Source organism: Amycolatopsis umgeniensis (assembly GCF_014205155.1).
Classification (GTDB): domain Bacteria; phylum Actinomycetota; class Actinomycetes; order Mycobacteriales; family Pseudonocardiaceae; genus Amycolatopsis; species Amycolatopsis umgeniensis.
This window is the reverse complement of record NZ_JACHMX010000001.1, coordinates 3,145,514-3,202,127: the sequence shown is the minus strand read 5'-3', so window position 1 is coordinate 3,202,127 and position 56,614 is coordinate 3,145,514. Positions and strand designations below refer to the sequence as shown.

53 protein-coding genes (2 of these 53 cut by a window edge) are annotated in these 56,614 nt (G+C 68.5%); 24 read left to right on the top strand and 29 right to left on the bottom strand.

All coding sequences use genetic code 11. The features are described from left to right. A protein-coding gene (locus tag HDA45_RS14605) for a MerR family DNA-binding protein (protein WP_184895579.1) crosses the window boundary here: on the bottom strand, positions 1-92 show its 5' portion. The gene continues 355 nt to the left of window position 1, outside the view; the window shows 92 of its 447 coding nt (coding positions 1-92); the start codon lies at positions 90-92; its stop codon lies off the left edge, out of view. Between the two features lie 129 nt (positions 93-221). Between HDA45_RS14605 and HDA45_RS14600 the strand changes: the two genes are divergently transcribed. Together HDA45_RS14600 and HDA45_RS14595 are read left to right on the top strand one after the other, a co-directional pair. Beyond that, complete coding sequence (locus HDA45_RS14600) at positions 222-1,019, top strand: TIGR03084 family metal-binding protein (RefSeq protein ID WP_184895577.1); 798 nt, start codon at positions 222-224, stop codon at positions 1,017-1,019. A gap of 82 nt (positions 1,020-1,101) precedes the next feature. Beyond that, positions 1,102-1,743 (top strand): histidine phosphatase family protein, encoded by a 642-nt coding sequence (locus tag HDA45_RS14595; protein WP_184895575.1) that lies wholly within the window; start codon positions 1,102-1,104, stop codon positions 1,741-1,743. On the opposite strand, the gene HDA45_RS14590 is transcribed toward HDA45_RS14595, so the two are convergent. From HDA45_RS14590 to HDA45_RS14575, 4 genes are all read right to left on the bottom strand, one after another. Next, entirely contained in the window at positions 1,740-2,945 is a 1,206-nt protein-coding gene (locus HDA45_RS14590; protein WP_184895572.1) for a cytochrome P450, read from the bottom strand. The two genes, HDA45_RS14595 and HDA45_RS14590, sit on opposite strands and share 4 nt — an antisense overlap. A gap of 36 nt (positions 2,946-2,981) precedes the next feature. After that, a complete protein-coding gene (locus HDA45_RS14585; RefSeq protein WP_184895570.1) occupies positions 2,982-3,686 on the bottom strand; it encodes a TetR family transcriptional regulator in 705 nt (234 codons plus the stop codon). Positions 3,687-3,793: 107 nt separating this feature from the next. After that, the gene (locus HDA45_RS14580) at positions 3,794-4,732 is read right to left on the bottom strand and encodes an alpha/beta hydrolase family protein (protein ID WP_184905649.1); all 939 of its coding nucleotides are present in this window, start codon (positions 4,730-4,732) and stop codon (positions 3,794-3,796) included. A gap of 138 nt (positions 4,733-4,870) precedes the next feature. Then, a complete protein-coding gene (locus HDA45_RS14575; RefSeq protein WP_184895568.1) occupies positions 4,871-6,106 on the bottom strand; it encodes a glycoside hydrolase family 3 N-terminal domain-containing protein in 1,236 nt (411 codons plus the stop codon). A 266-nt stretch (positions 6,107-6,372) separates the two neighbouring features. On the opposite strand from HDA45_RS14575, the gene HDA45_RS14570 reads away from it, so the two are divergent. Together HDA45_RS14570 and HDA45_RS43045 are read left to right on the top strand one after the other, a co-directional pair. Then, on the top strand, positions 6,373-6,735 hold the full coding sequence (locus tag HDA45_RS14570; RefSeq protein WP_184895566.1) for a metalloregulator ArsR/SmtB family transcription factor: 363 nt from the start codon (positions 6,373-6,375) through the stop codon (positions 6,733-6,735). A gap of 17 nt (positions 6,736-6,752) precedes the next feature. Then, positions 6,753-7,820, top strand: a complete 1,068-nt coding sequence (locus HDA45_RS43045) for a TIGR03086 family metal-binding protein (RefSeq protein ID WP_343072068.1) — start codon at positions 6,753-6,755, stop codon at positions 7,818-7,820. 14 nt (positions 7,821-7,834) lie between these two features. On the opposite strand, the gene HDA45_RS14555 is transcribed toward HDA45_RS43045, so the two are convergent. Next, positions 7,835-8,248, bottom strand: a complete 414-nt coding sequence (locus tag HDA45_RS14555; RefSeq protein WP_184895564.1) for a MerR family transcriptional regulator — start codon at positions 8,246-8,248, stop codon at positions 7,835-7,837. A 66-nt stretch (positions 8,249-8,314) separates the two neighbouring features. On the opposite strand from HDA45_RS14555, the gene HDA45_RS14550 reads away from it, so the two are divergent. Next, a complete protein-coding gene (locus HDA45_RS14550) occupies positions 8,315-9,409 on the top strand; it encodes an alkene reductase (RefSeq protein WP_184895562.1) in 1,095 nt (364 codons plus the stop codon). Between the two features lie 28 nt (positions 9,410-9,437). Continuing rightward, positions 9,438-10,763 (top strand): amidase, encoded by a 1,326-nt coding sequence (locus HDA45_RS14545; protein WP_184895560.1) that lies wholly within the window; start codon positions 9,438-9,440, stop codon positions 10,761-10,763. An 85-nt stretch (positions 10,764-10,848) separates the two neighbouring features. Here HDA45_RS14545 and HDA45_RS14540 read toward each other — a convergent pair whose 3' ends face one another. The 4 genes from HDA45_RS14540 to HDA45_RS14525 form a co-directional block, all read right to left on the bottom strand. Then, positions 10,849-11,991, bottom strand: a complete 1,143-nt coding sequence (locus tag HDA45_RS14540; protein ID WP_184895558.1) for a coiled-coil domain-containing protein — start codon at positions 11,989-11,991, stop codon at positions 10,849-10,851. Positions 11,992-12,109: 118 nt separating this feature from the next. After that, complete coding sequence (locus HDA45_RS14535) at positions 12,110-14,101, bottom strand: SDR family oxidoreductase (protein ID WP_184895557.1); 1,992 nt, start codon at positions 14,099-14,101, stop codon at positions 12,110-12,112. A 99-nt stretch (positions 14,102-14,200) separates the two neighbouring features. Next, positions 14,201-14,884 (bottom strand): class F sortase, encoded by a 684-nt coding sequence (locus tag HDA45_RS14530; protein WP_184895555.1) that lies wholly within the window; start codon positions 14,882-14,884, stop codon positions 14,201-14,203. Positions 14,885-14,896: 12 nt separating this feature from the next. Then, entirely contained in the window at positions 14,897-16,366 is a 1,470-nt protein-coding gene (locus HDA45_RS14525) for a SpaA isopeptide-forming pilin-related protein (RefSeq protein ID WP_184895553.1), read from the bottom strand. 314 nt (positions 16,367-16,680) lie between these two features. Here HDA45_RS14525 and HDA45_RS14520 point away from each other — a divergent pair, with 314 nt between their 5' ends. The 4 genes from HDA45_RS14520 to HDA45_RS14505 all read left to right on the top strand — a co-directional run bounded on the left by HDA45_RS14520 (position 16,681) and on the right by HDA45_RS14505 (position 21,292). After that, positions 16,681-17,520, top strand: coding sequence for a Bax inhibitor-1/YccA family membrane protein (locus tag HDA45_RS14520; RefSeq protein WP_184895551.1), 840 nt, complete (start codon positions 16,681-16,683; stop codon positions 17,518-17,520). Between the two features lie 72 nt (positions 17,521-17,592). Further along, positions 17,593-18,105 (top strand): LppU/SCO3897 family protein, encoded by a 513-nt coding sequence (locus HDA45_RS14515; protein ID WP_184895549.1) that lies wholly within the window; start codon positions 17,593-17,595, stop codon positions 18,103-18,105. Between the two features lie 150 nt (positions 18,106-18,255). Beyond that, the gene (locus HDA45_RS14510; RefSeq protein WP_184895547.1) at positions 18,256-19,524 is read left to right on the top strand and encodes a YeeE/YedE thiosulfate transporter family protein; all 1,269 of its coding nucleotides are present in this window, start codon (positions 18,256-18,258) and stop codon (positions 19,522-19,524) included. A 235-nt stretch (positions 19,525-19,759) separates the two neighbouring features. After that, the gene (locus HDA45_RS14505; RefSeq protein ID WP_184895545.1) at positions 19,760-21,292 is read left to right on the top strand and encodes a DHA2 family efflux MFS transporter permease subunit; all 1,533 of its coding nucleotides are present in this window, start codon (positions 19,760-19,762) and stop codon (positions 21,290-21,292) included. A 347-nt stretch (positions 21,293-21,639) separates the two neighbouring features. Here HDA45_RS14505 and HDA45_RS14500 read toward each other — a convergent pair whose 3' ends face one another. Continuing rightward, complete coding sequence (locus tag HDA45_RS14500; protein ID WP_184895543.1) at positions 21,640-22,860, bottom strand: acetyl-CoA C-acetyltransferase; 1,221 nt, start codon at positions 22,858-22,860, stop codon at positions 21,640-21,642. 181 nt (positions 22,861-23,041) lie between these two features. Between HDA45_RS14500 and HDA45_RS14495 the strand changes: the two genes are divergently transcribed. The 6 genes from HDA45_RS14495 to HDA45_RS14470 all read left to right on the top strand — a co-directional run bounded on the left by HDA45_RS14495 (position 23,042) and on the right by HDA45_RS14470 (position 29,110). Continuing rightward, entirely contained in the window at positions 23,042-24,412 is a 1,371-nt protein-coding gene (locus HDA45_RS14495) for a cystathionine beta-synthase (RefSeq protein ID WP_184895541.1), read from the top strand. A 233-nt stretch (positions 24,413-24,645) separates the two neighbouring features. Further along, entirely contained in the window at positions 24,646-26,031 is a 1,386-nt protein-coding gene (locus tag HDA45_RS14490) for a hypothetical protein (protein WP_184895539.1), read from the top strand. A gap of 152 nt (positions 26,032-26,183) precedes the next feature. Continuing rightward, positions 26,184-26,741, top strand: a complete 558-nt coding sequence (locus HDA45_RS14485; protein ID WP_184895537.1) for a hypothetical protein — start codon at positions 26,184-26,186, stop codon at positions 26,739-26,741. 38 nt (positions 26,742-26,779) lie between these two features. After that, positions 26,780-27,250 (top strand): hypothetical protein, encoded by a 471-nt coding sequence (locus HDA45_RS14480; RefSeq protein WP_184895535.1) that lies wholly within the window; start codon positions 26,780-26,782, stop codon positions 27,248-27,250. A 42-nt stretch (positions 27,251-27,292) separates the two neighbouring features. Next, positions 27,293-27,901, top strand: a complete 609-nt coding sequence (locus HDA45_RS14475) for a hypothetical protein (protein ID WP_184895533.1) — start codon at positions 27,293-27,295, stop codon at positions 27,899-27,901. Positions 27,902-27,952: 51 nt separating this feature from the next. After that, positions 27,953-29,110: a cystathionine gamma-synthase gene (locus tag HDA45_RS14470; protein ID WP_101610532.1), complete on the top strand. Its 1,158-nt coding sequence runs from the start codon at positions 27,953-27,955 to the stop codon at positions 29,108-29,110. 130 nt (positions 29,111-29,240) lie between these two features. Here the strand turns inward: HDA45_RS14470 and HDA45_RS14465 are convergent, their stop codons facing one another. The 8 genes from HDA45_RS14465 to hppD all read right to left on the bottom strand — a co-directional run bounded on the left by HDA45_RS14465 (position 29,241) and on the right by hppD (position 37,787). Beyond that, the gene (locus tag HDA45_RS14465; RefSeq protein ID WP_184895531.1) at positions 29,241-29,519 is read right to left on the bottom strand and encodes a hypothetical protein; all 279 of its coding nucleotides are present in this window, start codon (positions 29,517-29,519) and stop codon (positions 29,241-29,243) included. A gap of 119 nt (positions 29,520-29,638) precedes the next feature. Beyond that, positions 29,639-30,505 carry a ferredoxin gene (locus tag HDA45_RS14460; protein WP_184895529.1) on the bottom strand — a complete coding sequence of 289 codons (867 nt, stop codon included), beginning with the start codon at positions 30,503-30,505 and terminating at the stop codon, positions 29,639-29,641. 8 nt (positions 30,506-30,513) lie between these two features. Next, positions 30,514-30,966, bottom strand: coding sequence for a hypothetical protein (locus HDA45_RS14455; protein ID WP_184895527.1), 453 nt, complete (start codon positions 30,964-30,966; stop codon positions 30,514-30,516). Positions 30,967-31,030: 64 nt separating this feature from the next. Beyond that, positions 31,031-31,471, bottom strand: coding sequence for a hypothetical protein (locus tag HDA45_RS14450; RefSeq protein ID WP_184895525.1), 441 nt, complete (start codon positions 31,469-31,471; stop codon positions 31,031-31,033). Next, positions 31,468-35,460 carry a hypothetical protein gene (locus HDA45_RS14445; protein WP_184895523.1) on the bottom strand — a complete coding sequence of 1,331 codons (3,993 nt, stop codon included), beginning with the start codon at positions 35,458-35,460 and terminating at the stop codon, positions 31,468-31,470. The genes HDA45_RS14450 and HDA45_RS14445 overlap by 4 nt, the downstream gene beginning before the upstream one ends. After that, a complete protein-coding gene (locus HDA45_RS14440; RefSeq protein WP_101610527.1) occupies positions 35,460-35,774 on the bottom strand; it encodes a type VII secretion target in 315 nt (104 codons plus the stop codon). Before HDA45_RS14440 ends, HDA45_RS14445 begins: the two co-directional genes overlap by 1 nt. Positions 35,775-35,805: 31 nt before the next feature. After that, entirely contained in the window at positions 35,806-36,348 is a 543-nt protein-coding gene (locus HDA45_RS14435; protein ID WP_184895521.1) for a YbaB/EbfC family nucleoid-associated protein, read from the bottom strand. 239 nt (positions 36,349-36,587) lie between these two features. Next, on the bottom strand, positions 36,588-37,787 hold the full coding sequence (hppD, locus tag HDA45_RS14430; RefSeq protein ID WP_184895519.1) for a 4-hydroxyphenylpyruvate dioxygenase: 1,200 nt from the start codon (positions 37,785-37,787) through the stop codon (positions 36,588-36,590). Positions 37,788-37,909: 122 nt separating this feature from the next. Here hppD and HDA45_RS14425 point away from each other — a divergent pair, with 122 nt between their 5' ends. Continuing rightward, a complete protein-coding gene (locus HDA45_RS14425) occupies positions 37,910-38,383 on the top strand; it encodes an Lrp/AsnC family transcriptional regulator (RefSeq protein WP_184895517.1) in 474 nt (157 codons plus the stop codon). Here HDA45_RS14425 and HDA45_RS14420 read toward each other — a convergent pair. The 3 genes from HDA45_RS14420 to HDA45_RS14410 all read right to left on the bottom strand — a co-directional run bounded on the left by HDA45_RS14420 (position 38,380) and on the right by HDA45_RS14410 (position 40,458). Beyond that, the gene (locus HDA45_RS14420) at positions 38,380-39,183 is read right to left on the bottom strand and encodes an MBL fold metallo-hydrolase (RefSeq protein ID WP_184895515.1); all 804 of its coding nucleotides are present in this window, start codon (positions 39,181-39,183) and stop codon (positions 38,380-38,382) included. The two genes, HDA45_RS14425 and HDA45_RS14420, sit on opposite strands and share 4 nt — an antisense overlap. 117 nt (positions 39,184-39,300) lie before the next feature. Beyond that, positions 39,301-39,801, bottom strand: coding sequence for a transcription elongation factor GreA (gene greA / locus HDA45_RS14415; protein WP_101610522.1), 501 nt, complete (start codon positions 39,799-39,801; stop codon positions 39,301-39,303). 201 nt (positions 39,802-40,002) lie between these two features. Beyond that, positions 40,003-40,458 carry a DUF4307 domain-containing protein gene (locus HDA45_RS14410; protein WP_184895513.1) on the bottom strand — a complete coding sequence of 152 codons (456 nt, stop codon included), beginning with the start codon at positions 40,456-40,458 and terminating at the stop codon, positions 40,003-40,005. A gap of 146 nt (positions 40,459-40,604) precedes the next feature. On the opposite strand from HDA45_RS14410, the gene mca reads away from it, so the two are divergent. Together mca and HDA45_RS14400 are read left to right on the top strand one after the other, a co-directional pair. Further along, entirely contained in the window at positions 40,605-41,504 is a 900-nt protein-coding gene (gene mca, locus HDA45_RS14405; protein ID WP_184895511.1) for a mycothiol conjugate amidase Mca, read from the top strand. After that, positions 41,505-41,831, top strand: coding sequence for a hypothetical protein (locus tag HDA45_RS14400; protein ID WP_184895509.1), 327 nt, complete (start codon positions 41,505-41,507; stop codon positions 41,829-41,831). It begins immediately after the preceding gene. Between the two features lie 97 nt (positions 41,832-41,928). Here HDA45_RS14400 and HDA45_RS14395 read toward each other — a convergent pair whose 3' ends face one another. Then, positions 41,929-44,421, bottom strand: a complete 2,493-nt coding sequence (locus tag HDA45_RS14395) for a polynucleotide kinase-phosphatase (protein WP_184895507.1) — start codon at positions 44,419-44,421, stop codon at positions 41,929-41,931. Then, the gene (locus tag HDA45_RS14390; RefSeq protein ID WP_184895505.1) at positions 44,418-45,785 is read right to left on the bottom strand and encodes a 3' terminal RNA ribose 2'-O-methyltransferase Hen1; all 1,368 of its coding nucleotides are present in this window, start codon (positions 45,783-45,785) and stop codon (positions 44,418-44,420) included. Before HDA45_RS14390 ends, HDA45_RS14395 begins: the two co-directional genes overlap by 4 nt. A 63-nt stretch (positions 45,786-45,848) precedes the next feature. On the opposite strand from HDA45_RS14390, the gene HDA45_RS14385 reads away from it, so the two are divergent. Then, positions 45,849-47,867, top strand: coding sequence for a thioredoxin domain-containing protein (locus HDA45_RS14385; protein ID WP_184895502.1), 2,019 nt, complete (start codon positions 45,849-45,851; stop codon positions 47,865-47,867). On the opposite strand, the gene HDA45_RS14380 is transcribed toward HDA45_RS14385, so the two are convergent. Further along, entirely contained in the window at positions 47,848-48,339 is a 492-nt protein-coding gene (locus HDA45_RS14380) for a hypothetical protein (RefSeq protein ID WP_184895500.1), read from the bottom strand. The genes HDA45_RS14385 and HDA45_RS14380 overlap by 20 nt on opposite strands. 404 nt (positions 48,340-48,743) lie before the next feature. Between HDA45_RS14380 and HDA45_RS14375 the strand changes: the two genes are divergently transcribed. Further along, entirely contained in the window at positions 48,744-49,304 is a 561-nt protein-coding gene (locus tag HDA45_RS14375; protein WP_184905645.1) for a hypothetical protein, read from the top strand. A 249-nt stretch (positions 49,305-49,553) separates the two neighbouring features. Continuing rightward, positions 49,554-51,440, top strand: a complete 1,887-nt coding sequence (locus HDA45_RS14365; RefSeq protein WP_184895497.1) for an acyl-CoA dehydrogenase family protein — start codon at positions 49,554-49,556, stop codon at positions 51,438-51,440. On the opposite strand, the gene HDA45_RS14360 is transcribed toward HDA45_RS14365, so the two are convergent. Then, a complete protein-coding gene (locus tag HDA45_RS14360) occupies positions 51,397-52,143 on the bottom strand; it encodes an ion channel (RefSeq protein WP_184895495.1) in 747 nt (248 codons plus the stop codon). The two genes, HDA45_RS14365 and HDA45_RS14360, sit on opposite strands and share 44 nt — an antisense overlap. 38 nt (positions 52,144-52,181) lie before the next feature. Beyond that, complete coding sequence (locus tag HDA45_RS14355; RefSeq protein WP_246480708.1) at positions 52,182-52,553, bottom strand: pyridoxamine 5'-phosphate oxidase family protein; 372 nt, start codon at positions 52,551-52,553, stop codon at positions 52,182-52,184. Between the two features lie 620 nt (positions 52,554-53,173). On the opposite strand from HDA45_RS14355, the gene HDA45_RS14350 reads away from it, so the two are divergent. Further along, positions 53,174-54,703, top strand: coding sequence for an FAD-binding oxidoreductase (locus HDA45_RS14350; protein ID WP_184895491.1), 1,530 nt, complete (start codon positions 53,174-53,176; stop codon positions 54,701-54,703). Positions 54,704-54,709: 6 nt separating this feature from the next. On the opposite strand, the gene HDA45_RS14345 is transcribed toward HDA45_RS14350, so the two are convergent. Together HDA45_RS14345 and trhA are read right to left on the bottom strand one after the other, a co-directional pair. Beyond that, positions 54,710-55,144, bottom strand: a complete 435-nt coding sequence (locus tag HDA45_RS14345) for a VOC family protein (RefSeq protein ID WP_184895489.1) — start codon at positions 55,142-55,144, stop codon at positions 54,710-54,712. Between the two features lie 23 nt (positions 55,145-55,167). Beyond that, positions 55,168-55,809 (bottom strand): PAQR family membrane homeostasis protein TrhA, encoded by a 642-nt coding sequence (gene trhA / locus HDA45_RS14340; protein WP_184905642.1) that lies wholly within the window; start codon positions 55,807-55,809, stop codon positions 55,168-55,170. A gap of 131 nt (positions 55,810-55,940) precedes the next feature. Between trhA and HDA45_RS14335 the strand changes: the two genes are divergently transcribed. Beyond that, positions 55,941-56,614 carry the 5' portion of an isoprenyl transferase gene (locus tag HDA45_RS14335; RefSeq protein ID WP_184895487.1) on the top strand. It continues 103 nt past the right edge of the window, so the window shows 674 of its 777 coding nt (coding positions 1-674); it begins with the start codon at positions 55,941-55,943; its stop codon lies beyond the right edge, outside the window.

Here is a 56,614-nt window from a genome sequence, read left to right as displayed (position 1 = left end):
TAGTAGCGCACGGTGTCCGGCCGCACCCCGACGCGGGACGTCACCTGGGACATGGTCAACGCCGCCAGCGCCTTCGTCGCATCGGTTCGCATGAACCGAGGGTAGAACTTGGACCCGGCTCCAGAATCAAGCCCGAAATTCGACGGGGCTCACGAGGAGAAGACGACGGCGCGGCGCTTCAGCATCATTCGAGAGGGTGGAAACGGCGAGAGGACGGCACGGTGACTGACTTCCGGTACGTGATCAGGGATCTCACCACGGAGGGTGAACAGGTCGACGCCCTGGTGGCCGATCTGGACGAGGCGGGATGGGAACTGCCCACGCCCGCGGCCGGGTGGTCGATCAAGCACCAGATCGCTCACCTTTCCTTCATTTTCAGAATCGCCGGACTGGCCGCGGCCGAGCCGCAGAAGTTCGTCGAACTCGCGACGACGTCGATGGCGCGAGGTTTCGACGCCGCCGTCAACGCGGCTCTCGACGACTACCTCGGCGGTCCGAACGAGGTCCTGCTGAGCCGGTGGCGTGCCGAACGCGACGCCGGCATCAAGGCGCTCGCCGCCGTCCCGGCCGACCAGGTCGTGCCGTGGCTGGTCAACCCGCTGCCGCCGGCCATCCTCGCCTGCGCCGGGATGATGGAGCTGTTCGCCCACGGCCAGGACGTCGCGGACGCGCTAGGGGTGCGTCCCGAGCGGACCGACAGGCTCGCGTACCTCGTCGGATTCGCCGTCCGGGTGCGGGACTTCGGCTACGAGGCGCGGGGCCTGACCCCGCCGGAGCAGGAATTCCGCTTCGAGATCACCTCGCCGTCCGGACAACTGTGGACGTTCGGTCCCGAGGACTCGACGCAGCGGATCACCGGCAGCGCGGAGGACTTCTGTCTCCTGGTCACGCGGCGCCGTCACCGCGACGACCTCGACGTCCGTGCCGAAGGCGCGTTGGCGGATCACTGGCTGGACATCGCGCAGGCGTACCGCGGTCCCGCGGGCCAGGGGCGCGAACCGGGACAGTTCGGCCGCTGAAACCGCGACACGGCATCCTGGAAGTCGCGATCAACTCCGCTCGGTGCGATCGTCGATGGCACACGGGGTCTAGGAGGCGATCGTGGCACGGGTGTGGTTGATCAGGCATGGGGAAAGCGAGACCAACGCGGGGCTTCCCGGCGGCGAGCCGGGGGCCTCGGCGTTGACCGAACTCGGCAGACGGCAGGCCCTCGAAATCGCGAAATCGCTGGCCGAGCCGCCTCGGTTGATCGTGACGTCGCCGTTCGTGCGGGCGCGTCAGACCGCTGAGCCGACGATCGAACGGTTCCCCGGCGCGGAGCGCGAGGAGTGGCCTGTCCAGGAGTTCACCTTTCTCGGCGAACTCCATGGACAGGTCACCACCACCGCCACCCGGAAGCCGCATACGGAGGCGTACTGGGATCGGGCCGATCCGCACCACGCGGTGAACGGCGCGGAATCGTTCGCCGCCCTCTTCACCCGGACCCAGGAGTTCCTGGCGCGACTGGGCGAACGGGAACCCGGGCCGATCGCCGTCTTCACGCACGGGCTCTTCATCCGCGCGGTCATGTGGTCGCTGCTGACCGGGATCACCACCCCGGACAGTGAGGCCATGCGCGGATTCCGCACGTTCGCCGACACCTACCTCGTGCCGAACGGCAACATCACCGAACTGCGGTACACACCCGGGAAGCGGGCTCCGCGAGTGGTGGTCCCGCTCGCTTCCCGGTTCGCCGACCGCTAAGGCTTCAGCAGCAGCTGGAGCTCGTTCACCCCGGTCATGTTCGGGCTGGGGATGAACGACGGCGGAACGGCCGGATCGGTGCGCAGATCCGGGAACCGGTCCAGGAGGATGTTGAGCGCCGTCTTGCCTTCGAGCCTGGCGAGCGGAGCGCCGATGCAGAAATGGATTCCGCGGCCGAACGCCAGATGCGGGTTATGCGCCCTCGCCGGGTCGAAGGTGCCCGGATCGGTGAACGCGCGCGGATCCCGGTTGGCCGCCGCGACCCAGATGGCGAGCATGCTGTCCGCCGGGATCGTCCGGCCGCCCAGTTCGACGTCGGTCGTCGTGGCGCGTGCGACGAGCGCGAACGGGCTGAGGAACCGCAACGATTCCTCGATGGTGGCGGGCAGCAGTGAACGGTCCTCTCGGACACGCCGGTACTCGTCCGGATGGGAGTCCAGGCACAGCACCGTGTTCCCGAGCAGCATCGTGGTGGTGATGTGCCCGGCGAGCAGCAGCACGTTCGCGAAGTTGACGACTTCGTTCTGGGTGAGCTTTTCGCCGTCGACCTCCGCTTCGACGAGTTTGGTCAGCAGATCCTCGCGCGGGTTCCGCCGTCGGTCGTCGACGTGCTCCCCGAGGTAGTTCACCAGGTTCTTCAGCTGTTCCATCGTTTCGTCGGAGGCTTTCTTGTCCTCCTCGGTCTGTTTGATCAGCGACCGCTGCTGGCTGTTCCGCAGCATCGTGTCGACCCATTCCTTGAACAGGTCGCGATCGCTCGCCGGGATACCGAGCAATTCGGCGATGACGATCACCGGCAGCGGATAGGCCAGATGAGTCACCAGTTCCATCGAATCCGCGCCATCGACGACGTCGAGGAGTTCGTTCGTCAACGCGGCGATCCGCGGTTCCAGGTCCGCGACGACCTTCGGTGTGAAGGCGTGGCTCACCAGCGTGCGCAGCTTCTTGTGGTCCGGCGGATCCATCTGGAGCAGGTTGCCGTCGACGAACAAGTCCTTGTCCGGTGCCAGCTCCTGGGGGATCAGCCGGGTGGTGTCGGAGGAGAACACCTTGGGATCACTCAGGGTCTTCAGCGCCTCGGCGTGGCCGTAGACGTTCCACATGCCGGTTTCGGCGTCGAAACCGACCGGATCGGCCGGGAAATCACCCCGAAGCCAGAACTGACCTTCGTGGATTCCCCAGGTTTCGGCGATCGTGGTCATGCTTACCCCCTTCTTCTCGTGGTGGAGGAGTTCGGATCAGGCGGGCTCCTCGGTGCCGTCCTGCCGGTAGATCCAGGCGCGATAGGACGAGATCAGATCCCGGAACGCCTGGATCACCTCGGCCGCGGTGGCGGCCAAGTCCGCGGGGGACGGTGGTTCCGGCGGCTCGAACGCCGTCCGGATGATGTGCGCGAGGGCATCGGCCTTCTCCTCGGAAGTGAGACCGGCGCCGTCGGTGGTGAAGCTGTCCATCAGGTAGAACCCCAGCGCCGAGGACCGCAGGGAAAAGAGCAGGTTCGGGAGGTCGTCGCGCAGCAGCCCCCGGTCGGTCATCGTCTTCAGATACCGGTCGGTGACGACGGCGTCCTGATTCTGCAAGGGATGTTTCTTCAACCGGCCCAGCAGTTCGGTGTTACCGGTGATGAGCGCGCCGAGCAAGGGGCTTCGCTGGGTGTACAGGAAGACCGCCCGCTGGAACCGGTGTGGGATGACTTCCGCCGGGTCTTCGTCCAGCCGAACGAGAAGATTCTCGGCGGCACGAAGGGACTCACGCAGGAGCAACGCGTGGAAGAGGTTTTCCTTGGTGCGCCAGTGCAGGTAGATGGTGCCCTTCCCGATACCCGCCTGGTTCGCGATGTCTTCGATGGTCACCTTGCGATAGCCCAGCCGCGACAGCAGGACGCCGGCCGCGTCGAGGATGCGATCGGCGCGGCCGGCGGTGCGGTCCGGACGTTCTGCCACGTGCGCTCCCAGTGTCTGACTTCGTGACCAGATTTGCTTATCTGGTCATCGGGTCAAGTTCGACGGTAGCGCCGGTGGACGGGTCCGGCAAGGAAAACGACGAGTTCTTAACGCAGCCTGTGGGCGAGCAGGAAGTTCCAGATGACCGGCGTCGCGTTGATGACTGTCGGGGTGGCGGAGTCGTTGTTCGGTGCCGTGCTCGGCCAGACGTGCCCGGCGCCTTCGACCCGGTAGTGCTGGAGCGAGCAGCCGAGCCAGCGCTGGACGGTGACGTCGGTCTTCGGCGAGTACTGGATCGGGCGCGGGAAGCAACCGTTCCGATCCGCCCATCCGGCGAGCCAGTCCGGCAGTGTCGGGAGGCCCTTGGCGGGATTCCCGGTGTAGGGGATCGTCGCGTCGGCCGTGCCGTGGAAGTCGAGGATCGGCGCCGGACGCGACGGGTGGCACTCGCCGCCTTGCGGGTAGAAGGCGCCGGCGACCGGTGCGAACGCCGCGATCCGCCCCGGCATCCGGCAGGCGAGGACGCCGACGAACCCGCCGCCGTTCGATTTGCCCGTCGCGTAGATCCGGCGGGAGTCGACGCACAGTTCCCGCTGGAGCGTGTTCAGCAGATCACTGGTGAAGAGCACGTCGTCGGCTGCCGCCGAATACGGCGCGCCTGTCCACGCCGACTCGCCGTCGGTGCCCGGGAGTCCTTGCGGGTAGACGGAAATCGCGTCATACGCGGAGAACCCGGACAGCTCCTCCTGATACTTCGACGTCCGCTTGTGACCGTGGAACGACAGCACCAGCGGGTACGACCGCGACGACCGGTACCGCTCGGGGACGTGCACCGTGTACTCGCGGACCAGTCCGCCGGACGTCAAAGTCCGCAGCGTCGTCGTCCCCGCGGGCACCGGGGACGGCCGATGGCAGCCGGTGGTCGGTACCGGGCGATCGACCGGTGACGGCGCGGCCGACGCCACCGGTGCGGCGAGCAGGCTCAGTCCGGCGGCGGCTGCTGCCGTCAGCGCGAGACGGCGTAGGTACTTCGTGGGACCAGGCACGCGATCCTCCTTGATCGGGCGGCGGGCGGTGATCAGGGTCACTCCCGGCGCGGGCCTGGTCAGCATTGTGTTCATTGAGTTTTCGGACTGCTTTTCACGGCGTCTCGCCGAGGCGGCCTCGCCGGGGCCTCCCGCAGGTCAGCCGCAGGCCTGTTTCGCCGCGAGCACCCGGTTCAGTGCCTCGTCGACCCGGGCGGCCGGGAGGGCGCCGGACGCAAGCGCTTGCTCCAGCGCGGTCAGCACCGTGTCGATATTGCCGCCGGACGACCACAACGCCTGATCAGCCCCCGCCTGCAACGCCTTGAGGACCGCCGTCGGCAGTGGGTACTGCGCCGTGATCGCCTTCATCGCCCCGAGATCGTCCGTGATCACCGGGCCGTCGAACGCGTAGTCCTTCCGCAGCAGCCGGTACGCCGGCGCCGACAGGGTCGACGGCGTACCGCCGGTCAGATCGGGCACGTCCAGATGCCCGACCATGACGCTGACCTCGCCGTACTCGCCGATGTCGCGGTACGGCACCAGGTCGACCTTCCGTAGCGAGGCCAGCGGCGGCGTCCGCACCAGCCCCTTATGGGAATCCCCGGTGGCGTGCCCGTGCCCGGGGAAGTGCTTCAGTACCGGCTGCACCCCGGCGTCGCGCAGGCCCTGCGCGAAGGCCAGGACGTACTTGCGCGCGACTTCGGGATCCGCGCCGAACGACCGGTCACCGACGATGTCGCGGTCCGGCTGGTCCGTGATGTCGGCGTCGGGCGCGTAGTCGACGGTGACGCCTCGAGCCCGCATTTGACGGCCTCGTTCGGCGGCCTTCGCCCGTACCTGCGCCGGTGTCATGGTCGAGGCCATCTTCCGGGCGCTCGGCATGCTGCCGTCGAGGGCGTCGATCCGCTGGACACGACCGCCCTCCTCGTCGATCGCCACCGACACCGGCACCTTCGCGGCTCGCTGCACCTCGTCCAGCGCGCGGTTCTGCAGCAGGGCCGTCTCGTTGCCGCCGAGGAAGATCCCGCCGACCTGCTGGTCGCGCACCAGCTTCACCGCTGCCTGCGGATTGCCCGCGTTCACACCGACCACCATCAGCTGGGCCAGCCGCTGCCGGGGGCTCATCCCGGCGATGACGGTCTCGCAGCCCTGAACAGGCGCCTGTTCCGCCCTCGGTGACGGCGAGGGAGTGGGCCCGGTGGTGCTGGACGGACCGGAAGCGGTGCTGGTGCTCGGCGGCGTCCCCGCCGGCTGTGCCGACCCGGCCTGTTCGTTCGCCGTACCGCACTGCACGCTGGTGAGCAGAACGGCGGCCGCTCCCAGGATGACGGCCGCCCATCGCTTCGTCGTCTTCGGTCGCCCGGAGTTCATCGGCTCGTTTCGTTCGTCGTCCATGCCGGTACCGACGGTAACCCCAGTTGCCCTTTCGTACGCGATCGCGTGCCCTTTGGTGCGTGCCGGCGTCGGCCGAACCCTTGGCCCCACCCCCTTCCCGTTTCGCGTTTTTCCTCGTCAACCCGTGTTCGGACTTGACATCTCGATCTGCTCCGCCGTAGATTACCACATGGTTATGGAACCGCAAGGTTATCCACCGTCGCGACAGGCGCCGACGGAGCCGATCGTGAGAACTCGAACTCGTGAGAACAGAAAGGCGGGAGACCGTGGCACAGGATCTGCTCGATGTCACCTTCGCGGCACTCGCCGACCCCACCCGCCGCGCGATCCTCGCGCGGCTCGCGCACGGTGAAGCCACGGTGACGGAGTTGGCCGAGCCGTTCGCGATGAGTCAGCCCGCCATCTCCAAGCATCTGAAAGTGCTGGAGCGTGCGGGACTGGTGGCACGGGGGCGTGACGCCCAGCGCCGACCCTGCCGCCTGGTGGCCGAGCCGCTGAAGAACGCGAACGAATGGCTCGGTGGCTATCGCCGCTACTGGGACGAGGCCTTCTCGCAACTGGACCTCGTCCTCGAAGACGAGTTGCGGCACCCGGAGCACCGGGACGAGACCGACAGACCACCGCACTAGCGGAAAGGAACAGCACGATGGGACGCCTTCTCAGCGTGGCGAAATCCGGCGATCTCGAGATCGTCATGACGAGGTCCTTCGACGCGCCGAGGGCGCTGGTGTTCGACGCGTGGACCAAACCGGAACTGGTACGCCGCTGGTTCGGCCCGCGCGGTTGCGAGGTCGTCGAATGCGAGATCGACCTGCGGGTCGGCGGCAGATGGCGCTACCGGCTACGCCACGACGGCGGGATGGAGATGCTGTTGCAGGGCGTCTACCAGGAGATCGACCGTCCGGAGAGACTCGTCTCCCTCGAGACGAACGAGGACTGCGACGCCTCGGAAGGTCAGGCCTTGGCGACTCTGACGTTGGTCGAACAAGGTGGCGTCACCACGTTGACCCAGGTGCTGAGGTACGGCTCGAAGCGGATCCGGGACGCCGTGCTCGAATCCGGGATGGAGCGGGGCGTCGGTGAAGGGTTCGACAAGCTGGCCGAGGCCGTGGCCGTCACCGCGAAAGGCGTGAACACGATGAATGCCGTCATGGACCGTTATCGCGGCCGGGCCGAAGCTTTCGAGAGCAAGGTCGCCGCCGTGGAAACCGGGCAGTGGGAGAACCGATCCCCGTGCGCGGAGTGGAACGCCAGGGATGTCGTCGGGCACATCGTCGACATGCACGGCGCGATGCTGCGCCCTCTCGGACGTGAGCTCGGGCAGGCGCCGGCCCTCCTCGAGGACCCGCTCGGCGCTTTCCGGGCGGCCCGCGCCGATGTCGAAGCCGTCCTCGCCGATCCCGTGCTCGCGGCCACCGAGCACGAGACACCGTCGGGGAAGATGACCGCCGAACAGCACATCGACCAGGTCGTCAGCGCCGACATGGTGGTCCACGGCTGGGACCTGGCCCGTGCCACCGGTCAGGACGACACGATCGACCCGGAGGAGGTCGCCCGGATGTGGCCCGGAGCGCAGGCGATTCCCGATCAGATGAGAATCCCCGGCGCCTTCGGTCCGGGAATCGTCGTCTTCGGCCCTGAAGTGAAGGTGCCCGAAGACGCGCCCTTGCAGGACAGGCTGCTCGGGCTGCTGGGCCGAGACTCGAACGCTTAGGGCGGACAGACAGGTCAGACGTGGATGCCCCGGTGTCGCCGGACGGGCCGGGAAGGAACCGGTACCTCGGCGGTGTCGGTCCCCTTGGCCGCGGCCAAGACACGCTCCAGAACCGACAGAGAGGAGGTGAGCAAAGAGATCTGGTTCTGGATCCGAGTCTTGGCGATCTCCAGTTCGCCGGTCATCTCCGGTGAAGGCACCAAGTGCGTGTCGTCGCCGGAAACACAGGGAAGGAGTTCCGCGATCTTGCCGCTGCACAACCCGGCCGAATAGAAGAGCTGGATCTGCAGAACCCGGGCGATGTCGTCTTCAATGAAGGTCCGGTAGCCGTTGCCACGGCGATCGGGACGCAGCAGGCCTTCCGTCTCGTAGTACCGCAACGAACGGACGCTCACCCCGGTCCGCTCCGCCAGTTCGCCGATCCGCATGAGTCCACAGTAGCCGGGAAATCGAGGTTGACCGTGACGCCGGTGTCAGGGTTTAGCTTCGCGTTCATGAGGTTGCTCGAAGCATTCCGCGGTACCGCGATGCGGTTGCCGAACCGCATCGCGATGGCCCCGATGACCCGGGGGCGTGCCGACGACCTGACCGGCGTGCCACATCCGCTGACGGCCGAGTACTACGCGCAACGTGCGAGCGCCGGCTTGATCGTGAGCGAAGGTGTTTGGGTCTCTCATGCCGGCAAGAGTGGTCCCGGTATCCCGGGGCTGGCGACTGAGCGGCAGGCCGAGGCGTGGAGTGCGGTGACGGACGCCGTGCACGCCGAAGGCGGTCGCATCTACGCGCAGCTCTGGCACGCGGGCCGCGTCAGTCACCCCGGCGTGATCGGCCGGACGCCGGTGGCGCCCTCGGCGGTCCGGCAGGCCGGGCGGATCTTCTCGGCCGATGGCTGGACGGACACGGTCGAGCCCCGTGCGCTTGGTGAGGAAGAGATCGGCGAGGTCGTCCAGGACTTCGCCAAGGCGGCACGCCGGGCCGTCGAGGCCGGGTTCGACGGCGTGGAACTCCACGGTGCCAATGGATACCTCATCCAGGAGTTCCTCGCCCGCAACACCAACCGAAGAACAGATCGATACGGCGGCTCGGTCGCCGCTCGGCTCGCTTTCCCGCTCGAGGTGGTGGCGGCCGTGGCCGAGCAGATCGGCGCGGCCAGGGTCGCTCTGCGGATCTCGCCGGGCAACCCGGAGAACGACATCGTGGAAGACGATGGGAAGGAGGTCTACTCACGACTGCTCACCGAACTGCGCCGGTACGAGCTCGCATACCTGCACGTCATCGACACTCCCGACGGCGAAGTACTGTCTCACCTGCGGCCGTTGTGGCTGGGGCCGCTCGTCGCGAACCTGCGTTCCGGGGAGCCGACCTCCCGGGCCGAGGGTGAGTCCTTGATCGAAGCCGGGCTGGCCGACGTGGTCGCCTTCGGCAGGCTGTTCATCGCGAACCCGGACCTGCCTGTCCGATTCGCACTCGGTGCCCCACTTGCCGAGGCGGATCACGACGTCTACTACGGCGCCCGGCTCGACGGCTATACCGATTTCCCGCCTTTCGAACCGGACTCGGCGAAGTTCGCCTGTTCGGCGCGCAGCTGATCTTCGCCGCCCGATCTACAGTGCGGGAATGGTCAAGACGGCAGTGGAAATCGCGGCGGCTGTGCGTGCCAAGGAACTCGATCCGGTCCAGGTGACCCGTGAGGCGCTGGCCCGGATCGCGGCGGCTGACGGAGTGGTCGGCGCGTTCCGGCGGGTCCGGGCCGAGGAGGCGCTCGCCGAGGCCGCGGCCGTCGCCGAACGCGCGGATCTGGCCGACCTGCCCTTGGCCGGAGTGCCGGTCGCGGTCAAGGACGTCGCGCCGGTCGAGGGCGAGTACGCGTCCTGGGGGTCGCGTGCGGGTTCGTCGGCGGTGTCCACAGAGGACGGTGAGATCGCGCGGCGCCTACGGGCGGCCGGTGCGGTGATCGTCGGCCTGACCAGGGTGCCGGAGCTGTGCATCTGGCCGTCGAGCGACGATCCGGACGGGACAGCGCGCAATCCGCGCAACCCGTCCTACGCCGCGGGCGGTTCGTCGGGCGGGAGTGCCGCGGCGGTCGCGGCCGGGCTGGTGCCCATCGCGCACGGCACGGACGGTTTGGGCTCGATCCGGCTGCCGTCCGCGATGTGCGGGATCGTCGGTCTCAAACCGGGTAAGGGTGTGGTCCGTGTCCCGGGGGAGAACGGCTGGTTCGGCCTGTCCACACACGGTCCGATGACGACCACCGTGGCCGACGCCGCCGTGCTGATGTCCGTCCTCTCCGAACAGCCCGGTTTGGCAGACCTCGCCGAGCCGAAGCGATCTCGCATCGCCCTGTCGACTCAAGTCCCGCTGACGAGGGCGCCGTTGCCGCGCGCGTTCAGGCAGGCCGTCACGCAGGCCGGAGAGCTTTTCCGTGCGGCCGGGCACTCCGTCGCGCCCGGAACGCCCCGGTACAACGCCGGAGCCATCGGTGGCCTCCTCGCGCGCTGGGTCGCGGGCCCGGCCGAGCAGGCGGCCGAATTCGATCTCGGTGCACTCCAACCCCGGACGCGCACGCACGTCCGGCTCGGACGGCTGGCGGCGAAACGGGTCCGGGAAAGCACCCGCGAGCGCTGGCTGGAGCGTGCCGAAGAGTTCTTCGCCGACCACGATGTGCTGGTCACACCCATGATCGCGACGCTCCCGCTCAAGGCGCGCAGGTGGCACGAGAGCCGGTGGATCGCCAACGTGCTGCCGTCCGTGCGCGTGGCGGGCTTCGCCGGTCTGTGGAATCTCGCGGGCTATCCGGCGATGTCCGTGCCGGTCGGGGTGCACCCCTCGGGTATCCCGGCCTGCGTCCAGCTCGTCGCCGCGCCCGGCGGGGAAGCGCTCCTCCTCGGCCTCGCCGCTCAGCTCGAAGCGGCCAACCCCTGGCCCCGCACCACCACGTCCTGACAGCGTCCGAAAAGAGAGCAAGGGACCTTTGCTATCACTCTCTTCCGGAGAGTGATAGCAAAGGTCCCTTGCTACTTCGCGCTGGTCAGGAGCCGGTTTTGGCGGGCGACGGCTTCTGCCCGTTCGCCTTCGGGCCGTTCTGCTCGCTCTGTCCGTTCTTCGGCGCAGCGGCGGCAGGCGCCGAAGAAGCGGGCTTGGCGGGCGCGGGAGCAGGAGCCTGAGCGGGCTTGGCCGGGGCGGCGGCCTTCGACGCGGGCCGCTCCGCGGGCTTGGAGGGCTTGGCGGCGGGCTTCGTCTCCTCGGCCTTGCTGTCGCCGCCGACGAGCTTCGAAGCGTGCGGGATCACCGACTCCTCGGGCAGCGCCGCGAGCATCGCCTCGCTGCCCTTGAGGACCTCGTCGGCCTGCAGCAGGCTCTTGCGGGCCTGCTCGCGGATCTCCGCGAGCCGCTCGACCTTCCGCTGGGCGGCTGTCGTGCGCTGGGCGGCTGTCGTCGTGGCCTCGTCGAGCCGGCGCTTGGCCTCGTTCGTCGCCTCGTCGACGCGGCGTTTGGCCTCCGCGGTTGCTTCCGCGATCCGGCGTTCGGCCTGGTTCTTGCTGGCCGTCTGCTGGTCGGCGATGTGCTTCTCGTGCGACGTGCGCTGGGCCGTGATCGTCTGCTCGAACTCGCGCTCGATCTTCCGGCGCTTGCGCTCGGCCTCGTTGTCCAGCAGTTCCCGGCGCTGGGCGGCCTCGACGGTCAGCCGCTGGACCTCGGCCCGCGTCTCGGCGAGCGCGGATTCGTGCTCGGAGTGCAGCGCGTCCGCCTGCTTGTCCAGTTCGGCGACGAGTCGCGTGTAGCGCTCACGCAGCTTCTTCGACGCCTCGCTCGAGGACGCCCAGTGCTTCTCGGCCGCGACCTCGGCACGCTTCGTGACCTCTTCGGCCCGCGCCTGGGCGAGCGTGACGGTGCGCTGCATCCGCTCATCGAGGTCCTCGAGCCGCTCCGGCGGCTTCTTCAGCTCCTCGATCCTGGCGTTGAGCTTCGCCACCTCGTGGCGCACGGTTTCGAGTTCGCGCGTGGCCGACGTCGCCTGGGCGATCGCGGCGTCGCGGTCGGTGATCACGCGATGCAGCTGGGCTTCGAGATGATCCAGGTACTGGCGTACTTCGTTCCGGTCGAAGCCATGCCAGGCCTGGGTGTACTCGCGCCGCAGGGGCAACAGGCCGTTGTCTCGCTCGGGAACCATGGTCACGACGGTACCTGCGTACCCGGCGTCGCCGTTGTCAGGCTTGGTGATTCACCGACGTGTGTCGTCTCTCAGCTGCTTTCCCTCACCTGAACGGCCGCCACCCGTGTGCGCAGTGTCACCAATGGAACCCGCGGCTGAGCCGGGCGAGGGCCATCGCCGCACGCGACAGATGCTGCTCGCCCTTCCCGATCTTGAGCCCGCCGCCGCCACCGGCGGCCGCCGAATCCGGGAACACGCGGAATCCTTGGTAGGCCACGGCATCCGTGAGCCCCGGCGTGAGCGTGTAGGCGAGCCCGATCGCCTGCCCGGCAGGCGTGCCGATGTGCTTGGGACGTTCCTTCAGCGCCTTCATCACCATGTCCGCGGCCTGATCCGGGGATTTCGTCGGAAACGCGTCATAGATCTTCGTCGGCCGGATCATCGGAGTGCGCACGAGTGGCATGTGGATGGTCGTGAAGGTGATTCCGTCGCCGTGCGTCTCTGTCGCGGCGATCCGGGAGAAATAGTCCAAAGCGGCCTTCGACGCCGCATACGCCGAAAAGCGCGGCGCGATTCCTTGCACGCCGATCGACGACACGTTGACGATGTGCCCGAATTTCCGCTCGGACATATGCGGCAGTACCGCGAGGATGAGCCGCACCGCGCCGAAGTAGTTGATCGCCATCGCGCGTTCGTAATCGTGGAAGCGGTCGTACGACAGTTTGATCGAACGCCGGATCGACCGGCCGGCGTTGTTCACGAGCATGTCGATCCGGCCGTGCTCGGCGAGCATCGCGTCGACGGCCTTGTGCACCGACTCCTCGTCGGTCAGGTCGGCCGGGTACACCGACGCCGTGCCGCCCGCGGCGATGATCTCGTCCCGGACCTCTTCGAGTTCGTGCTGTCGCCGCGCCACGAGCAGCGGTACCCCGCCCGCCGCCGCGACCTTGATCGCGGTCGCCCTGCCGATGCCCGACGACGCGCCCGTGATCACCACGCGACGGCCGTCCAGCTCGCCGCGAGGGCCGTGCTTGCGGGCGCGGAACGGGTCCAGGTGCTCACGCCAGTAGCGCCAAAGGGTGGGCGCGTAATCCTCGATCCGGGGCACCTCGACACCGGAGCCGATGAGCGCCTTGCGGGTCGACGCGGACGAGAACACCGACGGGAACGCCATCGTGTCCAGCAGTACCGGCGGGATGCCGAGCCGCTCCATCACGGCGTCGCGCGCGATCGTGAAGCCGGGGATGTGCTCGCTCAGTTTCACCAGGTTGACGATGCCCTTGGACACGCGCTCGTTGAGCTGAACGGAGATCGTCGGCGCGCCCGCGGCCTTCGCGAAGGCGTTGTAGACCGAGACGACCGGCTGCGGTTCCGGGTTGACCAGGTGGAACGCGCGTCCGTCGAGGCCCTTCGTGGTGACCAGAGCGAGCAGCGACTCGGCGACGTAGTCGACCGGGACGACGTTGGTGTCGCCGAGGTCGGGGCCGACGATCGGCACGTCGGGCAGTCCGGCCAGCCTGCTGATCGCGGGGAACAGGTAGTACGGGCCGTCGATCTTGTCCATCTCGCCGGTCTCGGAGTTCCCGACCACGACCGCGGGCCGGTACACCCGCCACGGCACGTCCTGCTGCTCGCGCACGAGGCGCTCCGCCTCGAACTTCGTGCGGTGGTACGGCGTGACGAGCCGCTGGCCGACGTCGAACATCTCCTCGGTGAACATGCCCTCGTGGTCACCGGCGACGGCGACCGAGGACACGTGGTGCAGGCAGCCGGCGTTCAGCTCGGCGGCGAGCGCGATCACCTGCGTGGTGCCTTCGACGTTGGCTTTGATGCTGGCTTCGTCGTCGGCGGTGAGGTCGTAAAGGGCGGCGAGGTGCACGACGTGATCGACACCGCGAAGCTTCTCTCGGTCTTCCTGGCCGACGCCGAGCAGCGGCTCGCCGAGATCACCGGTGACGAGGGTGACGCGTTCCGGATGCGGCCAGGCGTTCACGAGTTTCGCGAGTTTGTCCCGGGAGGACGCGCGGACGACGAGCGCGACCTTGTCGGCGTCCTCCCTGGTGAGCAGCAGCCGGGTGAACTGGCGCCCGATCAGTCCGGTCGCCCCGGTCACCAGAAAAGTCGCCATCTGCCTCACCCTTCACCGTGTTCGCCCGCGTCCACCGGCATTCTGCTGCATCACCACGGCGCTGACCACCACGGCACCCGTGAAGTTACTCACGGGTAACTAGGCCGGGTCGGCGATGACGACCCTGTTCTCGGCGTAGCCGGTCTCTCCGCCGACCCAGCGGCCGCCGCAGGTGACGAGGACCACCCGATGGGGACCGGACTGGCCGAACAGTTCGTCCGCCCGTTGCGGCAGTTCGTTCTTCTTGAGCGTGATCAGCTGGGAAACCTTGTACTGCCAAGACTTCCCGGCCTTGTCGACCACGGTGACGGCACCGCCGATCCGTTCAGTCCACAGCTCCGCGAACGGACCCGTCGCGCCCTTCCAGTTCACGTGCCCGGCGAACACGCTCGCCCCGGTCTTCGAACTCAGCTCGGCGCCCCACCAGGTGACCTCGCCGAGGTTCTCCGGCACCGGCAGTTCCGCGCCCGGCCCGAGTTCCTTGCGCACGAGTTTCGCCGCGCCCCCCGCCGGCAGCCGGATCGTGCCGGGGCCCTGCGGTTTCGGGGCTTCGGGTTCCTTCGACGGCGGCGGGGCGGGAGGCGGCGTCGTCGGGCCGATCTCCGGCGGCGGAGTGACTTCCTGCTGCGCGGGCGCGGCCGGGGCGCCGCCCGCGACGGAGACGGAGACGGGCTGAGCCGCCCCCGTCACCACTGTCGTCGGCGGCCAGATGATCAGGGCCGCGACGAGGTCCGCGCACAGGACCGTGACGGCACCCAGCGCGAACCCGCGTCGTACTGACATTCCTGAACCTCTTTAGCGTCGCGAAGACCGCCGCGCGGCCACGCCCACCATCACCGAACCGAGCAGCGCGAGCGCGCCGACGCCGAGGATCCCGGCGGTCGACGCCGAGTTCTCGACGGTGCCCTGCATCATCGCCACCGGCCGGTCGCCGGCGGGAATGGTGCGCGGAACCTCGTTGGGCGTGTTGGCGACCTCGAGTGCCAGCGTCTCACCCGGCTTGACCTCACCGCAGGCGGACGGCGGATTCTTCGGATCGAACGCGTTGGTGTAGCCCGGCGGCGCGTTGACCTCGATCACGCAGATCTCCTGCGGGGTCCGCAGGTTCTCCAGGGTGACCGTCCCGGTCTCGCCTTCGGTGGTGACGACGGCGGGTTTGCCGTCGGCGCCGTTGAGCGGTTTGCCGTCGTGGCCGACGGCGGCCGCGGTCTTGTCCTTGGCGGTGATCCGCAGCGCGGCGCCGGCGATGCCCTTGCCGGTCTTCGCGTCGATCTTCGTCACCTGGACCTTGCCCGGCTTCGAGACGACCGCGACACCCTGGGCCTTCAGTTCCTTCTCGCCGCCCGTCGAGACGACCTTCTGCACGCCGGTCTCGACCGGGAACTGCACGTACGGCCGGTCCGCGGGGGCGGACAGCGAGCTCGCCAGCTTCGGCTGGTCACCGGTCGGCGTCACCTTGACCGTCACGGTGCCGTCCTCGCCGGTCTTGACCGTGGTGGCCTTCTCGGCCTTGGCCGTCGAGTTCGACGCGGGCTTGGTGCCCTCGTCGCCGTCGACGGTCGCGTTCGACGGGGTGAGCTTCACCGGAACCCCGGAGATGCCCTTGCCCTTGGCGTTCTTGACGCTGATCTTCCACTCGCCGGCGGTGCCGATGTGCTGGTCTTCCTTCGGCGGCGCGATGGCGGTGGTCCACGGGCCGCGGTTGGCCTCGGCGTCCTTGGTCAGCTTCTCGACGGCCGTGGCGGCGTCGGCGTGCTGCGCCTTCAGCTTGTCGAGGTGGCCCTGGATGTCGTAACCGAGCTTGTTCGCGGGCAAGTTCGGCTTGAGGTCTTCGGCGGAACGCGGCTTCGACGTCCACGAGTGCAGCAGGTGCGCGAGCGCCGCCGCCTCGGCCTTGTCCTGCGTGCCGCCGTAGCGCAGCAGCAGGTAGGAGATGTTGGCCGCGGTGTCCTCGGGGAGCTTCGCGCCCCACTTGTCGAGGAGTTCGTCGCCGGGCTTGTACTTCTCGTCCGTGTCCGGCGCCTTCAGCTGGAAGGAGACACAGAACACGTGCTTGCCGTCGACGACGTAGGAACCGAGCCAATCCCGGGCCCTGGGTTTGTTCTCGACCGTCTGGCCTGGCGTGACCTCGTAGCCGACGCCTTCCTGCTTGGCGGCGGAGGCCGGTGTCGCCGCGACGGTGGCGGACAGGGCGCCGAGCAGGCACGTCGCGATCAGGCTGGTCAAGGCGCGCGAACGCACGCTCGGGCGTGTGGTCCACCCCATGGTGTGTTGACTCCTTTGGCCGCGTTCTGCCCCGGCGCATTTACGTCGATGCAGGTCACACGATCGATAGGTTCCCCGACACGCCTTCGGTGAGTATCCGAACACGCAACGTGCAGGGTGTCCTGTGAGCAGCGGTTTTGGCAATAGGGCATCAGGTGGGGTATCGGTGAGCGGTCGGTGATCCACGCCGCATACGGTGTGGGGGATGGGTCTCGCCGGGAATGTGAGTAAAGTCGTCTTTACTTCGACGGGAACCGGGCGGCCCCCGCGGTCGTTGAACCCGATGCAGGTGCCAGTAGATCCAGGAGGATCAGGTGCGATCCAGTAGCAACCCGGCGTTCCGGAACCTGCCGCGTGGCGCGGCGGAGTACGGACCCAACGTAGGCTTCAACCAACCCCAGGGCGGCGTGCCCGGCTACGGCCCTCCGCAGACCTCCGCCGGCGCCGACGACCGTCCGATGACCGTCGACGACGTCGTCATCAAGACGGCGCTGAGTCTCGGCACGGCGCTGGTGACCGGTGTGCTCACCGCGATCTGGGCGATCAGCCAGATCCCGATGTCGGCGACCGGCAAGATCATGGGCATCCCCGGTGCCGTGATCGGCGCGCTCGTCGGCTCGATGATCGTCGGCCTCGTGATTTCGCTGGTGATCATCTTCAAGAAGATGCCGAGCGGCCCGCTCACGCTGGCGTACTCGGCCGTCGAGGGTGTCTTCCTCGGTGCGATCAGCGGTCTGTTCGAAGCGCTGTACCCCGGTATCGCGCTGCAGGCCATCGTCGGTACAGCCGGTGTCTTCATCGCGATGCTGGTCGTCTACAAGACGGGTGCCGTCAAGGTCACCCCGAAGCTGACCAAGTGGATCATCGGCGCCGTGGTCGGCGTCGCGATCATGATGCTGGTCAACCTCGTCACCAGCCTTTTCTTCAATTTCAACCCGCTGCGTGACGGTGGTCCGATCGCGATCATCTTCAGCCTCGTGGTGATCGGTGTCGCGGCGTTCAGCTTCCTGCTCGACTTCGACCAGGCCGACCGGATGATCCGCGAAGGCACGCCGTCGAAGTGGTCCTGGTACGTCGCCTTCGGCCTGATGACCACGCTGGTCTGGCTGTACCTCGAGATCCTGCGGTTGCTGTCGTACTTCCAAAACGACTGACCCGCGTTTTCCGCGAAAGGGCGCCCCGAGCGATCGGGGCGCCCTTTTCCGTGGTGGTGAATACTCTCTGACATGACCGAGCACAGGCGTTCCAAGTGGTTCTGGGTGGGCATCCTGGTGCCGGTCGCGATCGTGCTGCTCAGCGCGTCGTCGTGGATCTTCGGATACCTCTCGAACACCGACGACGTCCGGGTGGGCGACTGCTACGCGATCACCACGTTCGGCGACGTGGACGCGGATCCGGCCAAGGCCGACTGCGGTTCGGCCGAGGCCAACGCGAAGGCGGGGGCGAAGACCGAGGCCGGCGCCGCGTGCCCGGAGGGCGAGTACGACCAGCTCGTCGTCGACAAGACCTTCGCCTCGTACAAGCTCTGCATGATGATCAACGCGAAGCAGGGCGACTGCCTGGAGAACTTCCTCGCCGACAGCGTGGCCTATCAGAAGGTTCCCTGCTCGGACCCCGCGAAGGACGCGGAGGTCGTGAAGGTGACCGACGGCGCCGCGACTTGTGACGACACGGAAGCGACTCACCTCAAGGGCTACTCGACGCCTCTTTCGACGGTCTGCGTCAAGAGCACCAAGTAGCCCGGCGGAGCAAGGGACCTTTGGTATCGCCGCCGCCATCCGGCCGCGTGTGAGCCCCCATTCGTCGCACAGTGTGGGACGGGCTGCGATCGGCCGGTCACCGGTCCTAACGTTGCTCGTCCCCGACCCGCCGATCGACCTGGAGTCCTGGTGGCGACGACAGAAACCCAAGCCGGTGAGAAGAAACTCCTCGACTTCCCGACCTCCTGCGCCGCCCCGGTCCCGCAACCGGAGGAGCCGGTCAAGATCGTGCCGCTGGCGGTCGCCGGTGTTCTCGCGGTCGGTCTGACCTGGTACGTCTGGGCGGCGCACGGCGCCAAGTTCGGTGTCCTGCTGATCCTCGGTCTGCTGCTCGGCCTCGCGCTCTTCCACTCCCGTTTCGGTTTCACCTCGGCCTGGCGCCAGCTGATCGCGGTCGGCAACGGCCAGGGCCTGCGGGCGCACACGCTGCTGCTCGGCACGGCCGCGACCTTGATCGCGTTGATCGTCGGCACCGGCTCCGGCCTGTTCGGCAGCACGCCGAATCCGACCGCGGGCGGGCTGGGGCTCGCGTTGTTCGTCGGCGCGACGGTCTTCGCGATCGGGATGCAGCTGGGCGGCGCGTGCGCTTCCGGAACCCTGTTCGCGGTCGGTTCCGGTCAGTCGACGATCGTGCTGACCCTCGGCGGGTTCATCACCGGTTCGGTCCTCTACACATGGGCGTATCCGCTGCTGTCCGGCTGGCCCGAGTTCAAGGGGATCCTGCTGTCCGACCACGTCGGCTGGTTCGGCTCGTGGGCGATCACCATCGCCGTCCTCGCCGCGATCGTGCTGGGCACCCGGTTCGTGCAGAAGCGCCGCAACCCGCCGCCCGTCGACGTCGTGCCGACCGCGCGCGGCTTCGCCCGGATCTACCGCGGTTCCTGGCCGGTCCTCGTCGGCGCCGTCGTGCTCGGGGTGCTGGCGGGCGCTGTCTTCCTGGTCTCCGGCGGGATCTGGGGCGTCACGAGCGCGTTCTCCTTGTGGGGAGCCAAGATCCTGCAGGTGTTCGGACTGCATCCGGAGACGTGGGAGTTCTGGCGGATCAAGGCGAACGCGGCTTCGCTGGCGGGGCCGATCTGGAAGGACAAGAACAGCCTCACCGACATCGGCATCATGATCGGCGCGGGGGTCGCCGCCGCGGCGGCGGGCGCGTGGAAGATCCACAGCTCGATCCCGTGGCGCACCGCCGTGGCCGCGGTGCTCGGCGGGATCCTGATGGGCGTCGGCGCGCGGATGGCGGGCGGCTGCAACATCGGCGCCTACCTCGGCGGGATCTCGGTCGGCAGCCTGCACGGCTGGCTGTGGGGCGTTTTCGCGCTCGGCGGCACCTGGATCGGGCTCAAGCTGCGGCCGCTGTTCGGCCTCGGCAACCCGGCTCCCGCGGACAGTGTCTGCTGATCACTCTTCGTGACACCCTGTATGCGGGTCTGCCCTTTCGGCCCGCATACGGGGAAAAAGTTGGCATGTAAAACCCGTGTTCGGCTACCCTCGGCTACAAACCCGCGCTTGCGCATTTGTGCACAAGCGCGGTTGGGGAAGGTCCGGCGGTTCGCCGGGCGTCAGTTCCGTAGTCGCGGCAGACGGGGGTCGTCGCGTCCGAGGGATACACCGAGTACCAGGGGACGGATTCTTCATGTCAACGCAAAGCCCGGCGGCGCCGGGCAGCGACAAACTCGACGCGGGCGTGCTCAAGGTCGCCGTCGTCGTCATTCTCGGCGCGATCATGGCGATTCTCGACACGACGGTCGTCAACGTCGCGCTCCAGAAACTGACCATCGAGTTCCAGACCTCGTTCGACACCATCCAGTGGATCGCGACCGGGTACATGCTGGCGCTGGCCACGGTCATCCCGGTCACCGGCTGGGCCTCGGACCGGTTCGGCACCAAGCGGCTCTACATGACCGCGATCGGGCTGTTCCTGATCGGCTCGATGCTCGCGGGCATGGCCTGGGACGTCGAATCGCTGATCATCTTCCGGGTCCTGCAGGGCTTCGGCGGCGGCATGCTGATGCCCGCCGGCATGACGATCCTGACCAGGGCCGCCGGACCGCACCGGATCGGGCGCGTGATGGGCGTGCTCGGGGTGCCGATGCTGCTCGGCCCGATCGGCGGCCCGATCCTCGGCGGCTGGCTGGTCGACGCGGTGAGCTGGCGCTGGATCTTCTACATCAACGTGCCGATCGGCCTGATCACCATGGCGCTGGCCTGGCGAGTGCTGCCGAAGGACCGGCCGGAGCCGAGCGAGCGGTTCGACTTCGTCGGCATGCTGATGGTGTCGCCGGGTCTGGCGGCGCTGATCTTCGGCGTTTCGAACATCCCGTCGGCCGGCGGCGTCGGCGCGGTGGAGGTCTGGCTGCCCGCGCTCGCCGGGATCGGGTTGCTGGTGGCGTTCGTGTTCCGGGCGAACCGGGTCACGAACCCGCTGCTCGACCTGAAACTGTTCAAGAACGGGTCGTTCTCCATCGCCATGGTGACGATGACCTTCTTCTGCGTCGCGTTCTTCGGCGCGATGCTGCTCCTGCCTACGTATTTCGTGCTGGCGCGGGGTGAATCGGCGATGAACGCCGGTCTGCTGCTCGCCCCGCAGGGTTTCGGCGCGATGCTGACCATGCCGATCGCGGGCAGGTTCGCGGACAAGATCGGCGCGCGGAAGATCGTGCTGCCCGGTCTCGTGCTGATGCTCGCCGGCCTGATCGCCTTCACCCAGCTCTCCGCGACGACGCCGTACTGGCTGCTGCTCTCGGCGCTGTTCGTGATGGGGCTCGGCATGGGCGCGACGATGATGCCGATCACCTCGGCCGCGTTGCAGACGCTCAAGTCGGAGGACATGGCGAAAGCGTCGACGGCGACGAACATCGTGCAGCAGACCGCGGGCGCGATCGGCGCGGCCGTGCTGTCGATCATCCTGGCGGCGCTGCTGGCCGGGAAGTTCGGTGTGCCGACCGCGCAGGGGCAGCTGGCCGCGACGGCCGCGGTGATGAACCCGGCGACGCACGAGGCGGCTTCGGGGCTCACCGCCGACGCGTTTTCGACCACGTTCCTGTGGTCGATGATCCTGCTCGCGCTGTGCCTGATCCCGGCGGCGTTCCTGCCGAAGACCAAGCCGGCGACGCCGGAGGGCGCAGACGGTGAGGTCCCGGCGGCTCCGCCGGTCATGACCCACTAGCGGTTCCCGGCCCGTCCGGAAAACGAGAGCAAGGGACCTTTGCTATCGCTCGCTTAGCATGGCTAAGTAAGTGACAGCAAAGGTCCCTTGCTCTCTTTGTGCAGGTTAGCGCGTTTCGGGAGCTGTCCGGACGGGTCGCGAAGGACTGCGAAGCGTGCGTCGCGTGCGAAGCAAAATCGCGAAGGCCTCCTAGACGGACTAGGAGGCCTTCGCGGACCTTGGTCACCCGGTGCGCGGCTGGACGGCAGCGCGTGTTGCGAAAGCCACTTTCGCAACGTTCAAGGTTGCGAAAGTGGCTTTCGCAACCTCGGCTCAGGCCCGGTCGGACGCAGCGCCTCCGCGAGGGGTCAGGAGAGGCGCTCCAGGACCATCGCCATCCCCTGGCCGCCACCGACGCACATGGTCTCGAGACCGAACTGCTTGTCGTGGTGCCGCAGCGAGTTGATCAGCGTGGAGGTGATCCGCGCGCCGGTCATGCCGAACGGGTGGCCGACGGCGATCGCGCCGCCGTTGACGTTCAGCCTGTCGAGGTCGATCCCGAGGTCCTTGTACGACGGGATGACCTGGGCGGCGAACGCCTCGTTGATCTCCACGAGGTCGATGTCGCCGATCGACATCCCGGCGCGCTCGAGCGCCCGCTTCGACGCCTCGACCGGGCCGTAGCCCATGATCTCCGGCGACAGCCCCGAAACACCGGTCGACACGACGCGGGCGAGCGGTGTGAGGCCGAGTTCCTTCGCCTTGGTGTCGGACATGATGATCACCGCGGCGGCGCCGTCGTTGAGCGCGCAGCAGTTGCCCGCGGTGATCCGGCCGTCGGGGCGGAAGACCGGCTTGAGACCGGAGACGCCTTCGAGGGTGACGCCCGCGCGCGGGCCGTCGTCCTTCGAGACCACGGTTCCGTCCGGCAGGGTGACCGGCGTGATGTCGTTGGCCCAGAAGCCGTCCGCGATGGCCTTCTCGGCGAGGTTCTGCGAACGGACGCCGAACTCGTCCATCTCTTCGCGCGACACGTTCTTCAGCCGCGCGAGGTTCTCGGCGGTCTGGCCCATCGCGATGTAGACGTCCGGGAGGATCCCGTTCTCGCGCGGGTCGGTCCAGCCCTCGGCACCCTCGGCCGCCACCTGCGCGGTGCGGGCCTCGGCGTCCGCGAACAGCGGGTTGTGCGTGTTCGGCCAGGAGTCCGAGCTGCCGTTGGCGAAACGCGAGACGGTCTCGACGCCCGCGGAGATGAACACGTCGCCTTCGCCCGCCTTGATCGCGTGCAGCGCCATACGGGTGGTCTGGAGGCTGGACGAGCAGTATCGCGTGATCGTGCAGCCGGGAAGGTGGTCGTAGCCGAGTTCGACGGCGACGGCGCGGCCCATGTTGAAGCCCTGCTCGCCACCGGGGAGACCACAGCCCAGCATGAGGTCTTCGATCTGCGTCGGGTCGAGCTCGGGGACCTTGTCGAGCGCGGCGCGGACCATCTGCGCGGTGAGATCGTCCGGGCGGATGCTCACCAGCGATCCCTTGCCGGCGCGGCCGATCGGGGATCGGGCGGTGGAGACGATGACGGCTTCGGGCATGGAACGACACTCCCTTGTTCTCGATCCAGACACGCGCTAAGCGGTTGCTCACCTCGCATCCTCCACCGGTGGGAGGTGCTGGTCAAAGGCGAACGCGATCCACGCCACTCTTCTCGTTTGCCGTTCCCGTCCCGCCCGGTTGAGTGGACACATCGCGACCTGCGGCGTTTAGGCTGTCAGCGTGGATTACGTCGAGCACATCGTGGACCTCGTGGGCAACACCCCTCTGGTCAAGCTGAACGCACTGGCCGAGGGGCTGCAACCGCTCATCCTGGCCAAGGTCGAGTACGTCAACCCCGGTGGCAGCGTCAAGGACCGCATCGCGCTGCGGATGATCGAAGCCGCGGAGCGCTCCGGCGAGCTGCAGCCCGGCGGCACCATCGTCGAGCCGACGTCCGGCAACACCGGTGTCGGACTGGCCATGGTGGCGCAGCGCAAGGGATACAAGTGCGTGTTCGTCTGCCCGGACAAGGTCAGCGAGGACAAGCGCAACGTGCTCAAGGCCTATGGCGCGCGCGTCGTGGTCTGCCCGACCGCGGTGGCGCCCGAGCATCCGGACTCCTACTACAACGTCTCCGATCGTCTCGTGCGCGAGATCGAGGGCGCCTGGAAGCCGAACCAGTACGCCAACCCGGAGAACCCCGCCAGCCACTACCACTCGACGGGCCCGGAACTCTGGAGCCAGACCGAGGGCAAGATCACGCATTTCGTCGCGGGCGTCGGCACCGGCGGCACGATCTCGGGCACCGGCAAGTACCTCAAGGAGGTCAGCGACGGCCGGGTCCAGGTCATCGGCGCGGACCCCGAGGGCTCGGTGTACTCCGGCGGATCCGGACGGCCGTACCTGGTCGAGGGCGTCGGTGAGGACTTCTGGCCGGACACCTACGACCGGGAAATCGCCGACCGGATCATCGCGGTGTCGGACGCGCATTCCTTCGACATCACCCGCCGGCTCGCGCTCGAAGAGGGGCTGCTCGTCGGCGGCTCGTGCGGGATGGCCGTCGCCGCCGCGCTCAAGCTCGCCGAGGGCCTCGGCCCGGACGACGTCGTCGTCGTGCTCCTGCCCGACGGCGGCCGCGGCTACCTCACCAAGGTGTTCAACGACGGCTGGATGTCCTCCTACGGCTTCCTGCCGCCGGACTCCAGCGGCGCGACCGTCGGCGACGTCCTGATGAAGAAGAGCGGCTCGCTGCCCAGCCTGGTGCACAGCCACCCGAACGAGACGGTCGCCGAAGCGGTGGCGATCCTCTCCGAGTTCGGTGTCAGCCAGATGCCCGTGGTCAGCGCGGAACCGCCGGTCATGGCGGCCGAGGTCGTCGGCGCGGTCAACGAACGCGATCTGCTCGAAGCGCTCTTCACCGGCAAGGCGCAGCTGGCCGACCGGCTCGAGCAGCACATGTCGCAGCCGCTGCCGACCATCGGCGCGGGTGAACAGGTGAGTTCGGCGATGAGCGCGCTCTCGGGCGCGGACGGCGCGTTGGTGCTGGTCGACGGCAAACCGGCGGGTGTCGTCACCCGGCACGACCTGCTCGCGTTTCTCGCGGGACGGTAAAGAGGCATTCCATCGGATGGCCGGGCCGGGGCGTTACGAGCGGCCCACCCGGCTATCCGATAGCGTGTTGGGTGAGTTGAACTTTTATGTCCTCGTCAAGGGGGTTCAAGACCCAAATGAGTGCTCCGCAGCCACCGAATCAGCCTTGGGGTGGCGCCCAGCCACCGCAGGGACCCCCGAGTGGCCCCCAGCCGCAGCAAGACAACCCGTTCGGTTCCCCGGAACCGACCCAGGTGGTGCAGCCCGGACAGCCTGCCCAGCCCGATTACGGGCAACCGCAGTACGGGCAGCAGCCCTCGTATGAGCAGCCCCAGGGTGGCGGGTTCGGCGACACGCCGGAGCCCACACAGGTCGTGCAGCCGGTCCAGCCGGGATCCGGTGACGCGAACGCGACCCAGGTCGTCCAGCCGGTGAGCTCTGGCGGGGAAACCCCCGCCAGTGAGTCCACCCAGCTCGTGCCGCCGGGTTCGCAGCCGCCCGCCATCCCGTACGCCCCGCCGCCGAGCGCGGCCGACAACCCCGCCGCCGGTGCCTACGGCGCGCAGGGTGGCGGTTTCGGTCAGCAGCAAGGCTTCGGCGGACCCCCGCAGGGCGGATTCGACCCGTCGCAGGGTCAGCAGCCCGGTTTCGGCCAGCCGCAGCAGGGCTTCGGCGGACCGCCGCAGGGCGGATTCGGTCAGCAGCCCGGTTTCGGCGGACCGCCGCAGGGCTACAGCCCCGCTCTCGCCGGGGGCGGCGGCGGGAACCCGTTGTTCGGGTTCATCGCCGGTGGCCTCGTCGGCCTTCTCGGTCTTCTCGCGCTGGTCTTCACCTTCGTCTACTTCGGCGACGCGAGCGAGTTCTCCGAAGGTGTCGACAGCCAGTCCTCCAAGCTCGGTGAGGAGGCGGTCAACAAGCTTCTCGACCAGTTCGGCTTGGCGTCGCCCGGCACCGTCTGGCTCTACGTGATCCTGCTGCTGGTCGCTTCGATCATCGCGACGGCGGCCGGCGCCGGTCTCGCGCTGGCGAGCAAGCTCCCGGCCGGGATCAAGAAGATCGTGCCGATCGCGGTCACCGCGGGCGGCGCGCTGCTGCTCCTCTTCGGCATCCTGCTCCTGGGCGCCACGACAGCGTCCGGCGACGGCGTCCCGGACGCGGTCAGCATCGGGATCGGCTTGCCGCACCTGATCTTCGGCATCCTGATCCTGATCGTCGGGGTTGTGGGCCTGATCCCGGCGACGGCGCAGTTCGTCGGCCTCGGTGGCGGCGGTTCGGTGCTCGGTGCCCCGCAGGGCGGTCAGCCCGGTGGTTTCGGTGGCCCGCCGCAGGGTGGCTTCGGCCAGCCGGGTCAGCCCGGTCCCTACGGTCAGCCGCAGCCGGGCCCCTACGGTCAGCCTGGTGCGCCTTCGGGCGGTTTCCCGCAGCAGCAGGGACAGCCCGGTGGTTTCGGGCAGCAGCCCGGCCAGCCCGGTCCGCCCAGCGGTGGGTTCGCGCAGCCGGGTCAGCCGCCGCAGGGTGGCTTCGGTCAGCCTCCGCAGCAGCACGGTGGTTTCGGCCAGCAGCCCGGCCAGCCCGGTCCGCCCAGTGGCGGTTTCGGCCAGCCGGGTCAGCAGCCCGGTCAGCCTCCTCAGCAGTGGTGATCCGTTACCACTGAACGGTTTCGCTCGGAACGCCCCCGGCCCGTCGGCCGGGGGCGTTCTGTTTTCGCCGGGGTCTTCCGATTCACCGCCACGACCGGGTCCGCCCGGCTAGGGTGAGCGCCGTTAACCCACACCCGGCTGATGGGGGCGACGTGACCGGTCCGTACGGATATCCCGCGCAGCCCGGACCGGCCGGATTCGGTTATCACGCACCACAGACCCGGCCGAGCGGGGCGACGGCGATCATCGCGGCGCTGCTGGGACTCGTCGCCGCGGGCGCCGCCGGGTACCTCCCGGTCTACTTCTTCCTCGAATTGCCGTCCGGGTTCAGCATCGGCGATCTGCCCGGTCTCGTGCTCACCGAGTTGGGGCTGTACCTGCTGGCCGCGTTGCTCCTTCTGGTCGGCGCGCTGTCGGCGTTCTTCCGCTCGGTCGCGGGCGCGGTCCTGCTGGTGCTCGGCTCGCTGCTGGTGATCACCGCCGTGCTGATGGAACCGTTGGCGTTCAACGGGGCTTACGGTCTGTACTTCCGCGTCCAGTTCGAATTCGAGACGTTCGTCGCCCTCGTGCGCGTGGTCATGTTCGCGGTCGTACCGTTCACGCTGATCTTCGCGATCATCCCGCCGACACTGAAGTATCTGCGCTGGCGGCCGACCCCGGCTCCGCCCTACCGGCCACAGAATCAGTTTCCCCCGCAAGCCGGTTGGTGAGATCCTGGGGCTTTCCGGCTCGACTTGGGGGAGTTTCCATGGGCCAAAACCGGTCTTCGGCGACCGCGATCGGCGCGGCCGTCCTCGCTTTCTTTTGCGGCATGCGGTATCTGACCGAAGCGGGCACCTTCGTCACGCAACTCGCGTTCCTGGACACCGCTCCGCGGTACTTCGTCGGGACGGCCTGGAACGGGGTGCTCGCGGTGGCCCTGTTCGTCGGCGGTGTCCTGCTGCTCTTGAGGAAGGTCCTCGGCCGCGTCCTCATCGTCGCCGGGACGGCGCTCGGGCTGGTGGCCACCCTGCTGGCGAACGGCGAGGTCCGAGGTTACTTCTTCGCCGAACTGGAGGGGCAGCCACTGGTCACGAGCGATTTCGCCGCGTTCTTCCTGTTCGTGATGACGGCCTCCGCTCTGGTGCTGTCGGTGATCCGGCCGACTTCGGAGTGGCTGGAGGGAAAGCGGCGCGACCACGAAGAGCCTCCGCCGCAGGATCGGCTTCCGGGCTGGTAGCCGGGCTGACAGGATGGGGCGAGGATTGCGACAGGGGGAGCCATGACGTACCAGCAGTACCCGCCACAGGGCGGATATCCGCCGCCTGGCGCCTATCCGCCGGCGGGAGCGCCGAGGCGGCCGAACGGCGCCACCGGGATCATCGCCGGGATCCTCGCGATCCTCGGCGGACTCTGGTTCCTCTCCGGACTCGTCTGGGTCGTCATCCTGATGGTCGACCGGATGCGGTCGTACTACATCGTCGGCGGGATCCTGGACCTCGCCGTCGGGGTGCTGCTGCTGATCGGCGGGATCCTGTTGCTCCTGCGCAAGCGCGCCGGGCGCATGCTCGTCGTGATCGGCGCGGGCGCGGCGATCTTCTTCGGGGTCGTCTTGGTCGTCCTGGGTGCGACGGGGTCGCATTTCCACTACGTGTTCGGCGGGGTGTCGGGACTCTACGGATTCTTGGGGATGATCATCCAGCTCCTGCTCCCGGCGATCGCCACCATCGTGCTGGCGCTGATCCCGCCGACGGGGCGCTGGCTGACGTTCGCGAAACAGCCCGCGGTGTTCATGCCGCCGCAGAACCACGGCTACCCGCAGCCACCGACCGGATATCCGCCGTCCGGTTACCCGCCACCGCAGCAGGGCCCGCCACCCGGACAGTGGTGAGTTCGATCCCAGTCGATGGGATCTCGAGGGGGTGGTCGTACCCTGGATCGTATGGCCGACGACTACTCTCTGCTGGGCTTCGAAACGCGCGCGATCCACGCCGGGCAGACCCCTGATCCCCGGACCGGCGCGGTCATCGTGCCGATCTATCAGACCTCGACCTACGCGCAGGACGGCGTCGGCGGCACGCGCGAGGGCGACTACGAATACTCCCGCACCGCGAACCCCACGCGCACCGCGCTGGAGGTCGCGCTCGCGGCACTCGAAGGCGCCCGGCACGGTCTGGCCTACTCGTCGGGGATGGCGGCCAGCGACGTCCTGTTGCGGGCGACCCTGCGGCCCGGCGACCACCTCGTGCTCGGCAACGACGCGTACGGCGGCACGTTCCGGCTGATCGACAAGGTGCTCAGCCTGTGGGGCGTCGAGCACACGGTCGCCGACCTGGGGAACATCGCCGAGGTCCGGGCCGCGATCCGGCCGGAGACGAAGCTGATCTGGTGCGAGTCGCCGACGAACCCGATGCTGGGGATCGCCGACATCGCCGCGCTGGCCGAGGTCGCGCACGGCGCCGGCGCCCGCCTGGTCGTCGACAACACCTTCGCCACCCCGTACCTGCAGAACCCGCTTTCGCTGGGTGCCGACGTCGTCCTGCACTCGACGACCAAGTACCTCGGCGGGCACTCCGACGTCGTCGGCGGCGCGATCCTGACCAACGAGGACGAGCTGCGTGAGCAGCTGTTCTACCTGCGCAACGCGGCCGGCGCGGTACCCGGCCCGTTCGACGCGTGGCTGACCCTGCGCGGGATCAAGACGCTCGCGCTGCGGATGGAGCGGCACAGCGACAACGCCGAGCTGATCGCCCGGATGCTGCTGAAGCACCCGAAGGTCGACCGCGTCTACTACCCGGGCCTGCCCGAGCACCCCGGCCACGAGATCGCTTCGAAGCAGATGCGGCGCTTCGGCGGGATGATCTCGTTCACCCACGTCGACGGCGAGCAGGCCGCGCTCGACGTCGCGTCGAAGACGAAGCTGTTCATCCTCGCCGAGTCGCTGGGCGGGATCGAATCGCTCATCGAGCACCCCGGGCGGATGACCCACGCGAGCACCGCCGGGTCCACCCTCGAGGTGCCGGACAACCTGCTGCGCCTGTCCGTCGGCATCGAGGACGGCAGCGACCTGGTCGCCGATCTGGCCAAAGCCCTGGGCTGACCGCCGCCGAGCCCAGGGAGGGAGCAAGGGACCTTTGCTATCGTTAGCGTACGCATGCTAACTAAATGGCAGCAAAGGTCCCTTGCTCTGTTCGCGCTGGTCAGCGCGGTGTGGTGGGAGAAAGGCCCGGTTACGGGCGGAAGTTACTGGGCGCGATACCGCTCTTCGCGTCCGCTTCGTGCGAAGTGCCCTGAGGGGCGGCTGGCAGCTCTGAGCCGCCTACGCAGCCACCGACGAGCTCGATGTGGTTGTCGTGCCGGATGTACTGGCCCGGATCCACGCACCCGGCGCGATCGACCGTGTAGACGGCGGCGCCGGTCAGCAGCGCGGCCGAAGTGAGGGCCAGCACGACCGGGAGCAGCCCGGCGGAACGGGTCGCCCGGGCCCTGCCGATGTTCCCCCGTGCCATGTGCGCTCCCTGATCGCCTTCGCCGCCGCCGTCAAGACTACCCGGACCACGAACTTGTCACGTGACGTATCCGGAAGGTGGCATCATCCGGTCAGCTGACGCCGTGAAAACGGCGCGCTTCAGGAGGCCTGCTGGCCGGTGATGGCGGCGACCGCGAGTTCGCGTTCGGGCTCGCCGACCTCCGGCAGAGTGAACCGCAGCGCCCGGATGTGAGTGAGCAGCTCGGGATCGGGCGCCACATCGTGCTCGCGAAGGTAGTAGGCGACCGCGCCCGGCCAGTACCACCGGCCGTCCGTCCGGAAGTTCAATGGCACCAACGGTTCCCGGTCGGGCTCGAACGCGTCGGCGTCGTAGGTCCGCGACGCCAGCACGACCGGCGCGCCGTCGAGGTACTCCAGCACGCGGTCCCGTTCGGCGGGGGACAGCGGCTCGCGGTTCACCACCGGACGGCCAGACTCGTCGAGGCCGTCGTAGACACGCGGCGAGCGCAAGGCATCCGGGTCTTCGGCGGGTGGGGTGGCCACCAACGGCTCGGCCGCCGGTGCGGCTTCGAGTCCGGCCCGCTGCCGCAGCCAGTCCGGGATGTTCTGGTCCGCCCGCGGGAAGAACCGGAGTTCGTCCTGGAATCCGATCGGCGGCGGAGCCTGCCGCCACGGCGGCTCGACGTCCGGGAGGAAGTCCGTGCTGAGCACCGTCGCCGAGCCGTAGACCAGGATCGCGCTCAGCCAGGTCCCGCGGCCGGGCTGGTACATCCCCGTGCGCAGGTTTCCGAGCAAGTGCATGGCTTCCGGGCTCGGCTGCACCGGCCGTGGCAGACCGTCCTGCCCGGTGACGAGCAGGTCGGCCTCGACATGCCTGCCCGCCGCCCGGTACTCGACCCGCATCTGCTGCCAGCCAGGCGGAAGCGGCGTCGCGAGGGCATGACCGATCTGCCAGACGAGCTGTTGTTGCTGCTGCTGGTTCAACGGCGTCGGCGGCTGGGTCATCGTCTTCCTCAGTCGGTCTTGGCGCCGGAGGCGGCCAATCCACGCTTGAACCAGTCCGGCATGTACGCCTCGCCTCGGGGGAACCGTTCCTGCTCCAGGGCGAACTCGTCCGGTGCGGGGTACGGCTGGAAGTCGGGTTCGTTCTGCCAGTTGTACTGCACGCGGAACCGCGACGGGGGTTCGATGACGAGCCTGGCCGAGAACCAGGTTCCTTCGCCTTCTTGGTACATGCCGCCGCGCAGCCGCTGGAACATGCGCCACGTCTCGACGGACGGTTCCCACACCTGGTAGGTGCCGTTCGGGTCGAGCACGCCGACCGCGACGTCGATGTTCTTGCCGACCACCCGGTAGTCCAGCACCACCTCACGCCAGCCCGGCGGCAAAGCACCGACCACCGACAAGGTGATCTCGCCGAGAAGTTCGTTCTGCGCGATGGGGTCGAGCTGAGGCCATTGAGCCATCCGGTAAATCCTCCTCGTGGTCACCGCTGGAACAGCGGTGACCCATCATGGCACGGGTGCCGGTTCAGGCCGGTGTGTCCCGTTCCTGCTCCAGTTGCGTGCCTTGGGCGACCAGAGTCCGCAACCACGCCGGAACGTGGTGCTCGTCGCGCGGGAACGTTTCCAGGTCGCGGGTGAAGGTGGTCGGATGCAACGGCGGCCACCATTTCGGGTCTTCGTCGAAGTTGAACGTGAACTCGGGTGCCACACCGGACGTCAGCACGACCTTCGCCGAGAACCACGTTCCGCGACCTGGTTCGTACATCCGGGTCCGCAGTTCGCGGAACCCGCCCCGTACTTCGGCGGGCAGGTCGATGTCCCCGCTCCGCCCGTCGGCCAGCCGGACTTCCGTGGCGTAGTCGTAGGCCAGCACCGTCGCGGACACGGTGAGGCTGACCTTCGCCCAGCCGTCCGGCGCGGCCTCCGTCAGCGCGGACGCGATACCGGTGATCAGCTCGTCCGTCATGGGGTCGCTCCGTAATGGGTGTCCGGGCCGTAATTGACCTGGGAAGGATCATTCGGGAAGTCGCGTTGCCTGGTCACTCGCGACACCTCGACCGGTCCGGGGAGAAGATTCCCCTGACCGTCGACGGCGTACACGACCTCTTGCCAGCGCATGACCACGTTCTCCGGAATGCCGTTGCTCTCGCCTTCCATCCTGACCTGATAGTTCTCGACCTTCTGGCCGGGCACCTCGTCGAACTTGCCCAGTTCGGCCTCTTGCGCCCGCCAGGACGCGTCATGGATCCAGCTGTCCCTGTAGTGACCGCTGTTGGAAGCGGCCATCTGGGGATGCATGTTGACGTACTCGCCGGGGCCACCCATCTCATGCGCCGAGAAGTGCCCGCCCGCCCATTCGACGTGTGCGTACGTGCTCCCGTGCACCGGGTGATTCTGGTAGGCCGCCTTACCTTCTTGACCCGACCTGTTCTGCGACGTGTTGTCGCGGAAGTCGTCGTGTTTCCCCTTGAAGACCGGGTCGCCGGTCATCGCGCTCGGCTTCCCGTTGTCACCGACTTCGAAGGTCCAGTGCTTGCTCGGGTCGTGGAAGTTGGGGACGCGATACTGGGTGTTGGGCTGCAGCGGATAGCGCAGATCGGGGTTGTGGAAGGGCTTCGAGGTCGGCAGCGTCGTCTCGACGTGCGTCACCCTGCCAGTGTCGTCGGTGAAGAACCGGCTGCTGGCACCGTTCTTGTACTCCACCTTGTACTCGGCGTTCATCGCCAGCGGCTTTTCACCACGCAGAGCCTGCGGAACCCCTTCGGGATCCGGCTGGCTGTTCCGGATGCGTGGTTTGACGTCCTCGATGGTCCTGGGCGAGTCGATCGGATCGTGCGGATCCGGCCGGTGCCGCGGCCCGGTGAACTCCGAGTCGGCTCCTCGGTCCCAGGTGGCGAACCGCTCGTTGAACTCCGGCGAGTCCCGGCTGATCGTCCGGGGCTTGGGAACGTCGTCGTACGGCGGATGACCGGCGTCGTCGCCGTCGCCGCGGCTCTGGGCGCTGTCGGCGTCCACGTCCTGCTTGTCCGCGTGCGACGTGTCGGGCGTGAAGCCGTCTTCGCTCGCCCGGCGGGCGGTTCCGTCGGGACTGTGGACGTCCCATTCGCCGTTCGGCGGGATCCGGGGCCGGGTGCGGCCGTCGGGGCCGATCTCGTAGTCGGACGAGAAGACGCGCCCGTTCGAGTCGGTCCACGCGGGCCTGCTCGGCGCCATGACTTCGGTGTCGAGTTCGCGCGACAGGCGGCGCGCGAAGTCGTTCGAGCCGGCGTCGCAGCCGATCAGCCGGATCGGGCGGCCGTCGTAGTCCCCGTTGCGGCGCAGGATGTCCGCGAATTCCTCGGGGGTGTACGTGCGGTTGCCGATGCGGGCGTGCCCGTCCGGGGTGACGTGCACGTCGACGGTGTAGCGGCCGTCCGGATCGGGCCGGACGCGGTGCGGCAGGTCGCCCATGTCGGCGTCGCCGCGGTGGTACGAGCTCCCCGCCGGGGTGCCCTCGGAATGCCGCTGGTTGACCTCGTCCGGGGTCAGCGGACGGTCGGGCTCGGCGTCGGGGCCGCGATCGTGCGGTGAACCGTCGGGGTGGCCGTTCGGGTCCTGGCGCGGACCGTGCCCGTCGGGGCCGTGACCGTCCGGCGAACGCGGCGGGCCGGAGTGACCACCGGGACCGCGGCCTCCGGGGCCGGAGTTGCCGGGACCCGTGCCGCCGGGCCGGTTGCCGGGGCCGTGTGCACCGGGCGTGCCGGTCTGCGGCTGGGCCCCGGGGCCGAAGTCGTTGCCACGGGCGACCGGCTGCGGCTGGTTCGGCCGTCCGCCGGGGCCGGTCTGGCCCGGACCGCGGCTGGGGCCGGTGTGGGTGTCGGGACCGCGCGGGGTGTGCGTGTCCGGTGTGCGCGGCGAGCCGGGCGTGCCAGTCCAGCCGCCGCCCTGCGGCCGGCCTCCGGGCGAACCCGGGGTGCCGCCGGGCGTGCCACCCTGAGCGCCTTGGGGCGGCATACCGCCGGCGACCGGCTGACCCTGCGGCGGGACACCGGGCGAACCGTCGCCGCCGGTACCGCCGCGCTGCGAAGGAACGTGTGACGGGCCCGCGTCGCCGACTCGCGGTGCCGTGGGCGCGGTGCCGCTGGTCGTCGTGCCGCTGTCGGTCGGCCGGGTGGGACTGCCGCCGTCGTTGCCGCCGTGGTGGCCGGGCGACGGGTCGGAACGCGGTGTGGGCGAACCGCCGCCGTCACCGCCATGGGTGCGGGGCGCGTCGCCGGTGTGGCTTGGGGATCCGCCGGTGTCCGTCCGCGTGTGGGGAGCGGGGGAGCCTCCGTCGGGTGTGTGGCTGGGTGAGCTGCCGGTGTCCGTCCGCGTGTGGGGAGCGGGGGAGCCGCCGTCGGGTGTGTGGCTGGGTGAGCTGCCGGTGTCCGTTCGCGTGTGCGGTGTGGGGGAGCCGCCGTCGGGCGCATGGCTCGGCGAACCACCGCTGTCGGCCCGGGTGTTCGGGGCGTCGGGTGTGTGGCTTGGGGATCCGCCGCTGTCCGCCCGAGTGTGCGGAGTGGGGGATCCGCCACTGTCGGCCCGGGTGTGCGGTGCCGGAGAACCGCTGTCGGGTGTGTGGCTGGGTGAACCGCCGCCGTCCGCACGGTTCGGGCTCGGCGAGCCGCCGTCGGAGCGGGCGGCACTGGGGGAGCCGCCACCGCCGTCCGGCGTCCTGCCGAGGTTTCCGTCCGAAGTGGACGGTCCGTCGCCATCGCCCGCGCGGCCGGGAGATCCGCTGTCCGAACGGGTCGGTGAGCCGCCACTGTCCCTTGTGGACGGTGAGCCGCCGTCGCCGCCGCCGCGAGTGGCGGTGCTCGACGGGCTGTCGCCGCTGGAGTCGCCAGAGCGGCCGGAATCGCCGGAGTCACCGGAGTTGCCCGAACCGCTCGAGTCACCGTCGGAGCCGTTCGACCCATTCGAGCCGTCGGAGCCGGAACCGTCGGAGCCGGAACCGTTGGAGCCGGAACCGTTGGAGCCGTCGCCCGAGCCGCTGCCGGAACCGTCGCCGTCCGGGCCGTCCCCGGATCCCGTGCCGCCACCGTCGGGGCCGCCGGACCCGCCGCCGCGGCCACCGCGCTGGACGAAGCCGCCCGCCTTGATGTTCTTGGGGTTCAACGCGTCGAGCCCGGTGATCTTGCCCGCGATCTTGCCGAAGATCTTGATGATCTTCTCGAAGACGTCGACCAGCTTGCCGAGCAGCGGCGAGACCCGCCGCATCGCGTCGCACAGTTCCTTGAGCTTGTCGGCGATCTTCGCGGCCCACTTGGCGATCGCGGTGACGGCCTGCGCGACCACGATGGGCGTGCCGAAACCGAGGGAGAACACCGTCTCCATGACCCACGCGATGAGCTTGCCGACCGCGTCCGCGATCAGCTGGCGGATGAACTCGCGGACGAACGCGACGATCTCGCCGAAGATCATCACGACGGTGCTGATGCCACCCGCGACCGTCGCCGCCCCGCTGATCGCTTCCGCCTGTTCCGCGGCCTGCTTGCGATACTGGTCGGCGGCCTCGCCGGTCCAGCCGGCGGTGCCGTTCTTGACCGTGTTCGAGAACTCGACGTGGGTGTCTTCCAGCTTCTTGGAGACGTTGCCCCAGGTCTCGGAGTACGACTGGATCACCGGCGGATCGCCCGCCACCGCGTCCAGCATGTCCTTCAACGGCTGCATGTGTTCCATCAGGAACGACGCCACCGACGACATCAGGTAGCCGAACGGGTCGATCGCGGCGCTGGCGATCTCGCCCGCGAGGCTCAGTACCCCGAGCCCGCCGCCGACCCAGTCACCGCTCGAGATGCCGTTGAAGGCGTCCATGGCCGACTCGGCGACGCCGATGCCCGCCGCGTAGCCGTACTCGCTGTTCCCGGCCGTCAGGGGGCCGGGGCCGTCTCCATCCGTCGGCGCCTTCGCGACGAGCGGGTTTCCCTCGGGCATCAGTCAGGCACCTGCACGTTCTTGAATTCCGCGGCGAAGTTCTCGTCCTGCGCCTGGTAGGCGTTCGACGCCGAGCGCACGTTGTTCGCCACCGCCGTCGCGGCCTCGACGGCCTTGTTCAGCGCGTTGATGCCGAACTCCTCGACCGGGTCGAGCATCATCCGGAACGGCTGGCAGATGATGCCGTACGCGTCTGTCGGCATGCTCACCTGCTGCGCGGCGTCGACCGCCGTGCGCAGCCCGTCGGCGATGCCGTCGACCTGCTTGGCGTGCGCGTCGAGGTCGGCACCGAGCTCGTAACCCTTGCCTGCCATGGTTTCTCCCCTCTACCAGGCCGGATGAACACTAAGAAAGGATGCTGCCGCCGAAATCGTCGTCGTCGTTGTCCTGCGTGCGGCGGCGGCGCGGGATCGGCTTGGGCTGCGGCGGGGTGCCCGGCGCGGGCGGCGGGGGCTCTTCGTCTTCCGGGCCGAAGCGGTGGTGCCTCTCGGGTTCCGGCGGAGCGACGTCTTCCTCCGGCGGCGCTTCCGGGAAGGTGCTCTGGGCCTCCGCGATCACGCGGCTCGCCGTCTCGTCGGTGGTGCCGACCGTTTCGGCCATCGCCGCCTGCAGCAGCTCAGGGATCCGTGACTGCGCGAGCTGCACGAGCCGCATGACCTGCGACGAGACCTCGGCCATCCGTTTGCCGCTCGCGGCTTCGGCGATGACGAGATTCGTGAGCAGGCCCTTCGAGTCGATCGTCACCTCGATGGTGTTGTCCTTCGACCGCTCTGTCACGGTCTGCCCCTGCATGCGGGCGGCCATCGCCTGATAGCGCGCGGCGGTCTCCTGGATCTGCTTCGTCCAGTTGTCCACCATCTGTTCGCTGGCGTCGACGTTGTCCGGCATCGGGACCCTTCCACAAGCTGCATGCTGACGTCTTCACACTGACGGTCCGAAGTCGCCTCCGGTTCCGGTGCGCTCGAAGTTTAGTGCCCGTCCGGTCTACCACCCCGTGCCGACAAAGTCGGCCCCGTCACGCAGCGAAAGGGCCCTTCACCGCACAAAGTGCGATGAAGAGCCCTTTCAGCCCTGCGAACTGCCGGGGTCAGAGGTTGTCGCGACGCCGCGCTGATGGCGCCTCGCCGTTAAAGATTGCCTCGGCGCTCCTGCTCACGCTCGATGGCCTCGAACAGGGCCTTGAAGTTGCCCTTGCCGAAACCGAGCGAACCGTGCCGCTCGATGAGCTCGTAGAACACCGTCGGACGGTCGCCGATCGGCTTGGTGAAGATCTGCAGCAGGTAGCCGTCCTCGTCGCGGTCGACCAGGATGCGGTGCTCCTTGAGCTTCTCGATCGGCACCCGGACCTCGCCGATCCGCGCGCGCAGCTCCGGGTCGTCGTAGTAGGAGTCCGGGGTGTCGAGGAACTCGACGCCCGCCGCGCGCATCGCCTTCACCGTCGCGACGATGTCGTTGGTGGCCAACGCGATGTGCTGGCAGCCCGCGCCGCCGTAGAACTCGAGGTACTCGTCGATCTGCGACTTCTTCTTCGCGATCGCCGGCTCGTTGAGCGGGAACTTGACGCGGTGGTTGCCGTTGGAGACCACCTTGCTCATCAGCGCCGAGTACTCGGTCGCGATGTCGTCGCCGACGAACTCCGCCATGTTCACGAAGCCCATGACGCGGTGGTACCAGTCGACCCAGTAGTCCATCTTGCCGAGTTCGACGTTGCCGACGCAGTGGTCGACGGCCTGGAACAGCCGCTTCGGCGCACCTTCGGGACGGACGACCTTGCTCTCGCGCGGTTCGTAACCGGGCAGGTAGACGCCGGTGTACTTCGACCGGTCGATCAGCGTGTGGCGGGTCTCGCCGTAGGTCGCGATCGCGGCGACGCGCACGGTGCCGTGCTCGTCGGAGACGTCGTGCGGCTCCTCGAGGACGGTGGCGCCCTGCGCGCGGGCGTGGTCGATGCAGCGGTCGACGTCGGCGACCTCGAGGGCGAGGTCGATGACACCGTCGCCGTGGCGGCGGTGGTGGTCGAGCAGCGAGGAGTCGGGCTTGACGCCGCCGGTGATCACGAAGCGCGCCGAGCCGGACTTCAGCACGAACGACTTGCGCTCGAAGTTCCCGGTCTCGGGGCCGGAGTAAGCGATGAGCTGCATGCCGAACGCGACCTGGTAGAACCACGCGGTCTGCGTGGCGTTGCCCGCGATGAACACCACCGCGTCCATCGACTTCACTGGGAAGGGGTCGGTCGAAGAGTCGTGGTCGACGAGGCCGACGAGCTGACGCAGCTGGTCGTAGCTCACGTCGTCAAGAGCACCCTGAGGTTCCACTGTGTGCGTCATGCCCTGAAGCATCCGAGCGCGCGACAAAATGTGCAATGGTCAAAGATTTTGCTGCACACTATGCCCAGTCATGCGCGGGACAGCGCAGTCATAGTGGACAACCTGTGTAGGAGGTAGGCCCGATGTCGGAAGTGCTCGACGAGCTGGACGCGCGGCTGTTGCTGTTGCTCACCGACTCGCCCCGGCTCGGGGTGCTCGAATGCGCCCGCCGTCTCGGCGTCGCGCGGGGCACCGTGCAGGCCCGGCTCGACCGGCTGACCGAACGCGGGATCCTCGGCGGATTCCCGCCAGAACTCGATCTCGCGGCGATGGGCTACGGCCTCACCGCGTTCGCCGTCCTGGAGATCGCACAGGGCCGCCGGGCCGAGGTCGCGGAGGCGCTGTCCGCGATCGACGAGGTGTGCGAGGTCCACGCGACCACCGGTCAGGGCGACCTCTTCGTGCGGATGGTGGCGCGCAACAACGACGACCTGCAGCGGGTGGTGGACGAGGTGGTCGGCGCGCCGTACGTGCGGCGGACGTCGACGTCGATCGCGTTGTCGACGCCGGTTCCGCCGCGCGTGCGGCCGCTGCTGGAAAGGCTGGCGAGAAGCTAGCCCAACTGACCCAGGTACCGCTTCGCCGACCGCTGGACGGCCTCGTGCCCGTCGGTGCGGATGATCGCGTCCCACCAGGCGCCGTAGATCGCCTCGAACTCGTACGGTTCGAGCATTTCGGCCGCTCGGCGGACGATCTCGGGGCGTTCCGGGATCAGGTTCGGGTAGCTGTACATCATGCCGACGAAGCGCCGGTCCGGGATGACCTGCAGGATGTCGCCCGAGAGCACCGCGCCGAGGCCGTTCTCCCCGCCGGGCCAGTGCAGCACGGTCCCGCCGGCGAAATGCACGCCGAGGTTGATCAGCCGCAGGTCGGGGGCGACGTCGAGGGTCGCGCCGCTCCACAGCTTGATCGCCGGATCCGGCCTGCCGATCCACTGCCGGTCGTTCTCGTGCAGGTAGACGGGCACGTCGAAGGTGTGGGCCCACTCGACCATGGTGGTGTAGTAGTGCGGATGGCTGATCGCGATCCCGGTGATCCCGCCCAGACCACGGACCTCGGCGACGAGGTCTTCGTCGATGAAGCCCGCGCAGTCCCACAGGAAGTTGCCGGATTCGGCCTTGACCAGCAGCGCCCGCTCGCCGATGGCGAAGTTGGGCGTGGACCCGACCCCGATGAGACCGGGTCCTTGCTCCTCGATACGAGCCTTGTACGTCCCGCTTGCGCGAACGGTGTCCAGATCGGTCCACTGCTGTCCGGCCCGCGGGACGTACTGACGTTCGTCCTCGCAGATCGGGCAGTCGGACCGGGGTTCCGCGTACTGCATCCCGCAGGCGACGCAGATCGGTAGCTCGCTCATCGTTTCCCTCCAGATTTCTCCGGAGGTCACGCTAACGGCTCATATGCGCGCCCGGCCATATCGGGCCGGGCGCACAGCGAGTTTCCGGGGCCTTCGGCCGTGAAGCGGCGCGGAGGCTCACTTGTCGGTGTACGGCACGGCCTTGACGAGTGTCACCTTCTGGATGCTGCCGTTGGGCAGCTCGTACTCGCGGGTTTCGCCCTCTTTGGCGCCGAGCAGCGCCTTGCCGAGCGGGGACTCCGGCGAGTAGACGTCCAGGCCGCCCTCGGTGCCCTCTTCGCGGGTCGCCAAGAGGAAGTTCTCGTCCTCGTCGTCACCGTCGTAGCGCACGGTGAGGACCTTGCCCGGCCCCGCGCTGCCGTCGTTGGCGGGCGGCTCGCCGACCTTGGCCGAACGGAGGAGCTCCTGGAGGTGGCGGATGCGGGCCTCGTGCTGGCCCTGCTCTTCACGGGCGGCGTGGTAGCCGCCGTTCTCCTTGAGGTCGCCCTCTTCCCGGCTGTCATTGATCTTCGCAGCGATGACCGGGCGGAGCTCGATGTAGTGGTCGAGTTCCTGCTTGAGCCTGTCGTAGGCATCCTGGGTCAGCCAGGTCACCTTTGTGTCGCTCACGGTCACCATCTCCTCGTAGGGGCCTGCCAGGCTTGGGTGTACAAGCCGGCCGCCAGGTTCGGCGTGGCGTGCCGACCTGGGTGAGATAAAGGAAAAACACGGCCCGTCTTGGGCCGTGCCGGTAGATCAGAGTAACACGGCGCGAGGCATCGCCGCCGGTGGAATTCGGTCGCGCCTCGGCGTTGGGCGCCCGTTTCACCCCGTTGGCCGCTATGGCCTTGACAGGTACCGTGGTACGTCGTATGAGCATCCGAAGATATCAGCCGTGACCGGCTTTCCGATGCTCTTGATGGTGGTAGTCACCCTGCTGTTCTTCGAACCAGGCTGAATCAGGACCTCTTTGCGGCCGCTTTCCGCCCCGGCCTTGTCGCGGACCCGTACGACGCACACCCCGGGACGGTTCACATCGTCCCTGGTCACGTTGATCGTGATCTCCATCGCGTCGCCGGGCTTCTCGTCGAATGAGACGCGTTCGCCGTCGATGGGCGCGCTGCCGAAGTTCAGGTACATGGCGTAGGCGAGACCGCCGCTGACCAGCAGTGCGACCACTCCGAACACCAGACGGCGCCAGCGGGCGGGGCGCGCGGCGCGGGTCTTGCCGTACCGGGCGTCCAGGGAGTCCGTCCGGGTGCTTTCCGCGGTGGGAGCGTCCTGTCCCGTGCTCAACCCGGGCCTCCCGGTTGGTGTCGTCGTGCTCGCAGGGACAATGGAGTCGTATGCGAGTGGTTCCCCTCGAGTATCCGCGCCCGGTCGGGCGGGCCGTCAGGCAGGGTCCGGAGGGGAATAGAGAACGAGAAGGGGACGTTCGGAGCATGGTGCTAGCCGATGAACCGCCGAAGTCACGCCTCCGCCTGATGGCGGTGCACGCGCACCCCGACGACGAGTCGAGCAAGGGTGCCGCCACGATGGCCAGGTACGCCGCCGAAGGGCACGAGGTCATGGTCGTGACCTGTACCGGCGGCGAAGCGGGCAGCGTGCTGAACCCCGCCATGGACCGTCCCGAAGTCCTGACCAACATGACCGAGATCCGCCGGGAGGAGATGGCCCGCGCGGCCAAGATCCTCGGCGTGAGCCACATCTGGCTCGGATACCTCGACTCGGGCCTGCCCGAGGGCGATCCGCTGCCCCCGGTCCCGGAGGGTTCGTTCGCGGTCATCCCGCTCGAAGAGTCCACCGGTGCCCTGGTGAAGGTCATCCGCGACTTCCGACCGCACGTGATCGTCACCTACGACGAGAACGGCGGGTACCCGCACCCCGACCACATCCGCACGCACGAGATCTCGGTCGCGGCCTTCGACGCCGCGGGCGAGGCGGAGCGCTACCGGGACGCGGGCGAGCCGTGGCAGCCGTTGAAGCTGTACTACGTGCACGGGTTCTCGCGCGCCAGGATGACCGTGTTCCACGAGGGCCTGCTCGCGCGCGGCCTGGAGTCGCCGTACGAGGAGTGGCTCAAGTCGTGGGACCCGGAGAAGGCCGACGTCATGGAGCGGGTGACCACCCGCGTCGAGTGCGGCGAGTACTTCGAGCAGCGTGACGAGGCCCTCAAGGCGCACGCCACCCAGATCGACCCGAACAGCCGCTGGTTCGCCGTCCCGCGCGACCTGCAGCGCGAGGTCTGGCCGACCGAGGAGTACGAGCTGGTCCGCTCATTGGTGGACAGCACCCTGCCGGAGGACGATCTGTTCGCCGGTTTGAAGGAGAAGGTGGGCTAGATGAGTTTCGTGGTGCCGGCGTTCGCCGTCATTCCCGTGACGGTGTCGTCGCAGTTCCTGGCACAGCAGCCCGGCAACGGCGACAACGGCGGCCAGGGTGAGGACTTCGGCAAGTCGTCGCCGGTGGGTTTCCTGATCCTGATCCTGTTCCTGATCGCCGTCGCGCTGCTGGTGCGGTCGATGACCAAGCACCTGAAGCGGCTCCCGGAGAGCTTCGACGAACCCGCCGCTCCGGAGACTCCCGCTGAGGAGACTCCGGAGGAGAAGGCCGTCGCCGAGGAGCAGCCTCCCGCGAAGGTGGAGAAGCCGGTCGCCAAATCCGACTGACGCTCGGCCCGAGTCCGTGAAGGCCTCCTTGAGGGACCCAGAGTCCCTCAAGGAGGCCTTCACGGACTCGCGGATCGCCACTCACGAGCGAAGCGGATCAGAGGCGCGGGTCGACCGGGTCCGACTCCAGCGCCAGCACGGCGAACACGCACTCGTGCACCCGCCACAGCGGCTCCCCGCGCGAGAGTCGCTCCAACGCCTCCAGCCCCAGCGCGTACTCGCGCAGCGCCAGCGCCCGCTTCCGGTTCAGCCCGCGCTTGCGGAGCCGGGCGAGGTTCTCCGGAAGCGTGTAGTCCGGCCCGTAGATGATCCGCAGGTACTCCCGCCCGCGCACCTTCACTCCCGGTTGCACCAGGCCCCGCGCCCCGCGTGCCAGGTTCGCCGCCGGTTTGACGACCATGCCTTCGCCGCCCGCGCCGGTCAGTTCGAGCCACCATTCGACGCCGCGCGCCACCGACGCCGGGTCGGTGGTGTCGACAGCCAGGGTCCGCGTGCGCGTGAACAGGTCGCCGGTGAGCCGGTCCAGCAGCGCGAGGTGCCAGTCGTGCGGCCGGTCGTGGTACGCCTTGCCCTCCGACGCCAGTAGCTGGAACGGCGCGAGCCGGACGCCGTCGAGGCCGTCGGTCGGCCAGCAGTAACGCCGGTACGCCTGCCGGTACGCGTCCACAGTGGACTCGCGGATCCGCGTCCGTGCCAAGAGCTCGGAAACGTCGATCCCGCGAGCGGCGGCGGCGTCCAGCGAAGCGACGGCGGCGGGCAGCACGGATTGGGCCGCCGCGCCGACGGCCGCGTACTGCTCCGAGATCAGCGATCCCGCCTTCGCGCTCCACGGCAGCAACTCCGCGTCGAGCAGCAGCCAGCCGGTGTCCAGTTCGTCGAACAGTTCCGACGCGGCTTCGCGTACGCCTTCGAGCAACCGCGCGTTCTGTTCCGGACCGAAGAACGGCCGCCCGGTGCGGGTGTACACCGCGCCGGATCCCCGGATCCCGAACCGCGCGGGAGCCACGTCGTCGTCACGGCACACGAGCACGACCGCCCGCGATCCCATGTGCTTCTCTTCGCACACGACCGATTGGACGCCCGCCGCGCGGAACTCGGCGAAGGCCTCCTCGGGGTGTTCGAGGTAGTCGTCCGAGGCGGATGTCGCACAAGGCGCCATCGTCGGCGGCAGGTACGGCAGCCAGCGCGGGTCGACGGCGAAGCGGCTCATCACTTCGAGCGCCGCCGCCGACTGCTCGGCGGAGACCCCGACCCGGCCGTGGTGGCGGGTCTCGACGATCCGCTTCCCGGTGACGTCGCCCAGTTCCAGTACCGCGGGCTCGCGTCCGCCCAGCGGCCGCTCCTGTTCGAGCGGGCGCGACGGCTCGTACCAGACCTTCTTCGCCTTCACCGAGACGACTTCCCGCTCCGGGTAACGCAAAGCGGTCAGTTTGCCGCCGAAGACGCAGCCCGTGTCGAGGCACATGGTCCCGTTGATCCACTCGGGCTCCAGCGTCGGCGTGTGTCCATAGAGGACCGTCGCGGTACCCCGGTAGTCGCGTGCCCACGGCAGCCGCACCGGCAGGCCGTACTCGTCGGTCTCGCCGGTGGTGTCGCCGTAGAGCGCGGTGCTCCGCACCCGGCCGGACGCGCGCCCATGGAACTTCTCGGGCAGGCCCGCGTGCGCGACGACGAGCTTGCCGCCGTCGAGGACGTAGTGCGCGATGAGGCCGTCGCAGAATTCTCGCGCCTTGGCGCGGAAGTCCTCGTCCTGCTCGGCGAGCTGCTCCAGCGATTCCGCGAGACCGTGCGCCACCTTGACCTTGCGGCCGTTCAGCGCGCGGACCAGTTTCTGCTCGTGGTTACCGCAGACGACCAGCGCGCTGCCCGCCTCGGCCATCGCCATCACGCGGCGCAGCACGCCAGGGGTGTCGGGTCCGCGGTCGACGAGGTCGCCGACGAACACCGCGGTGCGTCCCTCGGGATGCACGCCGTCGGCGTAACCCAGTTCGGTGAGCAGTTCCTCCAGTTCCTCGCGGCAGCCGTGGACGTCTCCGATGACGTCGAACGGTCCGGTGAGCTCGCGGCGGTCGTTGCGCAACGGCTCGACCACGATCTCCGCTTCGGCGATCTCGGCCTCGCTCCGCAACACGTGCACGCGACGGAAACCCTCGCGTTCCAACGACTTCAGCGAGCGATGCAGCTCGCCGCGCTGACGACGGACGACGTGTTCGCCGAAGTCGCGGTCCGGCCGGGACTCGTTGCGTTCCTGGCAGACCTTCACCGGCAGGTCCAGCACGATCGCCGTCGGCATGACGTCGTACTCCTTCGCCAGCTTCAGCAGGCTCGCCCGGGAGGCGCGCTGGACGTTCGTCGCGTCGATGACGGTGACCCGTCCGGCTTCGAGCCGCTTCGCCGCGACGTAATGGAGCACGTCGAAAGCGGCTCCCGAAGCGCTCTGGTCGTTCTCGTCGTCGGCCACCAGGCCGCGGAAGTAGTCGCTGGAGAGCACCTGGGTCGGCGCGAAATGTGTCCGCGCGAAGGTCGACTTGCCGGAGCCGGAGGCCCCGACGAGCACGACGAGGGACATGTCGGGAATGGTCAGTTTCATGCCACGGCCTCCTTTCGAGACGTGAAGACCGCCATCTGGGTCGGCGGTCCTGATTCCTGGGACTCCTGTCCCACCGGCAGATGGCGGACGTCGTAGCCGCGCCGGGACGCGACGCCCTCGGCCCACGAGCGGAACTGCTCGCGTGTCCACTCGAAACGGTGGTCGGCATGCCGGAACCGGCCTTCTTCGAGGAATTCGAAGTGCCGGTTGTATTCGGCGTTCGGCGTCGTGACGAGTACGGTCCGCGGCGCGGCGACGCCGAACACGGCGTGTTCCAGCGCGGGCAGGCGCTCCTCGTCGACGTGCTCGATCACCTCCATCAGCACGGCCGCGTCGTAGCCGGCCAGCGACGGATCCGCGTAGGTCAGCGCGGACTGCCGAAGCGTGATCCGCGTCTTGTCCTTCACCCGCTTGTCGGCGATGTCGAGCGCGCTCGCGGACACATCGACACCGACGATCTCGGTGAACGATGGCTCCTGCTGGAGCACGCGCAGCAGGGCGCCGCCGCCGCAGCCGAGGTCGAGTACGCGCCGCGCGCCCGCCGCCCGGAGCGCCGCGAGCACACTGCCGTGACGCTGGACGGCCAGTGGTTCGGGCCGGTCCGGCAGTTCGGTGACCCGCGCTTCGGTCTCGGCCGGGACGTCGTCCGCTTCGGCCAGCCGGTCGAGCGCGTACGAAACGATCGGGCGCCGCCGCTCGAGATACCGGTGGGTGATCAGCTCCCGTTCCGGGTGCCCGGCGAGCCAGCCCTCGCCGACCCGCAGCAGCTTGTCGGCCTCGTCCTGGCCGATCCAGTAGTGCTTGTCGCCGTCGAGTGCGGGCAGCAGGACGTACAGGTGCCGCAACGCGTCGACGACTCGCTGTGTCCCGGTCAGCCGGAGATCGACGTAGCGGGAGTCGCCCCACAGCGGGAATTCGGGGTCGAGCGGGATCGTCTTCGCTTCGACCACCCAGCCAAGGGGCTCGAACAGTTTGTGGACGACCTCGGCGCCGCCGCGCGCGGTCAGCGACGGAACCCGGATCTCGAGCGGGAAGCGCTCGTCGACCAGCTCCGGCCGGTTCGCGCACCGGCCCGCCAAGGCCGTGGTGAAGGCGGCCCGCAGCGCCACCGCCAGATACGAACCACCCGCGTACGGCCGGTCGTTGACGTACTGGGTCAACGACGTCCCGCCGCCGCGCACGAGGTCGATCGGGTCGATCTCGGCCAGCAGCGCGACCGTGCAGCGCTCTTCGGCCGCCTCGGGGTAGAAGACGTGCGCCGTCCCCGCCGAGAGCGTGATCGACTGCGCCTTCTCCGGATGCTTGTGCAGGAGAAAGCCCAGGTCGGTGGCGGGTGTCCGGGTGGTCGTCATGGTCAGCAACACCGCGTCAGTGTGGCGCAGAAGGCCGTTCCGCGCGCCCGTTTTTCCACGTGCGACCCTGGTGGCATGTCGAATCGCCTGAAGGCCGCGACCAGTCCGTACCTGCTGCAGCACGCCGAGAACCCGGTGGACTGGTGGCCTTGGGGCGAAGAGGCGCTGGCCGAGGCGAAACGGCGGAACGTGCCGATCCTGCTTTCGGTCGGCTACGCGGCCTGTCACTGGTGCCATGTCATGGCGCACGAGTCCTTCGAGGACGAAGCCACCGCGACGCTGATGAACGCGAACTTCGTCAACATCAAGGTGGACCGCGAAGAGCGCCCGGACATCGACTCGGTGTACATGGCGGCCACGCAGGCGATGACCGGTCAGGGCGGCTGGCCGATGACGTGTTTCCTGACCCCGGAGGGCGAGCCGTTCCATTGCGGCACTTACTACCCGCCGTCGCCGCGGCCGGGGATGCCGTCGTTCTCTCAGTTGCTCGTCGCTGTCGCCGAGGCCTGGGGTGAGCGTCCGGATGAGCTGCGGTCCGGTGCTCAGCAGATCATCGCCCATCTCACCGAGAAGAGCGGCCCACTGCCCGAGTCCGTCGTGGACGCCGCGGCGCTGGACGCCGCGGTCGCCCTGTTGCGCAAGGAATACGACGCCGAGACCGGCGGATTCGGGGGAGCGCCGAAGTTCCCGCCGACGATGGCGCTGAACTTCCTGCTCCGCCACCACGAGCGCACCGGCTCCGATCTGGCCCCGGTCGAGCACACGGCCGAGGCGATGGCCCTCGGCGGGCTCGACGACCAGCTCGCCGGTGGATTCGCGCGGTACTCGGTCGACGCGCGCTGGGAAGTGCCGCACTTCGAGAAAATGCTGTACGACAACGGGTTGCTCCTGCGTTTCTACGCCCAGTTCCACGGCGTGACCGGATTCGAGTACGCGCGGCGGACGGTCGAAGAGACCGCGGACTTCCTGCTGCGCGACCTCGGGACGACTGAGGGCGGTTTCGCCGCTTCGCTCGACGCGGACACCGATGGCGTCGAGGGGCTCACCTACGTCTGGACTCCCGCGCAGCTCATCGAGGTGCTCGGCGAGGAGGACGGCGCCTGGGCTGCCGAGCTGTTCCAGGTGACCGAGCGGGGCAACTTCGAGCACGGAGCGTCGACACTGCGGCTGTGTGAGCCGCATCCAGAGGACGAAGTGCGTTACGAGCGCGTTCGCCGTGCGCTGCTGGCCGTGCGCGACGGACGTCCTCAGCCCGCCCGCGACGACAAGGTCATCGCCGCGTGGAACGGGCTCGCGATCGGCGCGCTCGCCAAGGCTGGTTCACGGCTCGATCGTCCACAGTGGATCGATGCGGCGGCGCGTGCGGCGGCTTTCCTGATGGACACCCATTTCGTGGACGGACGACTGCGGCGGACTTCGCGCGATGGTGTCGTCGGCACGACCGCCGGGGTGCTGGAGGACTACTCCTGTCTCGCCGAAGGGCTGCTCGAACTCCACCAGGCGACCGGGGAGCCGCGTTGGCTCGCCGACGCGATCACCTTGCTGGACCTCGCCCTGGCCCACTTCGGTGTTCCGGACTCGCCGGGTGCCTACTACGACACGGCCGACGACGCGGAAGTCCTCGTGCAGCGGCCCTCCGACCCGACCGACAACGCGAGCCCGTCGGGGGCTTCGGCGCTGGCGAACGCGTTGCTGACCGCGTCCGTGCTGGCCGGGCACGATCAGGTGGGCCGCTACCGCGAGGCGGCCGAGCAGGCACTGTCCCGCTCGGGGCTGCTCGCCTCGCGCGCGCCGCGGTTCGCCGGGCATTGGCTGACAGTCGCCGAAGCCGCCGCGGCCGGCCCCGTGCAGGTGGCCGTCGTCGGGCCGGATGCCGCTTCGCGCAAGGATCTGCTGGCCGCGACCCTCGCCGCGCTGCCGGATGGCGCCGTCGTCGTGAGCGGGACCCCGGACGCCGACGGGGTGCCGCTGCTCGCCGATCGGCCGTTGGTCGAGGGCGGTGCCGCCGCTTACGTGTGCCGTGGGTACGTGTGCGAGCGCCCTGTCACCAACGCTGACGAGTTGCGCGCTCAGCTCACCAGTCCCAGGACATAGGACCGAAAGCGCCTCCGCCGGTCTGCGGTGCGCCCACCGGCTTCACCGCGACCTGCGCCTTCGGCTTGGCCTTCGTGGACTTCGGCGGCTTCGTCGAGGTGGTCGGCTTTGTGGTGCTGGTCGGCGGGACTCCGGTCACCGTGAACGGCCGGGTCGACTTGCGTCCGTCGGTGCAGGTGAGCGTCGCGACGTACTTGCCCGGCGTCTTCACGACGTTCCCGAACCCGCCGTACTTGCCGAAGTTCCCGCCGATGGTCCACCCGATCGGCGCGGCGAGACCCGGCGAGGTCACCGGTCCGTCCGGGACGCAGCCACCCGCCCCGGCCTTGGTCTCGGCGTAGATCTGTTCGCCGGGTCCGAGTTCGCTCGGGCCGAGGTACCAGCTGGGATCGGTGGTCGCCATGGCGGGCGCGACCACCGCCAGCTGAGCCGCTCCGAACACGAGAGCGCCGATCATGACCTTCTTCAGCATGCTGTTCCCCTTTCCCCTGGTGCTGCTGAAGGTGACACGTTCGTGCAGGTCTTCGGGTTGCCTCGGGTTTCGCCTGACGTTCAGCGCTGCCGGTCGCAACGCTGAAGCCCGAAGAGTCCGTCACGACTCTCTTCCCGGGACACTCCCGCCTGCCGGTGGATGTCGCGAAAGCCACTTTCGCGACGTCTGGTGTCCCGAAAGTGGCTTTCGCGACCTCAGTCAGCGTTGGGTCGGGTGGGTCGTGAGTGGTAGGGCGTCGTGGGGCGTGCTGGTCACGCCAGCCTCGGGTTTCGCCTCGGGAGAACACGCGTGAATGACGGTCGTTGCGAGCGTAGCGTCGGTAGCGTTGTAATCATGTAATCGCGGAGGCGAGCATGCACACCTACTTCAGGGCGGCGAGACATATGGGACGCGGTGGTTGGAAGGGCCGGGGCGGCTGGCAGCAGGCGGAGATCCCCTCGGCGGACGACGCGGCCGCGTGGTTCGGCGGGCGGCTCCCGGAGGGCTGGTTCACCGGAGATCCCGAGGTCACGGTGGATCGCGAAGAGATCGTCATCGTCGGCGAGCTCCAGCCGCTCACCGGTGACTACGCCGACGACGCCGCCCGCGCGGCGGCCGAGGACGGCCGGATCAGCCGGTTCCGCGAGGAGACCCGCGACGACCGGATCGAGATCGCGCGTCAGGCCGAGCACCGGTATCAGCGCAAGGTCGCTTGGGGCGCGAGCCTCGGCGGCACGAGGCATCTGTTCACCACGCATTCGGCGCCGGTCATGACCAGGCTGCGGCAGCCCGAACGCCTGGTCCTCGACACGCTCGTCGACGCCGGTGTCGCGCGGTCGCGGTCCGAGGCGCTGGCGTGGGCGGTCCGCCTGGTCGGCGAGCACGCGGACACCTGGCTCGCCGAGCTCCGGGAGGCGATGACCAAGGTCGACGATCTCCGCTCACAGGGGCCGGACCTTTCCTGAGGCCCCCAGATCGTCGTCGCGGACTGCGTGACGGACGGACGTCCGGGGGTTGCCGAACTCACACGTTCGGGGGCCGCGGGTGAGCGATTGCCGCTTCGACGGCGTCGCTAGCACGGAGAACACCCTGGAACACGTCGATGACCTGCGGTTCGAGAAGACGACGATCAACGGGAAACCGGTCTGATTCGTGCTGCGCCCCCAGATGCGGTGCGGCAGGCTGGGCGCAGACCGCACCGCATCGGAGGAATCGTGGACACACCAGGACTTCCCGCGAAGATCGACCCGGACGCGCTGACCACCGTCCTCGATGGACGGTGGGCCGAGCTCCGACGCGCGGTGCGCGCGCAGATGGCGGCGGAGGACTTCAAGGACCCCGTCGACCTCGACGTCGAGGCGCACCGAGCCCAGGTCCTCGAATGGCTGCGCCTGCTCGCCCGCACCGACCGGCCCGGGCTCGGCTTCGACCCGGCGCACGGAGGTGGCGGCGACGTCGGCGGTTCGGTGATGTCGTTCGAGATGCTGGGGTTCGGCGACCTCTCGCTGATGGTCAAGGCGGGTGTCCAATGGGGCCTGTTCGGCGGCGCGGTGCAGTTGCTCGGCACCGAACGCCACCACGAGCGCTACCTGCGCAAGATCAAGGACTTGGACCTGCTGGGCTGTTTCGCGATGACCGAGCACGGTCACGGCTCGGACGTCCAGCACCTGCGCACCACCGCGACCTACGACCCGGCCACGCGCGAATTCGTCGTGCACACGCCGGACCGGAGCGCGATGAAGGAGTACATCGGCAACGCCGCCCGCGACGGCGAACTCGCGGTCGTGTTCGCGCAGCTGATCACCGGCGGTGAATCGCGTGGCGTGCACGCGTTCGTGGTGCCGATCCGCGGTGAGGGCGTGAGCGGCGTCGAGATCGAGGACTGCGGGCGCAAGGCCGGTCTCAACGGTGTCGACAACGGGCGGCTCACCTTCAACCAGGTGAGGGTTCCGCGCGAGGCGCTGCTCAACCGATTCGGTGATGTCGCCGAGGACGGCACGTACACGAGCCCGATCGAAAGCGACGGCCGCCGGTTCTTCACGATGCTCGGCACGCTCATCCGCGGCCGGGTCAGCGTCGCGGGCAGTGCCGGCAGCGCGACGAAGCGCGCGCTGGCCTTGGCCGTCCGGTACGCCGAGCAGCGACGGCAGTTCGCGCGGTCCGAGGGCGACGAGGTCGTGATCCTCGATTATCGCGCCCACCAGCGGAAACTGCTGCCCGCGCTGGCGACGTCGTACGCGCTGCACTTCGCGCAGGAAGCGCTCGTCGCGACGCTGCACGACATCGCCGAGGACGCGCCGGAGGAAGAGCAGCGAGAGCTGGAATCGCGAGCCGCCGGGATCAAGGCCGTCTCGACCTGGCACGCGACGGCCACCATCCAGACAGCTCGCGAGGCGTGCGGCGGCTCCGGCTACCTCTCGGAGAACCTGCTCGCCGGGCTGAAGGCCGACACGGACGTCTTCACCACGTTCGAGGGCGACAACACCGTGCTGCTGCAGCTCGTCGCGAAGGGCCTGCTGACCAGCTACAAGGACCATTTCGAGGACCTCAGCCCGCTCGCGACCGCCCGGTTCGTGGCGGAGCAGTTCGTCGAGGCCGTGATCGAACGGACGTCGGCGCGCAAGGTCGTCGAACGGCTCACCGACGCCGACGACAGCGACGTGCTGTACTCGCGTGAATGGCATCTGAAGCTGTTCGAAGACCGCGAAGAGCACGTACTCGGCGGTGTCGCGCAGCGTCTGCGTAAGGCCGCGTCGGATCCTTTCGGCGTCTTCAACGACGCGCAGGATCACGTGCTGCGTGCCGGGCGAGCGCACGTCGATCGCGTGGTCCTGGAGGCGTTCATCGGCGCGATCGAGCGCTGCGCCGACGCGGAGGCGCGAGAGCTGCTCGAGCGCGTCTGCGACCTCTACGCGCTCGCGAACATCGAGGCGGATCGCGGCTGGTTCCTCGAACACGGACGCCTGACTTCGGGGCGCTCGAAGGCCGTCACCGCCGCGGTGAACGCGCTGTGCGCCGACCTGCGCCCGCACGCGCGGACGCTCGTGGACGCCTTCGCTATCCCCGAGAAGTACCTAGCGGCTCCGATGCTGCGGGACTGAGCTCGGCACGCTGCTCGGCGAGCTCGGCCCGCAACGCCTTGACCTCGCGGGTCAGCTCGTCGAGGTGCTCGCGAGTGACGGCCTGCGCGCTCTCGTCGGCTTCGGTCACCCGGCGGATCAGCCACGACGCCAGCGTCGCGGTGACCACGCCGAGGAGGGCGATCCCGGCCACCATCAACCCGACCGCGACGACGCGGCCGGTGCCGCTGATGGGGTAGCGGTCGCCATAGCCGACCGTGGTGATCGTCGTGATCGACCACCACACCGCGTCCGGGAAGTCGGTGATCGGCGCGTCCGGCGAGGCGCGTTCGGCGTCGAGTACGGCGAGTGCCGAACAGAACACGATGAGCGCCGTCGCGCCCACCGTGTAGATCACGACGCGGCCGCGCAGCGAGAGGCCGGCGTTGCGGTTGAGGACGTTGAGCACGGTCACCAGCCGCAGCAGGCGCAGCTGCCGGATCAGCGGGAGCACGATGATCAGCAGGTCGAAGATGTTGTTCTTCAGGAAGTCCCGTTTGTCCTTGGCGTGCTTGAGACGGATGCCGTAGTCCATGGCGAAGACCGCCCAGGAGAGCCAGGTGACCACCTCGCACCAGACTCTCCCGGTGTGCCCGAGCGAGGGTTGGAGGATCGGCCACGCGTAGGCGGCCAGGAACAGTACGGCGGCGGCGTTGAGCGGCCACTCCATCCGCTTTTCCCACATCGGGCGTCTCCTCACCTGGCCTTTTCCAGGTGCGTACGTTAAGCGATGTCGAGGGCTGTTCCATAGAGTTTCTCGATTCGAAGGGTGATGTAGAGCCTGTCGCCGTCGTCGGGTGTCCGGGTGACTTCGGAGAGTTCCGCTTTTCCTTCCGCGACGGCGAATTTCCAGTGATCGGCGCTCGAGACGTAAAGGGAGACGGTGGGGTTGTTTCGAACATGTTTGACCTTGAGCCGGTCTTCGGTCGTGCTGATCCGGATCACGCGGGTTTCGGGATCCCAGTCGTAGACGACCGTGGAGAGATGCGGACGGCCGTCGCGCTTGACGGTCGCGAGGGCGCCGAAGGTGTGCTCGGCGATGAGGTCGCTTAGGGCGGCGTCGTCGAGTGCGCGGGGCGGTGCGTTCTTGGCCATGGTGGCGATCATGGCTCTCGCGGTGGACACGCGGAAGAAGGCACTTTCTTGTGCCAGAGGGAACACGCGTGTGTCCATCCTGGTCACGCTCCTCGCGACTGCCCTGGGCTGTACAGGTGGTCATGAGTGTGGGGATTCGGGGTAGAGCCAACCGTGTCTCAGGTGCCGACGGTCGGCGATTTCGCGTGACCGGTGGGACGACACACGTGACTGGGTGGACGACACGCGTGACTAGACGGACGACTCGCGGTGGGGCTTTACCGTCGCCGAATGTCGTCCGTCTGATCACGGGCGTCGGAGTCGACGATGAAGGAATTGGGACGTCGAGTGTCCTGAATCCTTCATCGTCGTGGGGCGCTTTGGTCTCAGGCCTTGATCAACGGAGGCTTGAGGAAACTCAACGTCCCCGATCTTCCGTTGATCAAGGTCATGCCGCTCGCCCACACCAGCATCCAGCACGAGCTCCGCGAGTTCACCGAGACGACGTCACGAGGCCGGACTCACGACTCACCCAGCCGAACGGTTGATCGCGCCGTACCTCTGGCTGACCCGCTGTTTCCGCCTTCGTCCCCTGCGTCCGGCTGACGCGCCCCGCCGCCGATCCCGCGACGCTGGACGTCATGGGAAACGAGTGGAGCAGACGCGGAGTGCTGGCCGGCGCGGCCGCCGTCGGAGCGACCATCATCCTGGCGGGAGCCGCCGAAGCGGTGGAGTCCGGTCCGCTGACGATCCGCCGCGGCGATCCGCGCTACGACGGTTTGGTGCGTGCCAACAACTTCCGGTTCGTCGGCAACCCCGACGAAGTCCGCCTGGCCGGATCGACAGGACAGGTCGTGCGCGCGGTCTCGGACGCCGTCCGCGCGGGGCGTCGGGTCGCTGTCCGCAGCGGCGGGCACTGCTTCGAGAACTTCACCGCCGATCCGGCGGCGCGGACGCTGATCGATCTGTCGCGGTTGGACGCCGTCGGTTTCGACCCCGTGCGGCGCGCGTTCTTCGTCGAGCCCGGCGCGACCCTCGGGCAGGTCTACAAAACCCTCGGCCGCGGCTGGGGCGTGACGATCCCGGCGGGCGGCTGCCCGGAAGTCGGCGCGGGCGGGCATATCGCGGGCGGCGGATACGGCCCGCTGTCGCGGCGGTACGGCGCGGTGGTCGATCACCTGGAAGCCGTCGAGGTCGTGGTGGCGGATCGGGCGGGCGTGCGCGCGGTCGTCGCGTCGCGCGAGCAGAACGAAGACCTGTGGTGGGCGCACACCGGTGGCGGCGGAGGCAACTTCGGCGTCGTGACGCGCTACTGGCTCCGCACACCCGGCGCCGACGGCACCGATCCCGCCCGTCTGCTGCCGCCGCAACCACGGGCGATGCTGACCTGCTTGGCCGTCTGGACCTGGGACGATCAGGCGTTGACCCGGGTGTTGCGGAACTTCGGCACCTGGATGGAACGCAACAGCGCCCCCGGCTCGCCGAACGCCGGTCTGTATCCGATCCTCGACCTGAAGCCGCGCGGAACCGGCAGCTTCGAACTGACCGTCCAGGCCGACGCCGACCTCCCCGGCGTGGATCGGCTGGTGACGGATCTCGTCACCGGTCTCGGCGTGGAGCCCGCGTACACCTACCGGTACGAGGCGCCGTGGTCGCACGTGACGACCTGGCCCGGCCTCGGGCAACCCGGCGATGTGGCGACGCGCAGGTACAAGATCAAGGCCGCGTACCTGCACCGGTCGTTCAGCCCGGCTCAGGTCGCGACGATTCATCGGCATCTGCGAGAGGAGACCACGGTCCAGGGCGGGATTCAGCTCATCGGTTACGGCGGTCAGGTCGGCGCCGTCGCACCCGAGGCGACCGCGATCGCGCAGCGCGGGGCGATCATGAAGGCGGTGTACAGCTCACTCTGGCTGGAGCCGTCCGACGACGCGGCGAACCTGGCTTGGGTGCGGGAGTTCTACCGTGACGTCTATTCGTCGACCGGTGGCGTGCCCGTGGACGACGGTTCCTACATCAACTATCCCGACGTCGACCTGGCCGATCCGGTGTGGAACACGTCCGGTGTGCCCTGGCAGACGCTGTACTACCAGGGGAACTACCCGCGCCTGCGGCAGGTGAAGGCGCGGTGGGATCCGCGGAACGTCTTCACCCACGCGCTGGGGATCTGAAACCGCTCAGTCGAGACAGAACTCGTTGCCCTCGATGTCCTGCATGACGATGCAGGACTCGTTCTCCTCGTCGGCGAGCATCACTCGCTCGCAGACCGCGCCGAGCGGGATCAACCGGTCGCGCTCGGCTTCGAGGGCGGCGAGGCGTTCATCGCCCACGAGCCCGGTGCCGACCCGTACACACAGATGCACCCGGTTCTTGACGACCTTGCCCTCGGGAACGCGCTGGAAGTACATCCGCGGACCCACGCCGGTGGGATCACTGCAGACGAAACCCTTGTCCCGATCCTCCGGCGGCAGCGAGGCGTTGTGCTCGTCCCAGCTCGCGAAGCCCTCCGGAGGCGGCGGTACGACGTAACCCAGCACCTCGCACCAGAACCTGGCGACGCGCTCGGGCGACGCGCAGTCGAAAGTGATTTGGACCTGCCTGATCGTCCCCATCACCTCACCCTACTGGCGAGGTGTCAGGCGTACATGGCCAGCCAGATCGCGACGTAGTGGGACACCGCCGCCAGCACGGTGCAGGCGTGGAAGTACTCGTGATAGCCGAAGGTGTCCGGGAAGTGGTTCGGCCACTTGACGGCGTAGAACACCGCGCCCAGCGTGTAGAACAGCCCGCCGACGCAGAGCAGTACGAGCGCCGGGATACCGGCGTGCGCGCCCAGTTCGGGCAGGACGAAGACCGCGACCCAGCCCAGTGCGATGTAGATCGGCACGCCCAGCCAGCGCGGCGCGTTCGGCCACAGCATCTTCAGGGTGACGCCGCCGATCGCGCCGCCCCACACGATCGCCAGCACGATGTACCCGTTCGGCTTGGACATCGCCAGAAGGGTGAACGGCGTGTAAGTGCCGGCGATGAACAGGAAGATCATCGAATGGTCGGCGCGCTTCATCCATTCGTATGCTCGCGGGCTCCACAAGCGACGGTGATAGAGAGCGCTGACGCCGAAGACACCGAGCACGGTCAAGCCGTAGACCGAAGTGGACAAAGCGGCGATAGGGGACACGGTGGAGGCGGCGAGACTGATCAGAGCCGCGGCTCCGGCGAGAGCGCCGAAGAAGGACCAGAAGTGGAGGTGGCCCCGCAAGCGAGGACGCGTGTCCACCAAGGGCGTGGGGCCGGACGGCTGGGGTTCGGTCTCTACGCTCACTCTCCCAGGTTACGGCACCGTAGGTTTTTTGCCAGTCTCCGTGGCGCGTCCCACTAGGGCTCGAGAGGTGACTACTCTCCACTGGCGTGAGTCTTCGGTCCTTCTTGTCAGACGTCGTGTACAGCGCCTACGGCAGGCGCCTGATCCAGCAGGCCAAGGGGCGCCATCCACGCCACATCGCCATCATGCTGGACGGGAATCGCCGCTGGGCGCGCGAAGCGGGCTTCACCGACGTCGCCGACGGCCACCGCGCCGGCGCCAAGAAGATCACCGACTTCCTGAGCTGGTGCAACGAGGCCGACGTCGAGGTCGTCACCATGTGGCTGCTCTCGACCGACAACCTCGGCCGCGCGGCCGAGGAGCTCACCCCGTTGCTGAAGATCATCACCGACGTCACCGACGAGCTCGCCGCGCCGCACACGCCTTGGCGGCTCCGCATCGTGGGAGCCCTTGACCTGCTGCCGCCGGAGGTCGCGAAGGCCCTCAGCGCGGCCGCGGAGCGCACTGAGGGGCGCTCCGGGATGGAGGTCAACGTCGCGGTCGGTTACGGAGGGCGTCAGGAGATCGCCGACGCGGTCCGCAAACTCCTGCTCCAGCACGCCGACGAGGGCACCTCGATCCGCGAACTCGCGAAGATCCTGGACGTCGACCACATTTCCGAACACATGTACACCTCGGGCCAGCCCGATCCGGATCTGATTATCCGCACCTCGGGTGAGCAGCGGCTTTCCGGATTTCTGCTCTGGCAATCGGCGCATTC

Excerpts from the sequence above, each read along its gene's own strand:
- HDA45_RS14590 (WP_184895572.1), bottom strand. The coding sequence starts at position 2,945 with ATGACCACGATCGCCGAAACCTGGGGAATCCACGAAGGTCAGTTCTGG.
- HDA45_RS14575 (WP_184895568.1), bottom strand. The coding sequence starts at position 6,106 with ATGGACGACGAACGAAACGAGCCGATGAACTCCGGGCGACCGAAGACG.
- HDA45_RS43045 (WP_343072068.1), top strand. The coding sequence starts at position 6,753 with ATGGGACGCCTTCTCAGCGTGGCGAAATCCGGCGATCTCGAGATCGTC.
- HDA45_RS14555 (WP_184895564.1), bottom strand. The coding sequence starts at position 8,248 with ATGCGGATCGGCGAACTGGCGGAGCGGACCGGGGTGAGCGTCCGTTCG.
- HDA45_RS14550 (WP_184895562.1), top strand. The coding sequence starts at position 8,315 with ATGAGGTTGCTCGAAGCATTCCGCGGTACCGCGATGCGGTTGCCGAAC.
- HDA45_RS14545 (WP_184895560.1), top strand. The coding sequence starts at position 9,438 with ATGGTCAAGACGGCAGTGGAAATCGCGGCGGCTGTGCGTGCCAAGGAA.
- HDA45_RS14540 (WP_184895558.1), bottom strand. The coding sequence starts at position 11,991 with ATGGTTCCCGAGCGAGACAACGGCCTGTTGCCCCTGCGGCGCGAGTAC.
- HDA45_RS14535 (WP_184895557.1), bottom strand. The coding sequence starts at position 14,101 with ATGGCGACTTTTCTGGTGACCGGGGCGACCGGACTGATCGGGCGCCAG.
- HDA45_RS14530 (WP_184895555.1), bottom strand. The coding sequence starts at position 14,884 with ATGTCAGTACGACGCGGGTTCGCGCTGGGTGCCGTCACGGTCCTGTGC.
- HDA45_RS14525 (WP_184895553.1), bottom strand. The coding sequence starts at position 16,366 with ATGGGGTGGACCACACGCCCGAGCGTGCGTTCGCGCGCCTTGACCAGC.
- HDA45_RS14515 (WP_184895549.1), top strand. The coding sequence starts at position 17,593 with ATGACCGAGCACAGGCGTTCCAAGTGGTTCTGGGTGGGCATCCTGGTG.
- HDA45_RS14505 (WP_184895545.1), top strand. The coding sequence starts at position 19,760 with ATGTCAACGCAAAGCCCGGCGGCGCCGGGCAGCGACAAACTCGACGCG.
- HDA45_RS14500 (WP_184895543.1), bottom strand. The coding sequence starts at position 22,860 with ATGCCCGAAGCCGTCATCGTCTCCACCGCCCGATCCCCGATCGGCCGC.
- HDA45_RS14480 (WP_184895535.1), top strand. The coding sequence starts at position 26,780 with ATGGGCCAAAACCGGTCTTCGGCGACCGCGATCGGCGCGGCCGTCCTC.
- HDA45_RS14475 (WP_184895533.1), top strand. The coding sequence starts at position 27,293 with ATGACGTACCAGCAGTACCCGCCACAGGGCGGATATCCGCCGCCTGGC.
- HDA45_RS14470 (WP_101610532.1), top strand. The coding sequence starts at position 27,953 with ATGGCCGACGACTACTCTCTGCTGGGCTTCGAAACGCGCGCGATCCAC.
- HDA45_RS14465 (WP_184895531.1), bottom strand. The coding sequence starts at position 29,519 with ATGGCACGGGGGAACATCGGCAGGGCCCGGGCGACCCGTTCCGCCGGG.
- HDA45_RS14460 (WP_184895529.1), bottom strand. The coding sequence starts at position 30,505 with ATGACCCAGCCGCCGACGCCGTTGAACCAGCAGCAGCAACAACAGCTC.
- HDA45_RS14455 (WP_184895527.1), bottom strand. The coding sequence starts at position 30,966 with ATGGCTCAATGGCCTCAGCTCGACCCCATCGCGCAGAACGAACTTCTC.
- HDA45_RS14450 (WP_184895525.1), bottom strand. The coding sequence starts at position 31,471 with ATGACGGACGAGCTGATCACCGGTATCGCGTCCGCGCTGACGGAGGCC.
- HDA45_RS14445 (WP_184895523.1), bottom strand. The coding sequence starts at position 35,460 with ATGCCCGAGGGAAACCCGCTCGTCGCGAAGGCGCCGACGGATGGAGAC.
- HDA45_RS14440 (WP_101610527.1), bottom strand. The coding sequence starts at position 35,774 with ATGGCAGGCAAGGGTTACGAGCTCGGTGCCGACCTCGACGCGCACGCC.
- HDA45_RS14435 (WP_184895521.1), bottom strand. The coding sequence starts at position 36,348 with ATGCCGGACAACGTCGACGCCAGCGAACAGATGGTGGACAACTGGACG.
- hppD (WP_184895519.1), bottom strand. The coding sequence starts at position 37,787 with ATGACGCACACAGTGGAACCTCAGGGTGCTCTTGACGACGTGAGCTAC.
- HDA45_RS14425 (WP_184895517.1), top strand. The coding sequence starts at position 37,910 with ATGTCGGAAGTGCTCGACGAGCTGGACGCGCGGCTGTTGCTGTTGCTC.
- HDA45_RS14420 (WP_184895515.1), bottom strand. The coding sequence starts at position 39,183 with ATGAGCGAGCTACCGATCTGCGTCGCCTGCGGGATGCAGTACGCGGAA.
- greA (WP_101610522.1), bottom strand. The coding sequence starts at position 39,801 with ATGGTGACCGTGAGCGACACAAAGGTGACCTGGCTGACCCAGGATGCC.
- mca (WP_184895511.1), top strand. The coding sequence starts at position 40,605 with ATGGTGCTAGCCGATGAACCGCCGAAGTCACGCCTCCGCCTGATGGCG.
- HDA45_RS14400 (WP_184895509.1), top strand. The coding sequence starts at position 41,505 with ATGAGTTTCGTGGTGCCGGCGTTCGCCGTCATTCCCGTGACGGTGTCG.
- HDA45_RS14395 (WP_184895507.1), bottom strand. The coding sequence starts at position 44,421 with ATGAAACTGACCATTCCCGACATGTCCCTCGTCGTGCTCGTCGGGGCC.
- HDA45_RS14385 (WP_184895502.1), top strand. The coding sequence starts at position 45,849 with ATGTCGAATCGCCTGAAGGCCGCGACCAGTCCGTACCTGCTGCAGCAC.
- HDA45_RS14380 (WP_184895500.1), bottom strand. The coding sequence starts at position 48,339 with ATGCTGAAGAAGGTCATGATCGGCGCTCTCGTGTTCGGAGCGGCTCAG.
- HDA45_RS14375 (WP_184905645.1), top strand. The coding sequence starts at position 48,744 with ATGGGACGCGGTGGTTGGAAGGGCCGGGGCGGCTGGCAGCAGGCGGAG.
- HDA45_RS14360 (WP_184895495.1), bottom strand. The coding sequence starts at position 52,143 with ATGTGGGAAAAGCGGATGGAGTGGCCGCTCAACGCCGCCGCCGTACTG.
- HDA45_RS14355 (WP_246480708.1), bottom strand. The coding sequence starts at position 52,553 with ATGGCCAAGAACGCACCGCCCCGCGCACTCGACGACGCCGCCCTAAGC.
- HDA45_RS14350 (WP_184895491.1), top strand. The coding sequence starts at position 53,174 with ATGGGAAACGAGTGGAGCAGACGCGGAGTGCTGGCCGGCGCGGCCGCC.
- HDA45_RS14345 (WP_184895489.1), bottom strand. The coding sequence starts at position 55,144 with ATGGGGACGATCAGGCAGGTCCAAATCACTTTCGACTGCGCGTCGCCC.